40 protein-coding genes and 8 pseudogenes (2 of these 48 cut by a window edge) are annotated in these 57671 nt (G+C 34.3%); 12 read left to right on the top strand and 36 right to left on the bottom strand.

Features of this window, described 5'->3' with window-relative positions; translation table 11 throughout:
- From ABLO99_RS03140 to ABLO99_RS03120, 5 genes are all read right to left on the bottom strand, one after another.
- Positions 1-448: the 5' portion of a hypothetical protein gene (locus ABLO99_RS03140; protein ID WP_349968226.1), read on the bottom strand. 422 nt of this gene lie to the left of the window's left edge; 448 of the gene's 870 nt are visible here — the first part of the coding sequence; the start codon lies at positions 446-448; the stop codon falls past the left edge of the window.
- Positions 449-587: 139 nt separating this feature from the next.
- Positions 588-1751 carry a hypothetical protein gene (locus tag ABLO99_RS03135; RefSeq protein ID WP_349968225.1) on the bottom strand — a complete coding sequence of 388 codons (1164 nt, stop codon included), beginning with the start codon at positions 1749-1751 and terminating at the stop codon, positions 588-590.
- Between the two features lie 88 nt (positions 1752-1839).
- A complete protein-coding gene (locus ABLO99_RS03130) occupies positions 1840-5031 on the bottom strand; it encodes a glycoside hydrolase TIM-barrel-like domain-containing protein (RefSeq protein WP_349968224.1) in 3192 nt (1063 codons plus the stop codon).
- 309 nt (positions 5032-5340) lie between these two features.
- Entirely contained in the window at positions 5341-6675 is a 1335-nt protein-coding gene (locus tag ABLO99_RS03125; protein WP_349968223.1) for an AAA family ATPase, read from the bottom strand.
- Between the two features lie 363 nt (positions 6676-7038).
- Positions 7039-8292, bottom strand: a complete 1254-nt coding sequence (locus tag ABLO99_RS03120) for an ankyrin repeat domain-containing protein (RefSeq protein ID WP_349968222.1) — start codon at positions 8290-8292, stop codon at positions 7039-7041.
- Between the two features lie 261 nt (positions 8293-8553).
- Here ABLO99_RS03120 and ABLO99_RS03115 point away from each other — a divergent pair, with 261 nt between their 5' ends.
- Entirely contained in the window at positions 8554-9465 is a 912-nt protein-coding gene (locus ABLO99_RS03115) for a hypothetical protein (protein ID WP_349968221.1), read from the top strand.
- A 270-nt stretch (positions 9466-9735) separates the two neighbouring features.
- Positions 9736-10563 (top strand): hypothetical protein, encoded by an 828-nt coding sequence (locus ABLO99_RS03110; protein WP_349968220.1) that lies wholly within the window; start codon positions 9736-9738, stop codon positions 10561-10563.
- Positions 10564-10766: 203 nt separating this feature from the next.
- Here the strand turns inward: ABLO99_RS03110 and dcd are convergent, their stop codons facing one another.
- The 4 genes and pseudogenes from dcd to ABLO99_RS03090 all read right to left on the bottom strand — a co-directional run.
- Entirely contained in the window at positions 10767-11324 is a 558-nt protein-coding gene (gene dcd / locus ABLO99_RS03105; RefSeq protein WP_349968219.1) for a dCTP deaminase, read from the bottom strand.
- Between the two features lie 630 nt (positions 11325-11954).
- Positions 11955-13406, bottom strand: a complete 1452-nt coding sequence (locus ABLO99_RS03100) for a TrkH family potassium uptake protein (RefSeq protein WP_047758663.1) — start codon at positions 13404-13406, stop codon at positions 11955-11957.
- 120 nt (positions 13407-13526) lie between these two features.
- Positions 13527-14359 (bottom strand): IS5 family transposase gene (locus tag ABLO99_RS03095; protein ID WP_349967334.1). Its coding sequence is split into 2 segments (ribosomal slippage): positions 13527-13993 and positions 13993-14359, totalling 834 coding nucleotides; the frame shifts between segments, so codons are not numbered across the junction.
- 90 nt (positions 14360-14449) lie between these two features.
- Positions 14450-14786, bottom strand: a pseudogene (locus ABLO99_RS03090) (transposase); the annotation flags it as partial.
- A gap of 33 nt (positions 14787-14819) precedes the next feature.
- Here ABLO99_RS03090 and ABLO99_RS03085 point away from each other — a divergent pair.
- Positions 14820-15604: pseudogene (locus ABLO99_RS03085) on the top strand (IS5 family transposase).
- A gap of 244 nt (positions 15605-15848) precedes the next feature.
- On the opposite strand, the gene ABLO99_RS03080 reads toward ABLO99_RS03085, so the two are convergent.
- The 4 genes and pseudogenes from ABLO99_RS03080 to ABLO99_RS03065 all read right to left on the bottom strand — a co-directional run bounded on the left by ABLO99_RS03080 (position 15849) and on the right by ABLO99_RS03065 (position 18997).
- Entirely contained in the window at positions 15849-16637 is a 789-nt protein-coding gene (locus tag ABLO99_RS03080) for a TatD family hydrolase (protein WP_047758661.1), read from the bottom strand.
- Positions 16627-17115: an RNA pyrophosphohydrolase gene (locus ABLO99_RS03075; protein WP_047758660.1), complete on the bottom strand. Its 489-nt coding sequence runs from the start codon at positions 17113-17115 to the stop codon at positions 16627-16629. Before ABLO99_RS03075 ends, ABLO99_RS03080 begins: the two co-directional genes overlap by 11 nt.
- 153 nt (positions 17116-17268) lie before the next feature.
- Positions 17269-18601, bottom strand: a pseudogene (locus tag ABLO99_RS03070) (IS110 family transposase).
- Positions 18602-18823: 222 nt separating this feature from the next.
- The gene (locus ABLO99_RS03065) at positions 18824-18997 is read right to left on the bottom strand and encodes a hypothetical protein (protein WP_349968218.1); all 174 of its coding nucleotides are present in this window, start codon (positions 18995-18997) and stop codon (positions 18824-18826) included.
- A 183-nt stretch (positions 18998-19180) separates the two neighbouring features.
- On the opposite strand from ABLO99_RS03065, the gene rsfS reads away from it, so the two are divergent.
- A complete protein-coding gene (gene rsfS, locus ABLO99_RS03060; RefSeq protein ID WP_047758659.1) occupies positions 19181-19498 on the top strand; it encodes a ribosome silencing factor in 318 nt (105 codons plus the stop codon).
- 229 nt (positions 19499-19727) lie between these two features.
- A complete protein-coding gene (gene tyrS / locus ABLO99_RS03055) occupies positions 19728-20978 on the top strand; it encodes a tyrosine--tRNA ligase (RefSeq protein ID WP_349968217.1) in 1251 nt (416 codons plus the stop codon).
- Positions 20979-21409: 431 nt separating this feature from the next.
- On the opposite strand, the pseudogene ABLO99_RS03050 reads toward tyrS, so the two are convergent.
- The 6 genes and pseudogenes from ABLO99_RS03050 to ABLO99_RS03025 form a co-directional block, all read right to left on the bottom strand.
- Positions 21410-21669: pseudogene (locus ABLO99_RS03050) on the bottom strand (transposase); the annotation flags it as partial.
- A gap of 234 nt (positions 21670-21903) precedes the next feature.
- A complete protein-coding gene (locus ABLO99_RS03045; protein WP_349967103.1) occupies positions 21904-22851 on the bottom strand; it encodes an IS110 family transposase in 948 nt (315 codons plus the stop codon).
- Positions 22852-23200: 349 nt separating this feature from the next.
- Positions 23201-24188, bottom strand: a pseudogene (locus ABLO99_RS03040) (IS110 family transposase).
- Between the two features lie 43 nt (positions 24189-24231).
- A pseudogene (locus ABLO99_RS03035) lies at positions 24232-25331 on the bottom strand (IS110 family transposase); the annotation flags it as partial.
- Positions 25332-25528: 197 nt separating this feature from the next.
- A complete protein-coding gene (locus tag ABLO99_RS03030) occupies positions 25529-26806 on the bottom strand; it encodes an IS4-like element ISWpi18 family transposase (protein ID WP_349966866.1) in 1278 nt (425 codons plus the stop codon).
- A 49-nt stretch (positions 26807-26855) separates the two neighbouring features.
- Positions 26856-27961 (bottom strand): annotated as a pseudogene (locus tag ABLO99_RS03025) (integrase core domain-containing protein).
- 51 nt (positions 27962-28012) lie between these two features.
- On the opposite strand from ABLO99_RS03025, the pseudogene ABLO99_RS03020 reads away from it, so the two are divergent.
- Positions 28013-28837, top strand: a pseudogene (locus ABLO99_RS03020) (IS4-like element ISWpi18 family transposase); the annotation flags it as partial.
- Positions 28838-29259: 422 nt separating this feature from the next.
- Here the strand turns inward: ABLO99_RS03020 and ABLO99_RS03015 are convergent.
- From ABLO99_RS03015 to ABLO99_RS02995, 5 genes are all read right to left on the bottom strand, one after another.
- Complete coding sequence (locus tag ABLO99_RS03015; protein WP_349968436.1) at positions 29260-30285, bottom strand: ankyrin repeat domain-containing protein; 1026 nt, start codon at positions 30283-30285, stop codon at positions 29260-29262.
- A complete protein-coding gene (locus ABLO99_RS03010; RefSeq protein ID WP_349968216.1) occupies positions 30249-30551 on the bottom strand; it encodes an ankyrin repeat domain-containing protein in 303 nt (100 codons plus the stop codon). Before ABLO99_RS03010 ends, ABLO99_RS03015 begins: the two co-directional genes overlap by 37 nt.
- Complete coding sequence (locus ABLO99_RS03005; protein WP_349968215.1) at positions 30548-30748, bottom strand: hypothetical protein; 201 nt, start codon at positions 30746-30748, stop codon at positions 30548-30550. Before ABLO99_RS03005 ends, ABLO99_RS03010 begins: the two co-directional genes overlap by 4 nt.
- Before the next feature lie 400 nt (positions 30749-31148).
- Positions 31149-35090 (bottom strand): ankyrin repeat domain-containing protein, encoded by a 3942-nt coding sequence (locus ABLO99_RS03000; RefSeq protein WP_349968214.1) that lies wholly within the window; start codon positions 35088-35090, stop codon positions 31149-31151.
- 1017 nt (positions 35091-36107) lie between these two features.
- The gene (locus tag ABLO99_RS02995; protein ID WP_349968211.1) at positions 36108-36983 is read right to left on the bottom strand and encodes a zinc ABC transporter substrate-binding protein; all 876 of its coding nucleotides are present in this window, start codon (positions 36981-36983) and stop codon (positions 36108-36110) included.
- Here ABLO99_RS02995 and ABLO99_RS02990 point away from each other — a divergent pair.
- Both ABLO99_RS02990 and ubiB read left to right on the top strand, forming a co-directional pair.
- Positions 36975-37706 (top strand): metal ABC transporter ATP-binding protein, encoded by a 732-nt coding sequence (locus ABLO99_RS02990; protein ID WP_349968210.1) that lies wholly within the window; start codon positions 36975-36977, stop codon positions 37704-37706. The genes ABLO99_RS02995 and ABLO99_RS02990 overlap by 9 nt on opposite strands.
- Positions 37703-39124, top strand: coding sequence for a 2-polyprenylphenol 6-hydroxylase (gene ubiB, locus ABLO99_RS02985; protein WP_349968209.1), 1422 nt, complete (start codon positions 37703-37705; stop codon positions 39122-39124). The genes ABLO99_RS02990 and ubiB overlap by 4 nt, the downstream gene beginning before the upstream one ends.
- Positions 39125-39346: 222 nt before the next feature.
- On the opposite strand, the gene ABLO99_RS02980 is transcribed toward ubiB, so the two are convergent.
- The 5 genes from ABLO99_RS02980 to ABLO99_RS02960 form a co-directional block, all read right to left on the bottom strand.
- Positions 39347-39694 (bottom strand): hypothetical protein, encoded by a 348-nt coding sequence (locus tag ABLO99_RS02980; protein WP_349968207.1) that lies wholly within the window; start codon positions 39692-39694, stop codon positions 39347-39349.
- A 71-nt stretch (positions 39695-39765) separates the two neighbouring features.
- Positions 39766-40620 (bottom strand): hypothetical protein, encoded by an 855-nt coding sequence (locus tag ABLO99_RS02975; protein WP_349968205.1) that lies wholly within the window; start codon positions 40618-40620, stop codon positions 39766-39768.
- A 542-nt stretch (positions 40621-41162) separates the two neighbouring features.
- On the bottom strand, positions 41163-41384 hold the full coding sequence (locus tag ABLO99_RS02970; protein ID WP_047758834.1) for a hypothetical protein: 222 nt from the start codon (positions 41382-41384) through the stop codon (positions 41163-41165).
- 40 nt (positions 41385-41424) lie between these two features.
- Entirely contained in the window at positions 41425-41610 is a 186-nt protein-coding gene (locus ABLO99_RS02965) for a hypothetical protein (protein ID WP_153295463.1), read from the bottom strand.
- Between the two features lie 20 nt (positions 41611-41630).
- The gene (locus tag ABLO99_RS02960; RefSeq protein ID WP_153295416.1) at positions 41631-41780 is read right to left on the bottom strand and encodes a hypothetical protein; all 150 of its coding nucleotides are present in this window, start codon (positions 41778-41780) and stop codon (positions 41631-41633) included.
- Positions 41781-42539: 759 nt separating this feature from the next.
- Between ABLO99_RS02960 and ABLO99_RS02955 the strand changes: the two genes are divergently transcribed.
- Positions 42540-43052 (top strand): methylated-DNA--[protein]-cysteine S-methyltransferase, encoded by a 513-nt coding sequence (locus ABLO99_RS02955; protein WP_047758999.1) that lies wholly within the window; start codon positions 42540-42542, stop codon positions 43050-43052.
- A gap of 435 nt (positions 43053-43487) precedes the next feature.
- Here the strand turns inward: ABLO99_RS02955 and nth are convergent, their stop codons facing one another.
- From nth to icd, 4 genes are all read right to left on the bottom strand, one after another.
- Positions 43488-44171: an endonuclease III gene (gene nth, locus ABLO99_RS02950; protein WP_349968204.1), complete on the bottom strand. Its 684-nt coding sequence runs from the start codon at positions 44169-44171 to the stop codon at positions 43488-43490.
- A gap of 21 nt (positions 44172-44192) precedes the next feature.
- Complete coding sequence (locus ABLO99_RS02945) at positions 44193-44858, bottom strand: hypothetical protein (protein ID WP_349968202.1); 666 nt, start codon at positions 44856-44858, stop codon at positions 44193-44195.
- Positions 44859-44880: 22 nt separating this feature from the next.
- Positions 44881-45486, bottom strand: a complete 606-nt coding sequence (locus ABLO99_RS02940) for a hypothetical protein (RefSeq protein WP_349968201.1) — start codon at positions 45484-45486, stop codon at positions 44881-44883.
- 82 nt (positions 45487-45568) lie between these two features.
- Positions 45569-46978 carry an isocitrate dehydrogenase gene (gene icd, locus ABLO99_RS02935; protein ID WP_349968200.1) on the bottom strand — a complete coding sequence of 470 codons (1410 nt, stop codon included), beginning with the start codon at positions 46976-46978 and terminating at the stop codon, positions 45569-45571.
- Positions 46979-47126: 148 nt separating this feature from the next.
- On the opposite strand from icd, the gene ABLO99_RS02930 reads away from it, so the two are divergent.
- Positions 47127-47552, top strand: a complete 426-nt coding sequence (locus tag ABLO99_RS02930) for an RDD family protein (protein ID WP_349968199.1) — start codon at positions 47127-47129, stop codon at positions 47550-47552.
- Positions 47553-47725: 173 nt separating this feature from the next.
- On the opposite strand, the gene purD is transcribed toward ABLO99_RS02930, so the two are convergent.
- Together purD and serS are read right to left on the bottom strand one after the other, a co-directional pair.
- Positions 47726-48997, bottom strand: coding sequence for a phosphoribosylamine--glycine ligase (purD, locus tag ABLO99_RS02925; protein WP_349968198.1), 1272 nt, complete (start codon positions 48995-48997; stop codon positions 47726-47728).
- A gap of 34 nt (positions 48998-49031) precedes the next feature.
- The gene (gene serS, locus ABLO99_RS02920; protein WP_349968434.1) at positions 49032-50309 is read right to left on the bottom strand and encodes a serine--tRNA ligase; all 1278 of its coding nucleotides are present in this window, start codon (positions 50307-50309) and stop codon (positions 49032-49034) included.
- A 136-nt stretch (positions 50310-50445) separates the two neighbouring features.
- Between serS and ABLO99_RS02915 the strand changes: the two genes are divergently transcribed.
- Both ABLO99_RS02915 and dusB read left to right on the top strand, forming a co-directional pair.
- Positions 50446-51657 carry a Ulp1 family isopeptidase gene (locus ABLO99_RS02915; protein WP_349968197.1) on the top strand — a complete coding sequence of 404 codons (1212 nt, stop codon included), beginning with the start codon at positions 50446-50448 and terminating at the stop codon, positions 51655-51657.
- 28 nt (positions 51658-51685) lie between these two features.
- A complete protein-coding gene (gene dusB / locus ABLO99_RS02910) occupies positions 51686-52636 on the top strand; it encodes a tRNA dihydrouridine synthase DusB (protein WP_349968195.1) in 951 nt (316 codons plus the stop codon).
- Between the two features lie 37 nt (positions 52637-52673).
- Here dusB and ABLO99_RS02905 read toward each other — a convergent pair whose 3' ends face one another.
- Positions 52674-57671 carry the 3' portion of a DNA-directed RNA polymerase subunit beta/beta' gene (locus tag ABLO99_RS02905; protein WP_349968193.1) on the bottom strand. 3522 nt of this gene lie beyond the right edge of the window, so 4998 of the gene's 8520 nt are visible here — the last part of the coding sequence; the start codon falls outside the window, past its right edge — the gene reads right to left on this strand; the stop codon is at positions 52674-52676.

The following is a 57671-nucleotide window of genomic DNA, read 5'->3' as shown; positions in this document are numbered from 1 at the left end:
CAACAATTCCTCGTTCACTTTCATTGCCTAGCATCAACAAACCAAACGGGGTAAGAGCACTCTGCCGCTGATAAGACAAATAACTAGTATATCCTGCCTGATTATAATTAGTTATCAACTCTTCAATAATAGAGTTATTGGGAATTGATGCACCAACATGTTCGAACATTTCTACGAAAATTTGTTTGAGAAATGGACGATAGTTGTTCTGTCCATTTTCACCTTCGAGAATCATATTCTTATGTTTTGAGCATAGTTCGTTGATAAACTTATTAGTTATTACCTGCCCATTAATAGTAAGGTTATGTTCTCTTTTAAGATCAACATATGTTAAATGACCAGAACTAATGCTATCCTTGTTTCTTGTTTTTTTTGTTGCAGCTTTTAAATCAGTATACTTAAACTTCTTCGTTTGAGTCTTTAGTGCATTAACCATTTCTTTTGACATATTATACCATCTATTATTTATATTAATATTAGCACATACTCTATTAATTGTCAATTTTTAGAACTCTTGCCTCCGTCATAAGTTAAAGTTTTGCTTTAAAGAACTTTCTATTTTTAATATAGAAAGTTCTTAATAACTGTTATGCAAGCGATAGCTTTTCCATTGCCATCTGGTCTACTTTTGCTTCTTCTAGCTTGTTATCTACCTGCTGACAGTATAAACTCTCACCCTTCATCCAGGATAAATCACTACCTGCTAAACTCATAGCATAGTTACCATTGTTCCTTCCAAAAGCAAATGACTCCCATTTGCTAGCTTCTTCACCAATCAGTCCTTTGTTAACTGCCTTCTGAGTGTATATGTGACCTAAGTTAAAACCTGTTGAAGAATAACCAAAATATGATGAATTAAGATATTGAAAATCCTGTGGTTGCATATCATACAATGCTGCAATCCCTCTATTTTCAAGATCATTTACGTATCTGCTTATATTTTCTTTGGTTGTTTTTATCTCTCCCTCAATTATTTCTATTTGTTCCTCTGCAATTTCTTTCTTTTCCGTTAGCTTAGCAAATTCTTTATCCAGTAGTTCGTCCATTAACAATGGTAAACGTTCTTTTATATCAATGCACATTTCTTTTTGGCTTAATATTTTATCTTTATACTCAGATAAAATACCAATTGCTATGCTTATATCGCTTATCGCAATTAGATCATTATTTAAAATTGTGTTAACAATCTTTCCACTATTATCAGCAAATACTATGACATTTCCTAACAAAATTCCCTCAGGAATTGTTATATCCTTCCCTATATGAGTGTCAATGGCTTCTAAAGAATCAAAGTCTATATATATTCCACCCTCATGTTCCGTAAACTGCTTCAGTAGAGCTAGAGCAATTAATCTAAAAGTATCTATTTCAATGGCAAAATACATTCTTTGCTCTTCTTGCATATTGTACATGTCTCTAAAGAAGTCTTTTATACTAATATCTTTGCCATCTATTTTCCAATCTTGATCTATTTCACTCCAGTCATATTGGTGTAAATCTACAACGTGTACTCCTTTAATTCCTTTCAGTTCACGGTTTAAACTATCTATTTGATTTTCTTCGAACCCAGGACTGTTGATAACCAAATATATGTCCCGCTCCTCTTTATTTGTTAATTTATGATTTTTAATTATTTCTAAATAATCAAGGGTACTATTTTTACCATTCGGTAAAGATGCACCACGTACTCTTGGCACCCATGTTAGTATTATTGGTGCTTCATTTGATAATTCTTTTATATTATTAGCCATAATTTTACCTTACTATATTCCTATATTAATAGTATAGTAAATTTTTTAATAAAATGCAAATCAATATTAAGGTCTTACTTATACTCTCTTAGTTTACAATTTTTGTTTCCGTATTATCCAATGAATTGCCATAAGTAACTGCTTTAAGATAAAACTTTTTTCCCCTTTGCACTTCAAAAGAAATTATTGAATCATCAAGTAGAATGAATTTTTCACCTGCAGTGTGCTCATGTTTCTTAGTGCCTTCTTGCCCTCTAATTAGGTTACTAAGCTTATATTTATTCTTATCTATAAGCTTGGCACTTTCGAACTTTATTACCTCTTTGCCAACTAGTGCTAACACAGTTGGACTAATGACATTCAGCTCACCAAAGCGTAATACCACTACAATTTCGTCATCGGTAGATTCCATTACATGTCCGTAAGTAGATTGTTTGTTTGCGCTTGCGATAGGCTTATAATCTTTATCATTGTACGAAATAAAGAGCGTTGCTCCTTTCCAATTCTCTTCTTCGCTAATTAAAGTAAAATTTGCGATATTGTCTTTAACATACGGTAAATATATCATTTCTATGATAGTTTTACTGATATGAGAAGGAGGATATTCTTTGAGCATAAGTGATCTTGTTGAAGGAAAAGAGAGCTTGTATATAGAGCTGTCGTAACCAACAGCAATGATTTGAATAGCCATGCTTTCAAATTTCGTCTTTACAATTCTTACTGTATGCTTTTTCTTACCATCTGAAATTGTTATTACATCGCTTGGCGCAAGCCACGCATATTTTATCGGCAGCTTAAAATTGTATATATTTCTCTCTTGCCATGAAGAATAAAGTAAAACTTCAGCTATATTTTGCGCTTCCCCCTCCTCCATAATGAGCGGTATTTCAACCGTTGCAGCATTGCCCTGCCTTGGCAGCTCAGCATATTTAACATCAATTGGATAACCAAAGTTGCGGTTAAAATAAACGATGTTAATCCTATTGTTTAAATCTAATTGACTAAGCTGTATCAGCCTGGGATTGTGATTGAAAACAGTTTCTTCAACTGATATCTCAGTTGTAACTCCCCTGCCCTTTTGAATAAATTTTAGTTTAGAATTCTGTTCAACAACATCAAAAAAATAGCAACTTTGTAGCATTTTAATAATTGAACGTACAGGTTGTTGATCGTTTATTACATACCCAGACAACAATCCTTTGACATCACTTGTATCAAACTGATCGCTTTTTAAGCCTGCCTTTTGCAATAGATCAGACAAAATATCGGAAATATTAAGCTGTGAAATTTTTCCCTCAGTCCAATGCCCGGTCTGCCAGTTATGGCAGTCAGCCCACACATCACACAAGTTGGGAAAATATGGAAATGGCCTTGCATCCCATACCCAGAGAAACATTTTTTCCACCATTTCTGAATTTCGCCACTTTTTTAGTGTGCCTTCAATTGCAATTTTTTGTGAAAGAAAGCTCACCTCTCCGTTTGAATATCGTGGATATTTGCTCTCTATGCTGCCTTTATCAACAAATACGTTTGGCTCATTAGTGCAACCATTCATACTGGGGAATCCATACTCAGTAAACCATATTTTTTTCATCTTTGGTTGCCATTTTGTTTTACTGCCATCTGGGTTTACATGAGCTTCATTCCACCATTTTTCTATGTTTTTCCATGCGTATCTGCTGTCATTATACTTTATTTTCTCAGGTTCATTCTTTGAGTAATCATAGAAATAGTCATACCCCACTCCACTGCTCCAACCATCGATTACATCTTCCGCAGAATAGCCAAAAGGAGGCTCTTCGCCATCGGTAAGTGGAAAATAAGCATCGATGCCAACAACGTCGATGAATTCCGAAGACCAAAGTTCATCCATATTATACCAACCATCATATGAATGATACTCGCTCCAATCGGCAGCGTAAGTTACAGTTACTTCTTTCCCAAGCTGAAGTTTTATTCGCTTTGCAAGTTTGACCAGCTCTGCCACTATAGGATAATTACCTTGAGCATCTTTTACTTTTGTAAGCTGAGCAAACTCAGAACCAATGATAAACCCTTCTACTTTAGTCCTTTTGGCAATGATCGCATAATGTTCTATGAATTTATTGTACTGATTCTCAAAAAAATCACTTATATCTTCAGGGGGCCCGCTCAATTTTCCTCGCCACTCTTTGTTTTCTGTGTCAAGCAAGAACATTGGGTAGAGCATTACCTTATAACCTCTGCTATGCAGCTCTTCTATATATCTTATTAGCGCTGCATCACTAACTGTGCCGCCATATCTTGGATTGCCATTGTCATCCCTTGAAATAAGCTGCGCATTACCTCTGGTAATATTTCCCACTTGCCAATCATCAGGCACTATCGCAGAATCATCTTGAAATTCAACTGCAGGATATATTTTACAATCTTTGATATTTAAACTACTTGCAAACCAATTAACCACTACCGATGCCCATTCAACATTCGGCAAACCTTCTTTCAATTGATCCAAAGAAAGCATTGCATCGCTCTTTTTCGTGTGATTATTGTGATTTACTCTTTGTGCAAGTCCGTATGGAATATATTGGCTACTGCTTATTTTTTCTCGCGCAATTTTCTTCTGTATTTTCGTATCATACACAAATTCACCTGAACCTGGTATAATATTGATATTCGCAATATTTTTCGCCACTGAAAACCCACCGGGCTTCAGTGCAGCTTGCACTTCAAATGTAAAAACTGGAACACGATTGTTATAGTCTGCTAGAGGAAAATTTTTGATGACTATATAAGATATCCCTCTGTAGGCTGGTATATCATCTTCGATTGATGACATAAACGGATCAGGGTTTTGGTCTTCTTTGCCGTGGTAAAAAGTATAATCTATTTCATCAAAACTAAGCGATTTTGTATTCGCCCAGATTCGATTTAATTTTTCCACTTCCCCTTTACAGATTGCAATTGCAAGCGTTGCATAGTAGTTGTACGCAACATTTATACCCCTTCCAACTTTGGTGGTTATTGATTCTTCTTTGATTGGCTGTGACCAAATAATGTTCCCTGCAACACGAGAAGTACCATAGATAATTGGAATTGCTTTGCCGTAGGTTGAGGTTTGGACTTGCAGATTCTTTAGTCTCGCCCCATGTGTCACCTTTTGTTCGACATCAAGACCAAATATTGCATTACCCAGCTGTGCACCAAGCAGAGCACCGAGTTCTGAGCCGACAATCTGGCCAATTGGACCAAAAATACTGCCGGCTTTACCTAAAATTGATGATAAAACTATTGTAGACATAATAATCCTCCTTTTTGATAGATTGTTTTGAATTTTTGAAAGAAGATCCCAGACTGGGATGAAATTGGGACCTACTATATAGTAGTGTCATGCGACTGGTATCCAGGAAAAAAAGGATGTCATCCGAGTAGCCCTTTTCCTGTCATCCCAGTGTTTGTGACACTGGGATCCAGCCTTTCTTACCAACAAAAAACTTGGTATAACTTGCGTGCTCAAAAAATTCCTGGATTCCAGTATCAAGCACTGGAATGACATGATTCGAATTGTGTCACTTGCATGGCGTCATCCCAGACTGTGTAGTAATTCTCTTTATTCCCCGATTTGCCGCTTACTTTCTCGAGAAGATACATCACTCAATAAAGAGCTTACTGATGAACTTCTAGATAAGCTTCCAGATGATAGACTTATATCCTTGTTTTTAGTTTTTCCGTTACTATGTTTCTTATCTAGCTCATCTTTTATGTTATGCTCCTTTTTGAAATCTTTACAGAAAGTGCGAAGATATTTTATTTTGCCTTCCTTTTCTGTAGTTTCGTTTATTTTATTGATTAAGCAAATCAGATTTGCCATTGCGAATCCCTTACTAGCCTGTACAAGAATTTTCATATCGCTATCTTTTAATTTTTCGAGCCATTCTTGTAATATTTTTTGACGCGTATCGTCTTTATCCAGCCCAGGAACCTCAATACACTCCAAACGACCACCCCTAATAAGCGCAGGATCTAAATGATTCTTATGATTAGTTGCAGCAACTACCGTTATATTTTTTGAGGATAAAAACTCTCGATCCAATTTAGTGAGTAAATGAGTTAAAGGTCCTGCATTTTCAATGGAAGTGCGCTTTTTGCTAATGCCGTCAATCTCATCTATAAAAATTATACACGGACTGTTTGCCTCTGCTTTCTCAAAAACCTGATCTATATTTGATTGATTAGACAAGCAAGATGCAGAAACAGACATAAACGCAAACAGAGATTTAGTTTGATTTGCAATTGCCTTACTAATACTAGTCTTACCAGTTCCTGGTGGACCGTACAAGAGATATCCTCTGCCTTGTAACTTATAAATCCCTTTCAATTTTTCTTTTATGTCATTTGGCAATATAATATCACTAAATGTTGTATTCCACCCTCTTTCTTCACCTTTTGCATAAAATTCCATACTCAACTTTTCTTCTACTTCATCTATTGCAGTACTATTAATTAACTGTGCAGAAAGGTCACCAACCACTTTTTCTAACCCCTCCACTTTATCTTTCGTTACAAAACTATCTGAAATTCTCTCGACTTTTTTTTCTAGATCACTAAGCTTCTTTTTATTTTCTTTAGCCTCTTCATTCTCTAATTCTTCTTTAATTGGAGTTAGCTTATTTTCTTCTTTACTTGACTCTTTATTTAGCTCTTTGACTTCAGCTTTCGAGTTTTCTTGAGATTTTTTACTTTGTTTAATCATTTTATATGAAAACACAATTACTACTGCAGAAAGCGCAAATAAAATAAAAATAACAGGGGGAGCTATATTTAAAGCTGCAACTGAAGATAAAAATGCAACGTAAGGAGCTACAGCAAAAACTCCAGATGTAATTAATATAAGAGAAGCAATAGCACCAGCTATAAGAAAAGGCATATTAGTTCTACTAAACATATTCTAGCTTATAATTTATAAACAATAGACTTAAAGAGTACAAGCTTTTTATAGTAAAGTAAGACTAACTAAAGAGATAACTCAAGGTGTCCTTAATCAATCTATAATTGAGGTATTATGCGGTATCAAGAGATATCAGATGGTATGTACGACGTTGTATTTTGAATTCAGTGTTCTTTTTTCCTTCATCCCAGTGTCACGCACTGGGATGACAAAAAAAGCACCCTGGAATGACAGATATTATAATAAGAAACTCAATAACTTAAAATAGATAATTGAAGCTTTGAATTAAGAAAAATACATCACTAAATTATGTAGATATAGTTATTATAAGCAACACTGAAAAAGTGCGGAAGTGAAAATTTACAAAAGAGCATTATGTATATACACTTCTTGTAGATCTACATTTTGCCACTCTCCTAAGCTTTGCCGCCCTTCCATTACGTTTTGTCGCTCTTTTATTTCTTTTATCTCAGCATTAAGTTTCGATATTGCATATTTAGCGTAACCAGATGCTAATGCTGTTGTTACAAACGTAGCTATTGCTGTCGCAACAGATGTTAATGTACTTTCCACTGTCTCGGTTACCAAAAGCGTCGCTGATACAACACTCCCTAACACTACAACTGAACTACTAACAATTATACTATCTCCAACTACCTTACTTTTCAAAAACCATTTTATATCCTCTACCGTATCTTCCTGATGATTTATAATGGCATAATAGAAAGGAGTCTTCTGCTGCTCATCTTTTTCATAAACATTTGCACCTTGAGCTAATAGAGCATTTACTATCTCTACATAGCCATTTGTAGCAGCATAATGTAAAGGAATTCTCTGCAAACTATCTTTTTCATGAACACTTGCGCCTTTCGCTAATAGAGCATCTACTGTCTCTACACAGTTATTTACAGTAGCATAATGCAAAGGAGTACAAATATTTCCATCTTTTACATTAACATCCGCACCTCTTTTTAGTAGAACATGTATTACCTCTACGAGGTCATACACAGTAGCATAATGCAAGGGAGTCTGACCATTGCTATCTTTTACATTAATATCTGCACCTTTATTTAGTAGAGCATTTACTGCATCTACAAATCCATTACGAACGGCATGATGCAAAGCAGTCCCCTTATTTTCATCTTCTACATTAACATCCGCACCTTTTTCTAGTAGAGCATTTACTACATCTATGAAGTTATATATAGTAGCATAATGCAAAGGAGTCTTACCACTTCTATCTTTTACATTAATATCTGCACCTCTATTTAGTAGAGCATTTACTGCACCTACACATCTACTACAAACGGCATGATGCAAAGCAGTCTCCTTATTTTCATCTTCTACATTAACGTCCGCATGCCTATCTAATAAAACATTCACTAAATCCTTATAGCCAGCTGCAGCAGCTACAATTAACAATGTAAATTCGGCATCAGGATCACTTTGGGTAAATATATGATTTACACTAAAATTTTTATTTTCCCACTCTTGATACGTGTTTGCATCTTCCCTTTGTAATGCTTCTTTTATTTTATTAATTACGTTATCTTTATTTACACCTGCATCCTTATCAATTGCACTTAATATTTTTCTAAAATTTTTAAAGTTCATTGTTACCTCATATAACCTTATGACGCAGTTACTACACAATTACACACAAAAGTAAATATATTTTTAGGAGTGATTGAGAAAAGATTATAACCAAACTATAGGATAATTTGCAGTAAATAATTGATGTATTTAATTGAGAAAAATATGTGATGTAACTATAGTCATTATAGACAACAATAGAAAAACATGGAAGTAAAAAATTTATGTTGACTTTCTAATATCAATTCTTAACATAATACTAGAATAAAAATGGTAGTAAAAATGAAATTTGAGTTTTCATCAAAAGAAAATAGAGAAAGGGTTTTCTCTGGTATACAATCGATTGCTAGTGCTGGCACAAACTATCTTACATCACTGAATGGTAAATCAACTAGTTCTGGAAAAAAGTTAATCAATGCTTTTTTGCTTATTCCAGTCATTGTACCAACTGCTATAACAGTAGCATGGGCAGTGTGTACCTATCTTTTTTGGAATGCTGTTGATACTCAAGAAAACGATTCTAAATTATCTAAAGTAGCAAAAGGCGTAGCTAGAATCTTAATCTGTACAGCTGCAGCAGCGATTTTAATTTCATGCATTATATTAAATCTAATAACTTCACTGATACCACTTCTGATTTTTCGAGCTATCAATAAAGATATATTTAGTCAAAAAGACATAGAAAAAGGTGAAGCTCAAACAGTAAATAAAATTGAGATAAATAGTGGCGAAAAATACAATACGTGTGTTAAAGAAGCAGTTAATAAGCTAGGGCAACAGGATCAACCACTAATGAGAAGTGATAATCAACCAAATATAGAAGTAATATCTCGAGTAGTGGAAGGTAAGCAAGCTATAGACCAGACTATCACGGCAAAAAACATAAACAATAATGGTATACGAGATGGTAAAGCAATGATACGAACAGTTGGAAATGACTGTAGTGTAAGCATGCAAGGAATCATGATTGGAGATCTTTGTGATCTACAAAAAAGTTTTGCTGCTGGTTTCAAATTTCAATGCGATCTTCTTCCAAACAATGGTTTAGATTTGCAATTTGGCATGAGCGTGCGTACAGAAAATACTCAACAAGAAGCAAAACAAGCACTAATGCAAAGTGACTTACGCACTTTGCTCTCTGACAATCATGAAATATTGTCTATAGAGCATCCTGGTAGCTCACAACACAAGTAGTAATTTTTCCCGATTTGAGAATTATTGTCTGTGGTACGACTATATGAACGCGTTGTAGCACAGACGTTGTGTAAGTGAAACCAGTGTCAGCTACTTGAGAGGATACCAATTTAAAAAGGAAAACTTACAGAAATTAACTCAAGCTTTTAATAAAAAAATGCATCTATAGCAATTATGAGAAAGAATGAGAAAGCACGGGGATAAAAATTTTGTTGAAAAACAAAGGAAAATATAGTACAATAGCAGCATTAATATTAACTTAAACTAATTATGCCAGCAGTAGTAAATACACCAGATAACGTACAAAGACCGTCAAAATTAAAAAAAGCAAGAGATATTTTACTAGCTCCTGTGAGGTGGCTTGTCATCGGTTTAGCTATAGCATTACTTATAGCATTTACTGTTCTTCTTGTCCTAGTATTGATTCTAGTCGCTGAAGCATTGAGTAAGCTATATACTCTTGCAGGAGGCAAAATGCCAGGATGGTTAGGGCAAAGGGCTGAAGCATTTATGGAGGCAGCACGTATTCCACAAACAACACATGATACTGATGTAAATAATGCAATCAGTATCAACATTCAAAAGCTAAGAGAAAACTATGGTGAGCCTGATGTTGAAGATGGATTTACACAAGAAATAGAAAATTTTATCAATGAGCTAGAGTGTATAGCAAATGGAGCGCAGAAAGCTGCAGATAAAGACCAACTTACAGAAGATGAGAAAAAACATGCACTTGAGTGTTTGAAGCGTATAAAGAATAACTCCGACCTGAATAGTGGAAGCAAGTTAACATTGAAGCAAGTTTTAAGTTTGGTCTGGAGAGCTTGTAATGATGAAAATAAAAAAAGTGCTGATCGTAATATAAATATTAATATCCGCATATTACAGAGAAAGTATCAACTGGTTAAACATTTAGTAGAATCGCAAACAGAATACGGAGTGCGTGGTGGAAATGCATGTTTTACTGGCACCTTCAATAGCATTGTCTCTTCCTTGTACACTTTTGAAGAGTTTAACTTCTTGCAAAAAGCGAATAAGGATACTATAAAGCAGGAATTCGAAAATGAGTTGCAAAAAAAAGGGAGAAGAACTATTTAATCAGCTTTCCAATGACAAAGAAAAAAAGAAGTTGCAGAAGCTTTAAGTAATCCTTCTACAAATTTCTTTATTAGCTTTATAGAATCATTTAAAAACCACTCTGCGCGTGCAGTTTTAGGCGATAAAGAATATAATGAATTAGTTAAAACTCATCTTAGTAATCTTCAGTACAACGAAACAATATCACGCTTTACCTAAGGTGATTATTTCACCAGCGGCAAAGTGATACCATGTTGGTTCATATATTTTCCCTTCATATCATCATATGATTTCTCGCACTCACCTTCGCCGCTTAAAAACACAAATTGGCATGCGCCTTCATTAGCGTAAATTTTTGCAGGAAGTGGAGTAGTGTTTGAGAATTCAAGTGTGACATGACCTTCCCATCCAGGTTCTAAAGGTGTGACGTTTACTATAATACCACATCTTGCATAAGTTGATTTACCAACACAAATTACGAGTATATTCCTTGGTATACGAAAATATTCCACTGTGCTGGCAAGCACAAAACTATTTGGTGGAATTATACATACATCTGTTTCCTTATCTATGAAACTATTCTCAGAAAAATTCTTGGGATCTACAATAGCTGAATTAACATTAGTAAAAATCTTAAATTTATTATTTACTCTCGCATCATATCCATAAGACGATAATCCGAAAGATACGACACCCTTACTGCTTTTATGATTCACAAAAGGCTCTATCATTCCAGAGTTTTCAGCTTTGTCCCTTATCCATTTATCTGGCATAACTGCCATAATTTTTCCTTAAAGTTTTGTAATACTTACAATAATATGAAATAAAATTTAAATGTAAACTATAGAGCGTTTTGTAGAGCTACTTGACTGCAATTAAAAATATTAATAAATTTACTAAGCAGAAAAAATGGTGTCATTCAAGTAGCTAACACTGGGATCCATATATAACAAATCATGTAATGAACAAAAGATTGTAGGAGTATATGTCAAAAACAATGTTTGTGATGAAATAGACTGGATTCCAGCGTCGCACGCTGGAATGACACCATTTTCGGTCTCTAAAATTACTTTAGCTACAAATATTAATAAATTTACTAAATAGAAAAAAGGCAAAAGAATCCCTATGTAGTGAGTTTGACCATATAATAATTTAAACTGGCGCTGTAATAATGTGCTAACGCTTAAAATAAGCGCGATTTGGCTGAATGTAGAAAAAATAAAAAAGACATACAGCCGCTATAATTTTATGTAATCCGCCAATAAGTACCCTAAGTTTTTTACTGAATTTTTGTTGTTGAGCCTGCAGGTCAAAAACAAGTATAAATACCCTTAAGGTTAAGGTAATCGTCATAGAGAGGTTTGTCAAGACCTAAATGACTCTCAGTAAAAATCACATGCAAGATGTTCGCTTTAATTTTTCCTACTAAGTAATAATAAGCTACCTATACAAAAATAAATTGGCAATATTTCAAGTCTGCCAAGTAGCATTAAAAATGATAGAAACAGTTTTACTCCGCCACTAAAGGAGGAATAATTACCTGAAGGACCTATTAGGTTACTGAATCCTGGACCAGAGTTTGTAAGCATTGCAGAAACTGAGCTAATACTAGTTACAAAGTCCGCATTGCTTAAGTAAGACATCACTATTGACGATACAGTGAATGTTAATATGTAAATTGCAAAAAACGTAAAGACAGATTGAACTTCATCATTCTTCAGGATTTTACCATTGAATTTTACTCTATCATTTGCACCTGGATTGAATAAAGAGCTAAAGTAATTCCTTATAGACCTTAGAAAAATGATCAAACGGAAGATTTTGATTCCACCACTGGCAGAACCACTACATCCACCAATAAAGGTTAGAAAAAAAGCTAAGACTGAAATAAAGCTCCAATCCAAGTAGTTGCACATTACATAGCCAGTTGATGTGATAAAAGAGGTAATAGTAAATGTGCTGTACCTAAATGATAAAAATGCTCCTAAGTTAAAATTTTTATATAACCAAAAATAAGCAAACAAAGATGAGATAATCAATATCTTAATAAAGCAAGAGACCTGTTCATCATGGTAAACGTCTAATTGTCTTATAATTTTTAAATAGCTAAGAAAAGGTAGAGAACCCAAAATCATAAAAATGATTGTTATGACTTCTAACATAGAGTTATTGTAGTGACCTATAGAATCGTTATAGTTAGCAAATCCACCAGTTGATACAGCGGACATTCCGTGACATATTGCGTCAAATAATGGCATACCAGCTAGATAATAGGAAAATATGCACAATAAAATTAAGCCATAATATATTTCTGCAATATGTATCACTACGCTTCGCGTATGTGGCAACCTTCTTTTGATAGCATCTGAATATTCAGAATAGAGTAAATTATTTAAGCTCAAAACCTTAAATATGGGAAAAGCTGCAATTCCTATAGTAATTACTCCAAATCCTCCTATACCATGCAGCATTGCTCTCCATAGCAATATTCCCGGAGATTGTTGTTCAATGTCACTGAGCACAGTTGCTCCTGTGGTTGTAATCCCAGATACTGCTTCAAATAGTGCATCGATGTAGCTTAGACTATCAAGATAGAATGGAATAGCTGCAAATAGAGATAATGCAATCCAGGTACAACTGGTAATCGCAAAAATTGCTGGCATTCCATGTAACTTATTTAGTTTACCCAGTAAAATAAAAATTGCACTAAATGTGCAGGTAACTATAAATCCAACCAGAAAATTTTTCCATTCGTAACCTAGATAATTATTAGTAATAGCAGGAATAAGCATTGCTAAGCCAAACAACAATAGGAAAATTCCCACAATAAACGCAATTGAACGTAAAGTTTGCAGATTTTCCATAGGTAGCACCGCGAAAGCTATATGTTATTTAAATTTCAACCGCTTTGCTAATTTTTTCTTTTGACTTAATATGCGTATCTACAGTAACTAAATTTAGAGGTTGTCCACAAACCATTAAATTCAAGCATATTCCCTACTTAACATAACTTTACTCATAGCCAGATATATGAAACTTTCAGTAGATGTTGTAAGTAAATCGTACTCCTTTGATAGCCTTCTATTTCTATTGATCCAAGCAAAAGTCCTCTCTACCACCCACCTTCTCGGTTGTACTGCAAATCCAGGATCCCGTTGTGGCAATAGTTCTGGTGGTGTATCTTTATGCACCCAAAACCTACATGGAGGTCTTTTCACAATTTCAATATCTATCCCATGTTCTTCCTCTATATGGGTTTTTAAATCTTTTCCTTGGTACCCCATATCAGCCCACATTTTCTTAATATTGCTGTATTTTTCTTTCATATCGTCCAATACCATCTTCACCCCATCTCTGTCATTTTCGCTTGCAGCTCCTACATAGCAACCAAGCACAAATCCTTGAGTATCTGTGATTATATGTCTTTTTCTCCCATTTACTTTTTTTGCACCATCATAACCTTTGACCCCCCTTTTTCCGTGATTTTTACCGATTGACTATCCACTATGCATGCGCTTGGCTCCTCACTTCTTCCCATTTTTGACCTACTATATTTAGTGATATCATAGTTCACTTTCTCAAAAATCCTCTGCTTTTTCCATCTTCTAAACTGTTCATGCACAGCCTTCCACAACGGAAAATCGTGTGGTAAATTGCGCCATTGACATCCTGTGCGCAGTACATAAAGAATTGCATTCAGTATCTCACACTTACTGTATTTTGGCGGCCTTCCTCCTTTCTTATACGATACCCTGAAGTGTTTTTCTATTCGGGACCATTCCCTTTTACTTAAATCTGTTGGATATTTTTTCCTCATCTCTTACCTCAATATTCTGCCTTTATATACTACTTATTTCTTGATTTGTGGACAACCTCTTAGAGCTCTTTTCATAATAGTCCGAAAAGCTTATAGAAAAGCAGAATCAACAGCATGACGAAAAGATGTGATATAGAGGGATGTTTTTCCTAGCTCTGTTTTTTATAGCAAACCAACAATGCTCAATTTTGTTAAAATCGGGAGAATAAGGCGGTAGATATAAAATTTCTGCACCAACTCCTTTAGCAAATCTTATTAGACTTATGAAAAGTAGCATTATCAAAGTTTGTCCAGATCGGTGTCAAAAACTGCTCAAACCATTTATTAACATATTACAGTGGCCTTCAAATGTTAACGGAACAACTACCTTTCTTCCACTTAAGGCTGCAATCATACTGATTCGTTGAGTTTTCTTAGAACATGTTAAGAATCTCGGATAGATGAGGTAGAATAGGCATAGATTAAAAATGAGGTATATCTATGCAAAACAAGCGATGTAAGTAGAGAACAATTTGAAAAGATCAGGACGATTCTGGAGAGTAGCAGGAAGAAAATAAAACCAAGAAAGCTTGATTTATATGAAGTATTTTGTGGAGTGTTATACGTCCTAAAAAGCTCCTGCCAGTGGAGAATGCTGCCAACCAAGATGGGAAAATACATATTACTATTTTCAAATCTGGAACAAGAAAAATGGAGAAGAACCAAGTTTACTCGAACTGGTCTTAAAAAAAATTAGTTGGAGAGAACAATGGTCGAAAAGAGAAAACAAGCTTCTGTATAATTGATTCCCAAAGTGTTAAAAACACAGATACCGCTGAAAAGAAAGGATATGATGCTGGTAAAAAGATTTCTGGTATAAAACGTCATATAGCAGTTGATACTCAAGGTTTACCACACGCAATTCATCTGACAACTGCAGAAGCAACTGATCGTAGCAGTGCTGTGAAAATGGTCGAGAACGCTAAAGAAAACCTCTCGGCAGTTACAAATATACTTGTTGATGCCGGCTATACAGGAGAAAATTTTGCAACTCAAATAAAAGCTACCATTGGTGCAACTGTTGAGGTAATAAAGCGAAGTGAATTACATTTTTTTGTTGTATTGCCAAAGAGATGGGTTGTTGAACGCTCTTTTGCTTGGTTGGAAAAGTGCAGACGATTGTGGAAAAATTGCGAACGTAAACTCAACACCAGCTTGCAAATGGTCGTTCTTGCTTTCACTGCTTTACTCCTCAAAAGATTTTAAACAGGTTCTTAGAGCAATTTATTATGGAATAAAGCATAATAATTCTGTTATGTGCAACATCGGCGTAATTTTTTTTATGATTAATCTATATACTAGGTTTTTTGAATATTTTAATTTTAGCAATACTCATTTTTCTGTGCTTTTTTCGATCTTAGGTGTAAGCTTATGGATTATAGTTATAAAAGCTGAAAAAATCTTCAATATCAGCTTAATTTATAACGAAAATCAAGCGGCAAAAGAGAGTTTATGAAATTTTCTTATAGATCAGCTTTGTAAATAGCCTAAAAAAGTTATTAGTGGTTACCTCTGCTACTTCATCCGGTGACTCATTCCACAGCTCTGCCAAACAACTCACAACATATTTTACCATTGCCGGTTCATTTTTTTTTCCTCTATAAGGCTCAGGTGACAGGTAAGGTGCATCAGTTTCAACTAAAACACGCTCACGTGGTACATTTTGTGCAATTTCTCTGAGTAAGCTCGCATTTTTAAAAGTAATAATTCCAGAAAATGAGATGTACAATTCTAAATCCATAGCTTTATAAGCAAGCTCTTTAGAGGAAGCAAAGCAGTGCATTACTCCATTAAAAGCGTCATTCTTCATCTCTGAATTTAACATATCAATCATCTCACTATCAGCACTTCTAGTGTGAATAACTAAAGGTAATCCTGTTACTCTTGCCGCTTCTATGTGTGATGCAAAACTTTTCTTTTGATTGCTTTTGTTATCAGATTTATAAAAATCTAATCCAGTTTCACCGATACTAATTACCTTTTGATCCTTAGTAAACTCCATCAATTCATCAACATGTATACACTCACCTTTTTCCACAGTAGCATCAAGCGGATGTATACCAACAGAGTAGTAGATTTGATCATAGGATGAAGAGATCTTTAATAACTTAGGAATATCATCAACGCTTATGCATATGTTATGCAAAATTCTCACACCATTTTGTTCTGCCCTTGAAATTACTTTCGGTATTTCATCATCAGAAAAATAAAGTAGATGACAATGAGAATCAACTATCATAAATAGATCCTTTTATGATAGAAGAAAACTCTTCTATCACTGTTTTATAAACTTCTTTTTTGAACGGTATGGCACTGGCTACCAAATCATCCACATTTTGCCAACGCCACTCCTTGAACTCTGGATGATCAGTATAGTTAATATTAATATCCTTATCCTCCCCATAAAATTTCATTAAGAACCACCTTTGCTTTTGGCCAGAATATCTCCCATTCCAGCATGTTGGTATAATTTCCTCAGGTAAGTTGTAGTGTATCCACTCTTTATTTTTAGTCACAACTTCTACTTTATCAGTACCAACTTCCTCCAATAGCTCACGTAGTGCTGCCTGCTTTAGCTCTTCACCATCGTCAATTCCCCCTTGTGGCATCTGCCAATAAGAGTCACTGTCAAAGCGTTTTCCAATAAAAACATTCCCCTGTTTATTAAATAGCATTATGCCAACACAAGGGCGATACTTTTTCTCTTGCCTAATCACAAATACTCTCTGTTACTAAATTATTTATCATAGAAGCTCCAACTACTTTATGTACCATTTATTCTTTCAACAATTTTTTCTGCAACTTCCTTTCATTTGTAAATATATAATGCTTTATGGTATTTTTCCAATATTGCTAACATATTCTCTCTCCTAAGAAACTCCTTGAACTAACTCATCTTTTTTTACCAGGATATAGCCAAATTCAGAAGCTTTTTTACTCAGATTTTTCATAACCCTGTTTTGATAAAGTTTTTCGTAAGAATCAATTCCTTTTTCGACATACTCTTGTCCATACTTTAGCATATTATAAAAGATACATGCTAATTTCCTTGCCATAGCAGTGATCGCTTTTGGAGCTCCCAGTCGTTTTTTCCACTTTCTGCATTGTGAACCAAGAGCAGTATTACTTTTTGATACACATTGTGCAGCAAGCCGTAAGGCATTTGCAGCACGATTTACGACTTTACAAGTTTTCGTGCTAAACACTTTCTCTCCAGTGATTTTATTACCAGGACTCAGCCCCAACCAAGACGAAAATGTTGGCCATTTGTTATGGTTGATACCAGTCTCTGAGATTATGGTCTGTATACTTAGTACACTGAATCCTGGATCTAGTAAAATCTATCCCGATAACCCGGTATAATTCTTCATGCAAATTAAAGTTTGGATCATTTTTTTGCTTGCCTTGTGCTTTACTTGTTGATTTGCTCTCATCAGATTTTGTTTCAAATGTTTTATAGTAGCTTTCAACGCTTCTATCACATTCCTTTATTTGTTCCTGGAAAAAAGTATATGCTTCATATTCTTGCTTAAGTGTAAACAAGTGTTCCTCTCTGTAGTCATCGGTTAATGCCTTTACAATAGTAGATTTATCATTTCTTATTCGTCCATCCCTTAATTCAGCTAATTTTTCAGGATCTCTTTCACCTTCAATTATCGCTTCAATAATCCTAATACCTGTTACACCGTTAATATCACTAATTGCCTTATGTAACTGAATGTTCATCTGAATTAATGCCTTTTGCATGCGTTGAGTGTGTGTACTTGCGCTTCTGATTAGATTATTACGTTGTCTGACGTAGCCACGCAGTACGCAAATTTGATCATCTGGTCTAAATGATCCTTGGAGCAGTCCATAGCTATGTAACTGTTGCAACCACTGGCAATCTTGAACATCAGATTTTCTACCAGGTACATTTTTAATATGCCGCGCGTTTACTAATTTTACTTCAAATCCATATGATTCAAGTATTTGAAATAAAGGAATCCAATATACTCCCGTTGATTCCATAGCTACCGTTTTAATTTCACACTTCTTCAACCATTTTGCTAAGTTATGCAGATCCACTGTAAAACAACCAAACTTTTGGATATGTTGCTCATCTCTTCCTTCTGGAACACATACATAATGTACAGATGAGCCAATGTCTATTCCTGCCGCATTAGGGTTCATTACTTCCAACTTATTTTTTACTTTTGCCATTTTATACCTTTAGTATATAATTTATCATTGAAGAAGCGCTTCAGCTTGAGACGGTAAAATTAAGGCACTCTCCTAAACGAGGTAGTCTGAATAGACTCCATCAATGGTTTAACCGTCACCTTCAAAACCATGCTAACCAACGGGCACTGTGACACCATTGGGATATCGGTCATAACTGCAGAAGTGCTTCCTACGCAATTATACCAACAAATTACTAAAAACTTAAATTAGGGAGTTTCTTTTTGGTTTGACAGGTTTTGCCTGTTCGATGCTAATCACAAAAATTTTTTCCCATATTTCACTTGTAACCTCAGCGTTTCTTAAGTCAATCATATCAAATATAATATTACTAAACAGGTTATTGTCTACTATCACCCCATCAATAATATTACACATCTCTTTTACAATCGTAAGTTTGCCACTACCTGATTAAGTAAATGATCATATCATCAGAAAGCTATCATACATTACAAATAAAAGAATATGTATTATAAACGTTATGCTAAAAGCATATCAAAAATAGTTCACATTCAGAAGTTTTGAGTGTATAATCATAAATAAATTATATGGTTTAGAATAATGACTGGTGATACAGAGTCAATAAAAAGTACGATTGTAGATGTAATAGATCAAAACAAAGGTCACGATATAGTTACTTTTGATGTGCAGAATAAAACCGTCATTGCAAAATATATGATCATTGCATCTGGTGATTCGAGCCGCCATGTGAAAGCGTTAGCTGAGCACGTAATGGAAAATCTTAAGCAATATGATAAAATAGATGTAGAAGGTATGGATGAAGGTAATTGGGTAATTGTGAATTTTCAAGGCATAATGGTTCACATATTCAGGCCAGAAGTAAGGGAGTATTATAAAATAGAAGAGTTATGGAATTGATTATCCAGATAGCTGGTATACAATTGCTCAAATGTGGTAATTTTGAAGGCAACTCCTATGTAGATGGTAGTGTCATTCCAGCGCGTGACGCTGGAATCCAGTTTTTCATATCGAAAACGTTTTATAGTGTATTTGTTTATAATTAAGTTTCCAGTGTCTGAGCACTGGGATGACATCTTTCTCTGTGAAAACTGCCTTCACATTAATAACAGTGTAAGCTGAGGTACAAATGAAACACAAGTCCGAATTTTTAAACTTCATTCAAGAAAGAGGATATCTATATCAGTGCACAAACATTGAAGGACTAGATCAATTATTATTGCAAAGCAATTATATAGTCGCATACATTGGGTTTGATTGCACAGCACCAAGTCTTCATGCTGGTCACCTAATTCAGATTGTGATGCTCCGTCACCTGCAAAAATTTGGTTATAAGCCGATAGTCCTACTTGGAGGTGGTACAACAAAAATTGGTGACCCATCCTTCAAAGATAAAACAAGAAGCATCTTGCCCGTAGAGAACATCAATCAAAATATATCCAGTATAAGGGGAATATTAGAGAGAATGGTGTCTTTTAATGACAGCAAGACTGGTGCAATGATAGTAAATAACGCAGATTGGTTGGATAACATAAAATACATAGATTTTTTGCGTGATATAGGAGCTTATTTTTCTGTAAATCGTATGCTAAGTTTTGATAGTGTGAAAATTAGGCTGGATAAAGAGCAAACCTTAAGCTTTCTGGAATTTAATTACATGCTATTGCAAGCTTACGACTTTACTGAATTAAACAAAAAATATGATTGTCGTCTGCAGATCGGAGGGTCAGACCAATGGGGAAATATAGTAAACGGAATTGAACTTGGCAAAAAGTTGAATTTACCTGAGCTGTTTGGTCTTACCATGCCTCTTTTATTAAATGCACAAGGAAAAAAAATGGGCAAAACTGAAAGTGGAGCTATATGGCTCGATGGCAGTATGCTAAAGCCTTACGATTATTGGCAATATTTTCGCAATGTTGATGATCAAGATGTTGGTCGTTTTTTGAGACTTTTTACCGATTTATCAATTGATGAAATTAAAAAACTAGAGTCCTTGAAGGATCAAGAAATAAATGAAGCAAAAAAGGTCTTGGCAACAGAAGTGACAAAAATATGTCATGGTTGCAAAGAAGCAGAACTTGCACGATCTGCTGCAATCTCTGCTTTTGAAAATGAAGACAGTTCATTGCTTTCTGGTTACACTATCACAAGAGAACAAGTTGCAAGTGGCATACCCTTGATAGACCTGCTGCATGACACCGGTTTTGAACCTTCAAAAAGTGCAGCAAAGCGTTTAATACAGGGCAATGGATGCAAGATTAATGATAATGTTGTAAACAATATTGATCATGTAATAAATTTTGAGAGCTTTAAAGGTCAGCCATTTATCAAATTATCTGCAGGAAAGAAACGTCATATCAAAGTTGTGGTGGGTTAGATTTTGAAGCGAGAAAGTAAATTTCATACAAATGAGAAATTGTGTATAAAACAACTGAAAAGATATTAGAAAGCGAAATTCTATTATATACAACTTCAAATGGAGATATACGGACTGATGTTTTGTATCATGCATTAGAACAATTAACGAGCATTTACAAAACATATTTCGTATCTGTTCAGGAAAGTTGGCTAATGTGCAAATAAAGTGCGTGGCTGTACGAACATTGTGGCAATTTGCGTAGTAAATGATGTCATTCCAGTGCGTAACACTGGGATTCATTTTTCCATCATCATCAAAAACGCTGCATTTTAACACAAAAAATTAGCTACTTTTACATTCACCAACTCAGCTAGTGTCTGAGCACTGAGATCTGATATGCTTAAATCATAATGTCCGTACAGCTGCGACCCTAAGACCCCAACTATGGATTAGCTAGCAAAGAAAGGAGTAGAAATAGAGGGCTTTTTCGACTGCATGAAATAGGAAATCAAGACAGAAAAACATGAATTAGGAAATTTATTGGTGATCTGTGTCTTGTATGCTCAATCTCAAACTTGTTTTTCAAGGAATCAAAAACCGTCTCAACAATCGATCTTTTTCTTAGCAAAATCTTCTCTTTCAGCGAAATCAGTGCGTTTTTCATACCTTTCTTCACTTTAGTGACGAGTTTTAGGCCTCTATTGAAGAGCATAGGCGTCAAGTTAAGGAAAAGTGGAATAAGAAAGATATCAACTATGTTTAAAAATTTTTTATTTGTGTAATTTTGCAACTTCATATGGCAATAAAACCCCGTTTTGTCGTATAAGAATAGAATTTTATATCAAACAGCTACTACCTTGCTTAAGCCAATGAATATGTGCGTTTAGTGTGTGTGTGGACGCACATATTCATTAACTAATTTTAATTATTGCCATGTAAATTTCTAAACATGCAAATTAATTGCTTCTTTAAGTCTGGCATTGGCGATGACTATAATTTTACGCATAAGTGCAGTGAGTGCTACCATCTTTCTTTTACCACTATCAATAAGCTTACAATAAAAAGCAGCAAGTTCTGACTTGGAGTTTCTAGCAGCCATAGCAGCTGTGAAAAGCTTTGAACGAACGTTACTTCTTCCACCTATAATCCTTCGGTAACCAATAGCTTTACCACTTTCCTTAGGATGAGGTGCAACACCTGCAAGGCTTGCAACTTGCCTTTTGTTTAAGGAACCAAGTTCCGGTATAAGGCACAATAAACATTGAGAGGTTTTTCTACCTATTCCAGGAACTGTTTCAAGAATCTTCTGGTATCGGTTCAGTTCAGGGTTTTCATTGACTATTTTTTGTATAGCTTGATCAAGCTTTTCTACCTGATTATTGAGGAATTCAATAGTTTGTTGACAACTTTCCTTAATGTAATCATTTCCAGGAGTTTTAAGCCTATTTTTTTCTTGAACAAGCATTTTTGTAATATCATCACGACGCTGACAAAGTGTAAATAAGGTGGTTTGTTCTTTTGAGATAGGTGTAAATAGCTGCAGACGTCCACAACGCTCAACACCATATTGGGCAAGCGCTTTTGCATCCAGATTGTCAGTCTTTGCCAAAGTTCCATGAGATAGAATGAAGTTTTTAACTTGACGAGTATTAGCACGATGCACAGCAATGTTTCTGTCAATAAGAAAATACAATAAGCCAAGCTCATAGCCTCCTGTAGCTTCTAAAATTATCATGGAATTGGGTAAGATATTTGAAAATTTTTGGTAAAATTGTTTCCAGCCAGAACAACTATTGTCAAACTTGATAACACTTTTTTGTTCATTCACTGCAATGACAAATTCAAGTTTTCCGATATCAATGCCAATAAAATTTTGATAAGATATAACCATAAAGAACCTCGAGAGTTTAAGTTAAAATTTAAGATTGTAAACAGGTGCATATGTATGTCCCAAACAACTATTCAAACGTCTCGAAGGATAGGCTTGAGTACCTTGATATCTACGTATGTGTAATACTACCGTCTTACGGTCGCTCAAGCCTTTGATAACTATATTTTTTTATAGAGCTACCTTCCTTCTTGCTTCTTTTATATCATATTTCCAACTTACAACCGTCTTGCTAGTCAACAAAAAAATTACTCAAGCTGTATCATAAAATCAAAAAATACTTCTGATTGTGTAACAGTACACAGATTACAGTTAGTGAATATGTTGAATGGATTGGAAGCATTTTTTGATTTTAAACTACAGTCAACATCCTAGTTCTGTAATTCTTGATATGATTTGGATCAAAAGCACTTTTGGATGTCAGGATACCGAAAATGATATGGAGTAGCTTACGCTCCCACAATTGCCATATTATGCTTACCCTTCTTCTTTAGTCTTTGGCAAAAACTCACAATGATAGGATTGTGATTCTTGGCTACTATGGCAGGAAAGAAAAGGGCCTTACGTAATGTTTGTAACCTGATTTACTTAATCTTGGTTTAGAATGTACAGATGAACCTGATGTTATATTTTTCGGTATAACTCCTGTATATGCTGCCAATTGCCTGGCATCTCTAAAAGCTTTTATGTCAGGGATTTCAGCTAAAATAGCTATTGCTGATTCCTCTCCTATTCCTGGAATAGTCAATAGAAGCTGAAAATTTTCCAACAATTCTTTGTGCTGCTTTAATAGTTTGCGTATGGAGTTTTTTATTATTTCTATTTTTTTAACTATATTCGTTGCAAGATCCTCCCAAGCATTTGCAACTTCTTTAGGCAGTCTCTCTTTTTTTTCTAGGTGGTTATTTACTAATTCTTTTAACGCAACTGAGCAACGATAAAGATGTTTTAATTTTTTCATTTCAGAAGAAGGTGGTGTCCAACGAGTTGGTTCCTGTCTTTGGCAATAATCAGCAATAATTTCTGCATCAGTCTGATCATTCTTTTGTCTTACGAGCTTACTCCTTGTATAAGATTTAATACAATAAGGATTTACAACACTAACAAAATGTCCAGCATTGTGCAGAAATTCAGCCAAAGCTTCGCTATAACAACCACATGCATGCCTTTACTTCTTCCACATTATGCTTTTGTAGAAAACTCAGCAGACCTTGAAACCCAAGATCATCGTTCTTAAAGCTCCTTTTCCTAGTTTCACGCTTTTCTTTTTTACTTATGAATGAAAGAAAAACATCAAAGCGATCTTTTGATACATCAATTCCAAGAAAGTTGTTGATCATATATAACCCCATACGTTACCATTTAAAACGAAAAGTAAGCCTTCTAAGAAACTCCCTCAACCAGTTCATCTTTTTGAACTAAGATGTAGCCAAATTCCTGTGCTTTTTTGATCAAGTTTTTTTTAACTCTCTCTTTGTAACGTGTTTCATAATAGTTCATTCCTTTTTCAACATATTCTTACCCATACTTTAGCATACTATAAAAAATGCATGCTAGTTTTCTTGCGGTAGCCGTGATTGCTTTTGGTGCACCTAGTCGTCTCTTTATTCTTCTACAGTACGCACCTATTCCGCTGTTGCTTCTTGATACACAGTGAGCAGCTATTCGAAATGCATTTGCAGCACGATTAATGACTTTACGCGTTCTTGTGCTAAACACTTTTTCTCCTGTAATTTTATTGGCAGGGCTAACCACGATGAAAAGTGTTTTTCTGTCCGCCATCTATTAGGGTTTATGCCAGTTTCTGAAATTATTGTTTGTATGGTTACTACATCAAGTCCTGGAACTTTTCCCTACCTGTAATTCTATGCAGTTCTTCGTGTATAGCAAAATTTGGCCTATGTTTTGTAGACTTACGCTTTATTTTATTACATAGCTTGTTCCCACCTGACTTTGTCTCAAATGTTTTATAATATCCTTCAATACTTCTATCACATTCTGCTATTTTTTCCTGATAAATATTGTATAGCTCAAACTCTTGTTTTAGTGTAAACAGGTGTTCCTCTCTATAGTTAATGCTTTTGCAATGGTAGATTTATCATTTTTTATTCGTCCATCTCTTAATTCAGCTAATTTTTCTGGATTTCTTTCACCCTCAAGTATTGCTTTAATAATTTGCATGCCAGTAACTCCTGTTATATCGCTTATCACCTTATGCAATTGAATGCTCATTTGAATTAACGCTTTTTGCATACGTTGAATGTGTGCTGCTGCACTTTTTATTAGGTTATCTCGTTGTCTAGCGTAGCTGCGTAATACACAAATTTGATTATCTGGTCTAAATGCAGTCCATAGCTATGCAGTTGTTGTAACCACTGGCAATCATCAGATTTTCTTCCAGGCACATTCTTAACATATTTTGCGTTTACTAATTTTACTTCAAATCCATATGATTCAAGTACTTGAAACAAGGGGATCCAATACCACTGCCATTAAGTTAAGGGAAAGAGAAGTTAAGATTGGACAAAAAATTTGAAGTGATTGATAATTATGGTAAATACTAGGGTGAATTTTTAAGAAAAGGGAGTCTGAAAAGTGCAAGTTATTTAAAAAAGTAATAATTGCAGGTTATTTTGCAAAGAATGTACTAATGCAATGATACTGAAAAGATATCTTGAATTTAAAACACATGTTTTCTAGCTCTTTTCTGGTAGTTGAGTGAACGAATATCAGATATCTTATGACGATCAACTCTTCTCCCTTTTCTTACCACTAAAGTGTTCATCAAAAATAACTGTGATAGTCGATCCATAATGCAGTCTATGTCTGACTCTGTAGAAAAAATATCAAAGGCTAAGTTTTTAATCGCATTAAATGAGACAGATTTATTGATGCTTTTTTTTAGTTTACTATTCTGTGCGCTCAATGTCTCTTCATCATCTTCTATCATGATACTTTCTAGATTACTGATGAAGATAGTTGACCAAAAATCCTGCTTGATAGTTTCAATACTTTTTCCTGTGAAATTCTCTAAATTTAATCTTCCCTTCAGCCTAGAAAAAAATGTTTCTACTCCCCAGCGCAAGTAATATAATCTCTCAAACTCTTCGACTGTAAAACTTTGCTCATCTAACAGAGATGTTACTAACACTTCAACTTCTCCAGAAGAAAGTATTATTTTGACTAACCTGAATTTCATCTCATCAGGTAATCCTAGCTTTCGTAGCTGTCTTGCTACTTTAATAGGTGCGGTAGACACTACCACCATACTAGATGGGCTTTCCGGCTTAAACATAGCGTTTATTTCATTGAAAGACGAACTTGGACAGCGAATTATATAATTGATTTTCCTTCCTGTAAGCTCAGCAAGAAATCGATAAGATACGTATCCTCTATCACAGATTAACAAATCGTCTGATTTTATGGATTCAAGCATACCGATCGCTAAATCAACCTCATAGCTGTCACCTCTACTTAGCACAGATTTTATTGCAATATTATTTAGCACATCGTAGCAAACTTCAAAGGTTGCACTTGTATAGTCTTCAAATCTCTGGATTCCATTCCATACTGCTCTTGAGCCAAACTCGCCTATTATTTTGTCGCTCTTTGGCAGAATCAGTATTGAAGCATCAAATGCAAGTACTCTGAAGCCATGGTGGGTTTTAAATTCCTGATCTTGGTAGTATAGGGAAACTATATCATCATTTAACTCTGAAAACGCAGTATGCTTTAGCTTCTTTCTTGCTTGAGTAAATGCACTTGCCGTAATTGTGTAATCTTTTCTTGTATGCAGAACAAACTCATTAAGCATTACTTGTAATGACTTTACACTCTTTCTAAAAATCAGGAGAAATACATTAATGAAGGGCAGCTTTCTTTTTCGTGAGAAGTCTTTTGAGGATGCTCTGTGTGCGTTTATAAAGTTTAAACTCATCAATTTATTTTTTATAAACATGATTATTCTTTTTTTTACTCATGTCATTACTTCTTTTAATTTGTGGATCTTACCTGATTTTACAATACAGTCCATCACTTTCCCTTAACTTAATGTGTAATAGTTTAGACTTGATCTGACAGGCATGAATTATCTGACAGAAGAATTGAAAACCGATATCAGCATCCTGTTTAATGCTATCAATATTTTTCTGATAAGCAATATGCATACTATCAAAAAAGGTTTGCATAGCCATAGCAATATTTACCTGAATGTGGTCTAGATCTATTGTAAGAATGCACCCAATGGTCTACGTCTAACTGAAGTTCTGCCAAAGAGGTGTAAATTTTCTTTCTAAAGATAATATTGTAACATTCATCTTCTGTGGAACCTTTCACATATGCCATTAGTCTGTGGAGTTGGTTCGAGAATGATCAATATTTTCTACCCCTAAATATAGCTGTGATTTTCAGGTTTGCCACAATACTCTGTACCACGATCCGTCAAAACACGTAGCAATCTGTTCATCAAAGAACGGTACTACCCTATCATTAAGAAGATCTGCAGCTGTGATAGCAGTCCTTTCTGTGTAAAGCTTAGCAAAAGCAACTCTGGAATAGGTATCAACAAAGGTTTGCTGGTAAATTCGTCCAATACCTTTGATATTACCAACATAATAACTGTCTTGGCTACCTAAGTATCCTGGATGCTCTGTTTCAATTTCTCCATGGGCCTCTTTTTCTTCCTTAGCCTTTTCTAGAGCTGTTATCTGTTCTTCTGTTAAAATGATACCATCCTGAGCTACTTTTGCTTCTAATGCCTTTAACCTCTTTTTAAAGTTTTCAAGATCGTTTCTTTGCCACACTGATCTTATTCCACTTGCAGAGATCTCTCTTTTTCAGTTCGTTTGCTGCTCTTTCTTGTCCGTATACTGGAAACTCTATTGCTATTTCAACTACTGCTTTTTCTATATCCTCCGACACTCTATTTGCATACAATGGCTTGCTTTTGCTTATCTCGTGTAAAGCCTCTTCTCCTCCTGTTTCATACAGTTCTTTGAAGCGGTAAAATGTATCCCTTGAATATCCCATACGCCTGTGATACATTTCCTAATTGCTTTGCAAGTTCTAGCAATCCTAACTTTGGTTTTAGTATTTTTTCTTGTGTTGTACTCATATCTGACACTCCTTTAAAATTTGTTTGTATTTTTATCTTACTTTATTAACCTGTCAGATCAAATCTAAACTATTACAGCTAAGTAGAGGTGACAGCTATGAGGTTGATTTAGCGATCGGTATGCTTGAATCCATAAAATCAGACGATTTGTTAATCTGTGATAGAGGATACGTATCTTATCGATTTCTTGCTGAGCTTACAGGAAGGAAAATCAATTATATAATTCGCTGTCCAAGTTCGTCTTTCAATGAAATAAACGCTATGTTTAAGCCGGAAAGCCCATCTAGTATGGTGGTAGTGTCTACCGCACCTATTAAAGTAGCAAGACAGCTACGAAAGCTAGGATTACCTGATGAGATGAAATTCAGGTTAGTCAAAATAATACTTTCTTCTGGAGAAGTTGAAGTGTTAGTAACATCTCTGTTAGATGAGCAAAGTTTTACAGTCGAAGAGTTTGAGAGATTATATTACTTGCGCTGGGGAGTAGAAACATTTTTTTTTAGGCTGAAGGGAAGATTAAATTTAGAGAATTTCACAGGAAAAAGTATTGAAACTATCAAGCAGGATTTTTGGTCAACTATCTTCATCAGTAATCTAGAAAGTATCATGATAGAAGATGATGAAGAGACATTGAGCGCACAGAATAGTAAACTAAAAAAAAGCATCAATAAATCTGTCTCATTTAATGCGATTAAAAACTTAGCCTTTGATATTTTTTCTACAGAGTCAGACATAGACTGCATTATGGATCGACTATCACAGTTATTTTTGATGAACACTTTAGTGGTAAGAAAAGGGAGAAGAGTTGATCGTCATAAGATATCTGATATTCGTTCACTCAACTACCAGAAAAGAGCTAGAAAACATGTGTTTTAAATTCAAGATATCTTTTCAGTATCATTGCATTAGTACATTCTTTGCAAAATAACCTGCAATTATTACTTTTTTAAATAACTTGCACTTTTCAGACTCCCTTTTCTTAAAAATTCACCCTAGTATTTACCATAATTATCAATCGCTTCAAATTTTTTGTCCAATCTTAACTTCTCTTTCCCTTAACTTAATGGCAGTGACGACTCACTCCCCCTTTCGATGTTCACTTCCCATTTCGACACGTTCATCAGTGGTTCACTTACGTTCGCCTTTCTGATCCTCACCTTCCAGCTCTTACGCTGATTTTTCCTTAACGCTTATGACCCTATCTCTTAAATAGAGCCACTTAAGGTGGTTTGAAACCTGCTCCTGAAAACCGATTTCGAAGGACCTTCCTTCATCTTCAATAAAGCTTCTCACAAACATTATTCTGCTTGTTGCTGCAGCACACGATCGCTTTTGAGATCTAAAAAAAAATTTACTACCTCCGCGTTGTTTACTAATTCAAAAGGTACAAGATCATCATTGTTTTCAGCATACATATTAGCCCCTCTTTTTAAAAGCTCTCTTACTATATTTAAATGACCATGTCTTGCAGCAACATGCAGAGGAGTATCGCCTATACTGTTTTTAGCATTGATCTTAGCCCATTTGTTTAAAAGCTCTTTTATTACATCTAAATAATCATGCCTTGCAGCGACATGCAGAGGAGTATCGCTTTTTTTGTTTTCAGCATTAGTCTTAGCCCCTCTTTTTAAAAACTCTCTTACTATATTCAAATGACCATATCTTGCAGCAACATGCAGAGGAGTATTGCCTACAGTGTTTTTAGCATAAATCTTAGCCTTTTTGTCTAGAAGCTCTCTTACTATATTTAAATGACCATATCTTGCAGCAACATGCAGAGCAGTAGAATTATTATTATTTTTAGCATTAATATCAGCTACATACAGAGGAGTATTGCCTTTTTTGTTTTCATCATCAATATTAGCCCTTCTGGTTAAAAGCTCTTTTACTACATCTAACTGACCATACCTTGCAGCAACATGCAGAGGAGTACTGCCTATACCGTTTTCAGTATTGATCTTAACCTTTTTGTCTAAAAGCTCTTTTACTACATCTAACTGACCATACCTTGCAGCAACATGCAGAGGAGCATTGCCTGCTTTGTTTCCAGTATAAATCTTAGCCTTTTTGTCTAAAAGCTCTTTTACTACATCTAACTGACCATACCTTGCAGCAATATGCAGAGGAGTATTGTTTACATTGTTTCTAGCATCAATATTAGCCCTTCTGCTTAAAAGCCCTTTTACTGCATCTAACCGACCATACCTCGCAGCAACATGCAGAGGAGTATTGCCTTCTTCGTTTATAATATTAATATTAAACTTTAATTCATTTAATAAAAATTTTATCAATTTTGGGTCATTATCAAAAGCAGCATGATGCAGTAACGTACTACCAGAATTGTCTTGGTAATTAAAAAAAACATCTCCAAGTCACTTCCTCTTTTTACTAATCCTAAAGGTGTGAAACTACCTTTATTTCTAGTATAAATCTTAGCCCCTTTATCTAAAAGCTTTCTTACCATATCCAAAAAATCAGACATTTCATCAGTAAACAAATTACTAGTCATTACAGCAACATGCAGGGGAGTATCCCCTTTTTTGTCTTTAACATTAACATCAGCCCTTTTCCCTAATAAAAGATCTATCAATTTTTGGTTTCTATTATTAATAGCATAATGCAGTAACGCTTGCCATAATTGTCTTGGCGATTTAAAAGAAAATTTACTACTTCCAACTTACCTTCGTTGTTTGCTAATTCAAAAGGTGTGAAATAATCTTTATTTTCAGTATAAATCACAGCCCCTCTGCTTAAAAGCTCTTTTACTACATTTAAATGACCATTCATAGCAGCCACATGCAGAGCAGTATTGCTTCTCTCGTCTCTAGCATAAATATTAGCTCAATTTCCAAGAAGTTCTTTAACTTTACTAAGGTCACCTATACTTGAAGCATTAATTAATAAATTATTATTACCGAAAATCATTTGTACTCCTAAATGAGGATCAACCTTTTGAGATACTTAATGAAGATAAAACATAATATTTGCAATATTTTTTTATATATGAAAAATCAATAACTTAATAAGATGATTAAAGATAATGCTTTGTTTTGAAAGCCTGCCAATCTCTAGTTTCAATTTTTTTTAAAGTAACTCTATAGTTTTATTAACTTAATACTACTGTGAATTATCTCTATTGTTCTGGCACACAGACTTTTTCTTTGATGGCATTTTTTCTCATATTTTATTATACTTTGGCACTAAATCCTCTCTCATCAAATGAGGGGCTTTGAGTTAAAGTAGAATGATTAGAGACAGAAACATTACAAAGATCTCTCTTAGACTGAGAGTTTTCTTTAGCATGTTTTAATTTTTTAAATATTTCAGTGTCTGTACCTATATTCTTCTCCGCATAATCATATAAGAGCTGCAATACCTTTCCACTAGCTTTAATAGCAATTTTAATAGTCGTATTTTCATCATTACCATCTGGAGAGTAGTTTAAGCTTGGTTTGAAACTATGTTTGTTTTTTGATTCCAGTAATTTCTCTATCTTTTTGAGTAATTCATCTACCTTATTTTCATCTATTTCTGCTGCTTGTTTTATCAGATTAAACAACTCATTATCTTGAGATAATTTTTGGAGAAATCTTTCTTTGTCTTCTTTCTTTTTAGCAGACGAAGCTTTTGAATAACCAACATTAATATTTGGGTTAGCAAGCAGAAGGTCAACTATCTCGGAATGGCCTTCTTTTAGTGCGTTCAACAAAGGAGTACAATTAAAATTATTCCTAGCATCAATATTAGCTTTATTCCTCAGAAGAATTTCAACTACATTCTTATAACCATTCTCTGCTGCCAAATGTAAAGGAGTACTACCTTCCTTATTACTAGCATTAACATCAGCTCCATGCTCCAGAAGAAGTTGAGCTATATCAAAGTAACCATTTTTTGCTGCCATACGTAAAGGAGTACAATTCAAAATATCCCTAGCATCAACCTTAGCTCCATTCTCTAGAAGAAGTTTAACTATTTCATAGTGACCATTCTGTGCTGCAAAATGTAAACAAGTAACACCTTTCTTATTCTTAGCATTGACATCCGCACCATTATCTAGGAGAAGTTTAACTACTTCATAGTGACCATTCTGTGCTGCCACACGTAAAGGAGTACAATTCAAAATATCCCTATCATCAACCTTAGCTCCATTCTCTAGAAAAAGTTTAACTATATCAAAGTAACCATTTTTTGCTGCCATACGTAAAGGAGTACAATTCAAAATATCCCTATCATCAACCTTAGCTCCATTCTCTAGAAGAAGTTTAACTATTTCATAGTGACCATTCTGTGCTGCAAAATGTAAACAAGTAACACCTTTCTTATTCTTAGCATTGACATCCGCACCATTATCTAGGAGAAGTTTAACTACTTCATAGTGACCATTCTGTGCTGCCAAATATAAAGGAGTATGACTTGAAGTATCTTTGGTATTAACTTCAGCTTTATACTGCAAAAGAAGTTGAGCTATATCAAAGTAACCATTTTTTGCTGCCAAATGTAAAGGAGTACAATTCAAAATATCCCTATCATCAACCTTAGCTCCATTCTCTAGAAAAAGTTTAACTATATCAAAGTAACCATTTTCTGCTGCCAAATGTAAAGGAGTACGATTCAAAATATCCCTATCATCAACCTTAGCTCCATTCTCTAGAAAAAGTTTAACTATATCAAAGTAACCATTTTCTGCTGCCAAATGTAAAGGAGTACTACCTTCCTCATTACTATCATTAACATTAACTCCTTGCTTAATTAACCGTTTAGCCTTTTGCAAATTACCATTTTTTAAAGCTAAAAATAATTCCTTTTTATTTTTCTCTAATCTTTTTGATTCCTTTTTGTCATTTAGATCCTGTTTATGCTCTTCATTCTGAGGGTTTGTACTCTTATTAGTACTATCCTTCTCATTTAAAGAAAGCTGTGGCTTCACCTCTTGAACTTTATTACATTTCTTAGCTTTCTTCTTTTTGTTTTGATTATGTTTACTCTTTTTATTCTGAGATTTGCTAATATCATCTTCTTTTCCTTCATGTTCTGAGCTTTGTGAGGAAGATTTAGAACTCTCTAACACTGAATTTGTATGCTTGCTCTTATCTGAGTTCTGATCCTGTTTATGACATCCTTTAGCTTTCAATGAATTCATAACCTCTTTAGCATATTCTTTTTCCCCTTTACGTGACAATTTTTCTGCTATATCTTTAGCTTGCTCTATGTTTCCTTTCTCTATTAACTCCAGTGCCATATCTCTCCATTTTTCAGAACTGGATTCTTCTTTCTTAATATTCACATTACCTTCTTCCCCTGGTTCTACTATTTTCAATAAATTACTTTTATCATCTACAATATAGATATTACTAACAGCACGAGTAACTCCAACATACAGAGCGTTCATATAAAATTTATATTTCTCCAAGGACTTATCTTCCTTATCCTTATTTCTTGAAGTATTAACATCCTTTTTGTTATATGAATCACGAATCCTATTAATAGTATTATCTATTTCACCCTCACTTTTATCCGGACATACTATATTCCATATTTCATTATAAGCTTTACACGATGTAAACTTGTAAAGAATCACATTTTCAAACTCCAAGCCTTTGGCTTCATGTATATTAAACACAAGTGGAGTATCAAATAACTGACGTGCACTTTCTTTACTTTCATCATCCAGAGCTAAAACAGCACAATTCATAGATTCATTTACTTTTTTTGCTATTTCTTCTTTTTTATCATCAGTAACAAAGCCAACGTTCCCTTTGTTCTTAGTATCACTCTTCATGAAAAAAGCGTTATCTACTATCATTTTATCTTCCGAAGCAAAACAATAATTTTTAAGATGTAGTATACGATTGGCAAGTTCAATAGCTTGCTCGCTATTACGATAATTTTTCTCAAGGGTATAAAAAACTTCTGACCCTTGGTCCCTTATACATTTATTTTGATAGAGAAAAGATTTTAACTTAGATAAAGAGAAAAAACTAGGATGTATTACTTGATCAACATCACCACATAATAAAAAATTACCCTTTCTTTCATCTTTTAAACTTTTCAAGATTAAACTCAGTGTACTTTCAGTTAAATCTTGAACTTCATCTACAACAATCGCATTATACATTTCTTCTGCAATGCACTCATAAGCAACAAGATTAGGATCATAATACTTTTGATCTCCTTCTATAAATTTCCTATATTCTTCAAAAAAATCATAAACACTGTTCCTTTTATCTATAGGAAATATAGATTGTCTATTTCCTAATTTAGCATATCTATCTTTTCCATCTTCTCCTAATAAACTTCCTCCACCTATCACAGCTGTAAATTCTTCGAATATTTTATCTCCGTCTTTTTTATACCCTTTAAATTTATCTTTCTTGCATATTTCCTTGAACCATGAAAAAAACTTACTTCTATTGATTGGTTTCTTTCCTTCTACTTTTATTATCTTTTTTAAAAATTCATGAAGAGATAAGAAATCAATTTCTTCTGGAGTATGAGTCCTTAGTTCATCAGTAGTCTGATTGTAATTTTCACATTCAAATATTTTTTTTGATTCTTTTATAAGATTTTCGGATTTGGTAATATATAGAATTTTTCCTCCCTCAAACTTCTCTTTTATCCTTTTTAGGCTCTCCAAAGCCACTGATGTCTTTCCACTGCCAGCAGGTCCACTAATAACTAAAGGTAATTCAAACTTTTCAACTCTTTCAACTATATCTTCCTGCTTTGCACTAAAAGTAATAAAATTACCTAACCAACGAATTTGTGGAGCATCTTCAATCTCTACTGTATCAGGAACTTTTTCATCTATTATTTTTATGTTTCTTATTTTTTCTCTATTTGTTAAAAATTTAGACTTATGATAATCATGATTCAGAATTACTTCTAAAATAACAAAAGCATCTTTGTCATTATGCTTTCTCCTCGTAAATAGTAATCTGTCACTATCACTTAATTTAGCTCGAAAATATTCAATATTCCCACAACCTTTTATTAACTTTATATTTCCTTGGCTTGTACTGTTGTTTTCCTTTAAATCTTTAATTATTTCATTGAACTTTTTCCTTAAAGGAGTTTTACCATTGTCTAAATCACAGTCATTAAACTCTTCACAATAAAATACAATATTCATAACTTTTCTTAATTATTTAATTATATTAAGAATATAATAATATTATTAATACGTCAATATTTTTATTACTATATTAACTTTTATTCATACGTAATTCTCATCCCGTAACTAGATAAGCAATGCTGTAGGGTTGTGTAACGAAAGGTGTATGCTTTTAAGTATATATTTGTAGAGTTTGTGAGGAAAATATTATTGAATGTAGACTGACAAAAATGAGCCAACCGTGGAAAAATTGTAAGTTGAAAATGTGATATATAAAGAAATAAGAGGGAAAGATAACCCTACTCACTATAGGAATAGGGCTATTACGGGCGTGTGCGACCGAAGGAAAATTGGTATTACAACCGTATCCATCAAGGTATACTAGCCCTTTTATATTAATTCTAATATTTTACTTTTCGGTTTGACACAGTTTATTTTACCATACGCGTCAAGTTAAGAGAATACACCCAATATAGCAACCATTTAAGGTTTATTTATTATATTTATTTTTTAAGAAATCTTGATCTAAAATAAGGTAATTTTTTTAAAAGAGTCTATAAATTACTAATTTTATCGTTTAATATCTAAAATAATTTTTACCGCTTCTCTTCTTTCTTATACCACTTTTCCTTAACTTGACACCTATGGTTTATTTTACACTCCCGAGAAATTAGAAGATTGTGCAAATACTCTCCATGATTGCACAAATTTATTGTCTCTATAATGTAGAAAACAGTAAAATATACGCAAACCAAGATTTAGTGTATTTTTAATCACAATAGATGTTTTTATATGCTTAAGTGTAAGGCTATATCTTTAAGGGGTGTAGCTAATTGTTTACTAACCTTCATTTTGATTGGAATTTTTCAGTTAAATGTTTGTTTATAATGAGTCCTATTAAGCTTTTTTCTCGCTAATTATTTCAATCCTTAAGCAGAGCTACTTTCATATTTATCAATTTGGCTGGACATCAGTGTCAAGCACCGGGATAGAAAGCACAGGTTTCAATATTTGCCATAAGATACAAGGAACTTTTTATTCAATAAAACAAGACTTAAAATTTTGTGCAATGCTATCGATTATAGCTAGGTATGCATCTTTTCCAAATTCTATGTCTGATCCAATAGGGTCAAGAACTACCATTTTTACGTCATTAGAAAAGGTATTAGGTTTTATGCCATCCTCTCGTGAATGAGAAAAAATGCATTTAACATTTTCCTCTTTCATTACTTTTTTTAGTTTCATTAAACTCTTCATACCTATGTAAGAATCCTCTTCTATAGAAAGAATGGCACTTGGGTAACTTAAACCAAAATATTTTTCAAAATATTGATAAGCATCATGAGTAACTATGTATTTTTGATTTTTGAACTCATTTAATTCTTTCATGATTTCTTTTACCTTTTGGTCTATTTTTCTTATAGCCTTCATTGCATTGGTATTGTATTGATAGGCATTTTCTTTATCTATATTAGACAACGTCGCACTGATAGAAAGTATCATACTTTTTGCATTTTCAGGACTCAGCCAAATATGTAAATCTTTTTCATCTTGAGTGTGACTAGAAAATGAATGCGTTCGAGCAGGAAGTAGATCGATTGTACTTGATAGCGGTATTAACTTCTTATTTTCTTTAGCGAAAGTTTTAATGAATGTTTCCAATGAATCATCAATATAAAATATAATATTGCTAGATTCTAATTTACTTGCATCTGAAGGCCTGAGCATGTAGTTATGTTCAGACACTACTTCGTACATTAGTAATTCTGGCTTTGAAATCCCATCTGTAACAGAAGCTACAAGTGAGTGTATAGGTTTGATTGTAGCTACAATTTTTAAATTGGATGAAAAGGCACTATTGTAGTATAGTGTAAATGAAAGTAAGAAAAAGAAAATCAGTAAATGTCTCATATAGATGTTGAGAGGAAGTCAATTTTTGCCAAAAAGTTAAGTAATGTCAATAACTGCATTCTAAAAATAGAAAACCTTACTCTTGCATATGGTAATAAAAAAGTTCTTGATAATATCAATATATCAGTAGAAAGAGGGGATATAGTTACAATACTTGGTCCAAATGGTGGAGGAAAAACCTCTTTAGTGAAAGCAGTTGCTGGTATAAATAAAGGTTTTATTGGCAGTATTGTATTCGCTGACAATATAAAAATTAGCTATATGCCACAAAATTTTAGTATTGGTAATTTGATGCCAATAACAGTCGAGTCTTTCCTTTTCAATAGCTCCTCGAAGAGATTCAAGAAAAATCAATCCATTGTTACAGAAGCGATAGAATTGGTTGGCATCGGTAACATTTTGAAGAACCAAGTATTAGAAATTTCTGCAGGACAAACACAACTACTACTACTTGCACGTTGTTTAATTTCAGAATCTGATTTGATCATTTTGGACGAACCAGTTAGTGCAATGGATATTAACGCACGGGCTAAATTTTATGATATTATAAATAAAATAGCAAAGGAAAGGTTAGTATCGATTCTTATGACTTCTCATGACCTTAACTCTGTTATACCATGCTCAGATTACATAATTTGCATAAACAACACTATCTATTACCAAGGTAAATCTAATGAAATTATGGAGCTAAATGAAATATTTAGCAGTTACGCAGCGAAATGATTCAAAATATTTTACGTCTTCTGCACATAACTACAGTGCTGACACGTTATAATGTGTTACCTTATTTACTTCCACCATCAAAAAAATCAATAAATAAAATACAAGGTCATAAACTAAAGCGTGCTCTTGAAAGATTAGGTCCGGTGTTCATTAAGTTTGGGCAATCCATTTCATCACGTACTGATGTTTTAAATGAGGATATAACAAATAACTTGTTATTGATATGTGATAGATTGCCATCGTTTTCACATAAAATAGCAGTTAAAACTATAGAAAGTGAGTTTAATTGTAAATTAAGTGACATTTTTTCAAGTTTTTCTGAAAAGCCAATTGCAGCAGCATCAATTTCTCAGGTGCATAGAGCAGTTACAACTGAGGGTAAGGAAGTTGCTGTAAAGGTTTTAAGGCCAAATATTGAGAAAACATTCTCAAGGGACATAAAGATGCTTTCTTGGCTTGCGGACATTGCAGAAAAATTTAGTGAACAATCAAAAAGGCTGAGGCCAATTGAATTAGTCAAAACTTTTGCTGAAATTTGCCGATTAGAGTTAGATCTACGTTTTGAAGCTGCTCACTCTTCGGAACTGAAGGAAAATACTAAACATGACAGAGGTTTCTATGTACCTGAAGTAGATTGGAGCAGAACTTCAAAAAAGGTTTTAACATTAGAATGGATGGAAGCTACACCAATATACGAAGTTGAAAAGCTGAATAATCGTAAGCAAATAGCTATCAATCTTATAGAATCATTTTGTAATCAGGTATATAGGGATTGTTTTTTTCATGCTGATATGCATCCTGGAAATCTAATGGTTGATAGTAATAACAATATTATTGCCCTGGATTGTGGAATCATGGGTAGAATAGATCGTGAGACATGCTATTACGTTATAGAGATACTCAAAGGCTTTTTAAATCGGGATTACGATCACGTTGCAAAAATGCACTTTAGAGCTGGTTATGTTCCATCACAGCATAGAAATTTTGTCACAGCTTGCAGAGCAATAGGTGAACCCATTATTGGACAGCCTATACAGAAGATTTCATTTGCTCGCTTACTTACTCAGCTATTAAAAATAACTGGTGATTTTGATATGAAAGTTCAAACACAATTATTATTGCTACAGAAAACTATGATTTTACTGGAGGGGACATGTAGAAAGGTCTATCCAGAAATCAATATGTGGAAAGTAGTTGAAACGTGGATAAGCAGTCAACATGAAAGTAAAATAGGGTATAAGGAAAAAATTAAAAGCTCTTATCCCATAAAAGCAATCCAAGGAATACTTAGCCTTGTAGAAAAATTAAACCTAATAGCCGATAAAAAATTACAAGTTAAAAGTAGATCAAATGGAAAAGCCTACTTCTTACTTTGGTCTGTAATTATAATTCTAATCGTTAAATTTTTAATTTCTTGAACTAAAAGATAATAAAAGCAAGTTTACAACAACTATTTAAGTCTTGAAACCACTCAGGTTTACACTCATCTAAATTATCAAGATACTTTCAGTATGTATAAAACTTTCAGTAGAGTTTAGAGAAGAAGTAAAAACCTTAACTTCATCCTAAACCGATAGCATTATCAAACTGAGTGCTTGTCACATCACTCAGTACTGCACTTACTTACTTTATAGCCCTTCTTATAATAGTCCGAACGTGGGTAAAAACGTCTTTATAGCTATTGTAAGCCAGGAGGCCAGCAGTGTGTTATTATGATCTGTTCGGATTATTGTGAAAAGAGCTATATATGAACAGTAGCACCCAATTGTAAGGAAAACAAATGCAGCTACAGCAAGTGAAATACATATTTCTAAATTCGATATTGTTAAACATGCACCAACAGCAAATACTCCAGATAACACAAAAGAGGAAGAAGCATAGTTACTTTGCCTTCTATTGTAAATATTTGCTTCTGAAAGTTTTTTGTTTTTGTTCTTTAAGTCTTGATTTTGAGCTTGAAGTTCTAATCTCTCTTGCCTAAAATTCATTTCTAATTGTAAAATTTTGTTAGTGTCTATTGTTCTTTCATTTACGGCCCTATTCAGCTCTTGCTCTTTTTCTATAATTGAGCCTTTGTTCTTTCAAGTTCACCTTCCAGATTTTCAAGTCGCTGCAATTCTTGAGCAATAAACTCATCGTTTATTTCCGGGGCAACATTATGTGCATTGGCTGAAGGCTGTTCCATATTTGCAGGAAATTTCTCATTGAGATAATTTTTAATAGACTCGATTGGATTATTAAGATTCCTCAACAGAGCAGTGACAATTTCACTATTCATGAAGCAGTTATCTTCTACTAATTTTTTTACATCATCCAAATCTTTTCTATTAATAGCATCAGTTAATCGCTCTTTCATAGCTTGTTCAATGATTTGCTTCAATCTTGAATTTTGCTCTATAGCTGGTATTGGTTTTGTTTGACTAAAATCTAGGTCTTTATGTTTTAAAAATTTAGTCAGTACTTCTTTTTTATTTTCCTCTGTTATTCCTTGTAAACATGATCGAATAATCAAGCTAAGCGGCGTTTCTATTTCTCCATTTGAATTTCTTTTCCAACAATTAGGATTGAGATCTTGATTTAATAGTACTTTTGCTTCATGAAAATCTCCACTAGTAAGAGGCGTTTCTATTTCTCCATTAAAATCACTTTCCCAGCAATTAGGGTTGAGATCTTGTTTTGCTTCATAGAAATTTTCACTAGAAAGAGCATTCAATAAATCTTTCCCTTTTTGTGCTTTCTGTATTTCTATCGTAAGATGTGAAAAGTTTTTATTCTGTACTTGTCCAATTTTTCTAATATATTCTTCAGGAGTATGAAAGAAATTACCTTGACGATCTATATGGTGATTATTTTTAATATTCACATTCAAACCAGTATGCCTAAATAAAATCTCTACAAAACTTCTATTTTCCATACGAAAAGCTAGATGTAGTAGACCTAACATTCAAAAAAATCTTTGGTACAGAAAAAAACAAAAAGATTCTCATCCATCAACTATGTTTTTTAAAATTTTTTGAATTTAGTCTCATTACAACTCTTGTTCATAATTTTGTATTTTTATTCAATTGAAAAATGTATTTTGGCAACAAAGACCATAAGTGTTGAAAGTATCAAAAATGGCGTGATATAAGGTGATCAACGGCATGTGAGTTACCTCCTGATAGTAAAACAATTGAACGTAAAAAAGAGTCATTAAGATCTAATGTAAACTGTAATAGTGCTATCTTAAATCCGTCTAAGTTGTTTCTTATTTTATAAACAAGAAATAATAAAGCTGTAATAATAATCATATAAATATACACTTTCATTCCATTCATGTCATGGCTTAAAAAATGCTTATATCCGAGGTTTTAAATTTGAAAAATACTTCTATATCCCACCTGCGTCTGTATATTTGTGTTACTTCATAAGCCGGTATTTCAAATAAGTTGGTCAAAAACCATTTCTGTTCTATTTTTAATTTTTATTAGTCGTACTTGCTATTGCTCTGCTTCCGCTGTAAAGATTCACTATATTATCTTCCAAAATTTCCGATCCATCTGGTTGTTGTTTTTGCGTAATTTCATTCTCTCTTATAACGCAGTACCTTCTTTTTAAGTATGTTCTTGTGATAAATTTGTACTCCTTTTTGTCAAACTCAGTGAAAGTTGCAACTTTTGCAATCCCTCTATCAAACAATAAAATATCCTCTTTTTTAACTTTAGCTTCATTAATTGCTCTAACCAGCGCTAGCTACTTTCTTCTTGCTCTTGACAAAACTCGTCGGTAATTGGCCTTTTAATCCAACGCTTACTTTGACTTGACTGTCATCACCTATTTTTAACCCATCTTTTATAAGGTACCCTGATAAATTTATAATTGTTGAATCGAATCTATGTAAGTTATGTGACGTTTTTCTGGGCAATAATTTTTCCACTTTGCTTATTAAATCGATATATACACCTTTAAAATAATCAGAACTTTTAACCTTTTCGATAAGCCACTGTATGTAACTGTACTTTTATCATCATTTTTATCTATCACACACCTATTTATTACCATTTCTAGTGCTCTTAAGCTTGTTTTCTGACCCATTAATATTAAGTCTTTAAATATTATTTACCAACTAACTTAGTATTACATTTATCTACCTCTGTTGATTTTCCTAGTCTTTCCAAATCCTCGTCTTTTATTAAGTTTAGTATTCTTTCTATTTGATCCATTGTTGCCTCCATTTTTCTTTAATAATAGCTCTTTTATCTTCTTCTTATGACACTTTCAACACTTATGCGGCACACCCCGTCCGCCACCCTTTCATCTTCGGTTCATTTCCTCTGTTCAGTTATAGAACCTACCGCTCCAAGGTATTTCTCCCTGGGATGAGGAGGGCTTCTCCAGTTGTTTAATATGTCCTTATCACCATGCTATCACTACCGCCCCGCCAAAGTAGATCAGTTGTATCATTCGGGTTTCAACTGTCTATGTTGCCTTCACCATTCCACCGATGGTTCGGCCTTTGGGTTAACGTTACTTTCGGAGGTCACCTATGTGTTCGCTTTCGCTACAGCCTGGTAATTCATCATTATTCTTACAACAATGTTGTCGGTAGGCTTCAGCATCTTGGTTTCCCGCAATACTGCTACCCTAGTTACAGGATTCCGACTTTTGTCCTGGTAGGTTTAACTCCTACTGAACATATTCACCTTCTCTGGACACACGATGGAATTCAACCATTACGACTTTCGGATCGCACGAGAATCTTTCGTTTTGGGATGGATTGGTCATGCGTAGCATTTGAACTCTTTAATTTTAATATAAATCAATTTAAACTATATCAGTACTGATTTCTTAAGTATGGCTAAATATCAGGTTATAACACCTGGAGAAAATAAAGAATCTATCGATATTTTATATGGTTACCACTCTACTATTTTTGGAAAAGCACTTATTGGAGTTACAACACAAAGCATCTGTCACCTTTCTTTTTGTGATTTTGAAACTTCAGCTATTAAGATACTTGAAAAAGAGTGGCCACAAGCCTGCCTGAAAGAAGATAGGCTAACAACGGCAAAAATTGTACGCAATATTTTTGACACACAAATACCTGAGAGATCATTTTCTTTGCTTGTTAGGGGAACAGACTTTCAAATTAAAGTCTGGCAAGCATTGATTTCAATTCCCACAGGTACGACAACAAGCTATGCCAATATTGCTCATATAATTGGTAAGCCAAAGGCCATACGTGCTGCTGCAAATGCAATTGCTAATAATCCAATTTCCTACTTAATACCATGCCATCGTGTTATTCGTAAATCTGGAAAAATTCATAAGTACCGCTGGGGAGTAGAACGCAAGAATTGTTTATGAAGCACTACTATACCTATCTATTAGTAAGAGCCTTGAATGAATAATATCACGCAACGTTCCATCCTTAATTTTCCTGTATTCCCTCACTAGCCTTGATATTTCTTTACTACTTGTATCGCTGTAGCTCATGGTCAAGTAAAGACCTACCTCTACTTGATAGAATACGAATTTCTAATTTTTTTCTTCTCTTATCCTTACTATTATTCATAAAAACCTCCAAGATCAACATTATATACAAATTCAGCGCCAGCTTTCTGATGCAATAGTTCTCGAGGAATAACCCTTTTGAACTCTAAATTTGCAATGTTGTCCTTGTTGCTTGGGCACTGGAATGACAAGAAAACAGGAGCGTGAGATGACAACGAAGGGCTACTTGAATGACACCATCATAAGGTGAACCAATGTCTGAGCACTGCCGTCGTAAAGGAACCAGCGTCAGCTATTTGGATGATAAAAGGAAGGAATATCGGAGTGGTGTGCTAGGACTTTATACCTTTTGCGTTCAAACTCACATAAATCATGAATTATGCACGTTTCACACGAAGGTTTTTGTGCTTTGCAAACATATCTACCGTGTAAAACTAGCCAATGATGAGCATAAAGTAGGTATTTTTTTGGAACCACATTCAAAAGAGATTGTTCTGTTTTAAATACATCTTTTTCTTTCACAAGCCCAACTCTATTGCTTACTCTAAAAACATGAGTATCAATTGCCAATGTTGGAATACCAAGCCCTGAATTTAAGAACACATTAGCGCTCTTTCTCCCAACCCCTGGTAAAGATACTAAATCATCAAAATCGCTAGGAACTTTGCTTTCGTATCGTTCCACCAGTATTTTACTAAGTCCGATTATATTTTTTGCTTTGGAATTATATAAACCAATACTACTTATACGTTTTTTCAGCTCATTTTGCCCAAGATTCAGCATTTTTTCTGGCGTATCAGCAATGTCAAATAGTTCTCTTGTAATTTTGTTTACACTAACATCGGTCGTCCGCGCTGACAGAACTATTGCAACTAATAACGTAAAATGATTGGTATAATTTAGCTCTATTTTTGGCGCAGGATTTGACTGTTGAAATTTTTCAAATATTAATTCTACTTTTTTTGAGTCCATGCATAGAGCTAAAAACTTATACTATACTGTTTGCTGTGCAAATTCAATTGCTTGAGGATTAGATAGTCCTTCAGTATTAACATCAGACATATCAGTTTTTACCTCATCAAGATTCCTTTCAGCAAATTCGCTTGCCACTTCTGCAAAACATTTTCTAACAAGAGGCATGATAATTGGCATCAATAATTTCCGCAAATCATACCATTTTAATAGGTCAGTTTCCTTTTGTACTCTATCTCTTGGATCCTCTTCTAGTAAATCTTTTGTGTGCTTTTCAGCATATATTTCACAGCCTTTTGAAAAAATAGGAGCTAATGCTTCAATTAATACTGCCAATAACAATAGTGGACCAAGTATAGCTCCACCAACAGTTAATCCATTAGCAATGAAATTTGTTGTAACTAAATAAACAGAAAAAGCAGCTAAAGGATAGTTGATAAGAAGTTTACTACTTAGCTCGATATAGCTCATTTTACTCATGAATTCATCAGTAGAAATTTCTGAGTTTTTATACTTCTCCATATAATAATTTACTAATGAATTACAGAGCTTATTGATAATGATATTAAATGCTATGATCCACCATGAAAAATAGCAACCTATAGTAATTATAGTTAATAGAGCTAAAGGCAGAAGACTTATTTTTGGTACTAACATTAGAGCATTTTTGCGCTCTATAAATTTCAATGCTAATGTCTTTTTATCTTCTTCAATTAGGCTTCTCTTTTCTTTTAGAGGAGTAATATAATTGTATGCTTGGCTTTGCTATATATTGATATAACTCTTGCATTAACTTTGCACTTTGTGCACTCTTCTGAAAATTATCTAAATTTGGATTTAGCAAAATCCTCTCTATTTGAGCCTGAAGTTCATTATAGCTTTTTAGGTCTTCTCCAAACGAACAATCATTTCTTTTTAGTATAGCAATCAACCCATCAAAATCTTTACCTACAGCTTCTTCCTCACTGATTTTTAGCTCGTTAAACAACTTTCTCCTATAGTGAAACTCTCTTGCCGTTAAACGCCCATCACTTTCAGCATCAACACTGACTTTAACACAAGGATTTCCTGACTCCAAAGGTTCAATGTACTTTTTTACCTCTTGATAAGCTTTATAAATCTGATCAAATCTATTTTTGTCTCCACCTTTGTCAGGATGGTTTACAAGTATCAATTTATTATATTGTTTTTTCAGAAACTTGCTAAGAGCTTGATAATCCTTACCTACAATTTGTTCAGCTTTTATCTCTAGTACGTTAAACAGATCATTATTATCATAAAACTCCTGACCAGTTAACTTAAAATGTTGACTCATTACTACACCTCACATAAATACATGATACTATTAGTATAATATATTTAATGTTTCACACAAGCATAAAAATATCAAGCAACCACTAAGAGAAGAAACCCTCTTTCCCATCATACAAATACAACTTATCCATTCTCACCACATCAAAATTGTGTTCCTCAAATTTGATTAGCAAGTTATTCACATCACTATTTGTAATTTCATTATTTGCAATAAACCTGCAGGTTATTTGGTCACTTGAAGATTTTGAGCCTCCTGGCCAAATTGCAAGTCCTTTTGAGTATATTGCTATCATTTTCAGATTACTCGATTCAAATAATCCTACTATTTGATCAAAATTGTTGGATTTGTCCCAGGCAAGCGTTATATCACTACCCACTAGCTTTTTAACTTTGTAATCTTGTTTATAATTGTCTTGTACTTTATTTATTTTACTATCCGAATCACTGCTAATTATAAGCTCAGCAGATTTCTTTCCTAGATTATCTATAACAGCTTCTGCAAATTCTTTTGTTCCAACCTTTTGTTTGCTCTTTTTCTCTTTATATAAATCGGCAGTGTGTATTCCATTCGCTAAAGTCTTCAGCCATGCATCGTAAATTAGTTTTGCAGTACTCACTTGACCGATATAGACCAACATATGCACTGCAGCATTTAAAAGACCAGAAGGATTAGCTATGTTTTTTCCTGCAATATCAGGAGCAGAACCATGAACCGCTTCAAACATTGCATATTCATTACCTATATTGCTACTTCCAGCGAGTCCCACAGATCCAGAGGTTTGTGCCACTATATCTGATAATATATCGCCATATAAGTTCTCAGTTACTATAACATCGAAATTCTCCGGTTCTGTTGCAACACGCGCCATTCCAATATCAACTATATAATGTTCTGCCTTGATATCTGGGTATTCCTTTGCAATGCAATCAAATGCTGCATGGAAAGTGCCATCAGTCATTTTCATTATGTTATCTTTAGTCAGGCAAGTTACTTTCTTTCTGCTATGTTTTTTTGCGTATTCAAAAGCGTACCTGCATATTTTTTCTGAGCCAGATCTAGTAATAATTTTAGTGCATTGGTACGAGTCACCAGTAAGCCTATGCTCTATTCCCGTGTAAACGTCCTCTTCATTTTCACGTATTATCACAATGTCAAACTTACCAAATTTATTTTCTATAACAGGATGATATGAAATACACGGTCTGATATTTGCATATAATCCTAAATTCTTTCTGAGTGCCACATTTAGGCTTTTGTGTCCTTTGCCTTGAGGAGTTGTTGTCGGAGATTTGAGTAATATCTTTGTTCTTTCAATAGACTCCCAACCACTTAGAGAGATTCCGCGAGACCATTCCTTATTATAAACATGCTCTCCTATTTCAATAATATCTATTGAGATCTTCGCTTCTGCTTCGCACAATATCGACAGCACCGCTTCCATGATTTCTGGTCCGATACCGTCACCATATGCAACTGTGATTGGTGTTGACATAACTTCCCTAACTACAAATAGTTTAATGTTAATTCAAATAATAGAGCAGTACAAGTAGCTAATATTACCCAAATTAGTATATTTACGGTTATTTAATAACGTACTTTTATATTAGGTGGTAATACTATGAACTATAGGTGGGGCGCATATGAATACTGAAACGAGTGTTAAAGTAAATTATGTAGGATTTACAAGGCGTACTGTAGCAGCAATACTTGATCAAATCATATTCCTCTTCCCTTTACTTATTGTTATGCTTATATCTTTAGGTAAAGATGATTTTCTTCGAGCATTTAAACAACCAGAAACAGTAACATTATTAGAAGAATTTTTTGTAACAGTCATAATATTGGTGCCATTCACAGTATTACAAATATTAATGATAACAAGACTCGGCGGCACTCCAGGAAAGCTGTTGTGTGGCATATGTATTAAAGACGCAAATACATTTAAAAACGTCACTCTAATGCAAGCAACAATAAGATGTATTTTTCAGGAAGGCATTTGGATTATTCGTGATTTTCTGTTTTATCTGCTGCCTGATTATGTTTCTACATGTTTTTTATTATACTAATTTTAGCTTTAATGTTTGCAATATTTGATCAACGTAAACAAACATTCTATGATAAATTTGCAAGAACAGTGGTAATAGACTATAAATCTAGTTGATATTTTTCTTTAGTTGTCTGTATTACTACCTGCAAAGTAACTTTTTTCGTTTCTATATGGGCTACCTGCTAGCTAACGTTAACTACCAATATCATACCTGAAGAACCCCCCTGGCCATTCTAGAAAATTTAACGCTGAGTACACTTTACTTTTAGCTTCTTCCACAGTGTTTCCTTCTCCTACTATATTTAGCACCCTTCCGCCATCGGAAATCCAATTGCCACTTTCATCCAACTTAGTACCAGCATGAAACACTAATATACCAGGTATGTTTTCAATTTTATCCAATCCTTTAATTACCTCTCCCTTTCGATAATCACCAGGATAGCCTTTACTTGCAACAACTACACAAACTGTAGCTTTATCATTAAATTTCACCATTTTTGTGCTTAACTTGCCTTCTGCAACTGACAACATCAATTTTAACAAATCACAGTTTGGGTCAAGCCTAGGTAACATGGATTGTATTTCCGGGTCACCAAATCTAACATTATACTCAAGAAGCTTTGGGTTATCTTTGCAAATCATTAAACCAGCAAAGAGCACTCCCTTATAAGATGTTCCAATGTTAGTCAGTGCTTGAATTGTAGGGTATATTATTTTTTGTATAATCTTTTGCTCCATATCCTTACTTATAATTGAAGGTAATGAGTACGACCCCATGCCTCCAGTATTTTGGCCCTTGTTATTTTCACCAACTCTCTTATAATCTCTTGCACATCCAAGAGTTACTACTTTCAACCCATCAACAAGAGCAAAAAAACTTACTTCTTCTCCAATTAAAAATTCTTCTATGATTATTTCTTCACCTGATTCACCAAGATTTTTCTCCACTAGCATTGAATCTATTGCTGAAAAAGCTTCATTTTCTGTGTGGCATATTATGACGCCTTTCCCTGCTGCAATTCCATTTGCTTTAATTACAAGCGGCAATTTTATTCTATTACTACGCACAAAATTTTTAGCTAACCTTTCATCAATAAAACGCTCATACTTGGCGGTTGGTATACCATATTGTTTACATAGTTCCTTCGTAAAAGACTTTGATGCCTCAAGTTTTGCAGCTGCCTGACTTGGAGCAAAAATATTTATTCCCTCTGCAGTTAAATCATCAGCAAGCCCATTAATTATTGGTTGCTCTGGACCAATAATCACTAACTCTATATTTTTTCTCTTGCAAAATTGTGTAACATCTACTGAATCTTGAATATTTATATTCACAAGAACTCCAAAATTTTCCATGGCCGAGCGACCAGGAGTAACATATAACTTAGTCAAGCTAGGAGACTTCTTTAGAGCCCAAAGTAAAGCATGTTCACGCCCACCAGAACCTATAACCAAAACCTTCATCTTTATTTCCTCGCTTTTCTATATGTCAAAATTATTACTTGCTTATAACAGTATCGTTACTCATATATTTTTGCAACACGTTTGGTATTGTAACCGACTCATCGGAATTTTGATAATTCTCCATTATGGCAATAATAGTTCTACCTATAGCTAAAGCTGTGCCATTTAAAGTGTGCAGGTATTTTTTTGTTTTTCTATCAGTTTCCGAGAAGTATTTAGTGTTCATCCTCCTTGCCTGAAATGCACCACAATTTGAGCAGCTTGATATTTCTCTGTATTTATTTTGCTCAGGTAACCACACCTCTATGTCATAAGTCTTTTGTGCAGCAAAGCCCATATCGCCACTGCAAAGCAGCATTACTCTGTATGGCAATTCTAATTTTTTTAATATCTCTTCAGCAACACTCGTCATACGCTCAAACTCATCATTTGATTGGTCTTCAGTTGTGATGCTTACTAACTCCACTTTACCAAATTGGTGTTGCCTTATCATGCCCCTGGTATCGCGACCTGCACTACCTGCTTCTTTACGAAAGCACTCCGAATAGGCAGTAAAACGAATAGGCAGTTCTTTTTCCTCTACTATTTTATCAATAACCAAATTTGTTAAAAACACTTCACTTGTGGGAATCAATCTCAATTCGTCGGTAGTTAAATACGAATCGTCAGAAAATTTCGGTAGCTGACCAACATTATACATAGCTTCGTTTTTCACCAAAGCTGGGTGGTACACCTCAGTATAGCCAAATTCATTAACATGCATTTCAAGCATAAAATTTATTAGCGCTCGTCCAAGCTTAGCTAACTGTCCTTTTAATATCGCAAATCTTGATCCGGAAATTTTCGCCGCTTGTTCGAAGTCCATTAAACCTAATTTTTCTCCAAGTTCATAGTGAGATTTTGCTGTAAAATCAAACTGTCTTTTTCCTCCATATCTTCTCACCTCTAAATTAGAGTTCTCATCTGTGCCTGTTGGCACATCTTGCGCAGGAATATTCGGCAAGTTAGATAAAACATTCACTAACTTATCCTTTTCTGCTTGTTCCTTTAAGCTAATTGCCTCTATCTCATTTGTGATGCTTTTTGATAACTCTATTTGCTTTTCACAGGGGCTTTTGTTCATTTTAAGCTTCTTTATTTCTTCTGTGACTTCGTTGCGTTGCTTATTTAAAGCTTGTAGTCTAGTAGTCAGTGATCTTTTTTCATGATCAATACCCAATATTTCTTCTGTAGTAAATTCTTCCATCCCTCTGCTTTTCATTGCTTTTTCAAATCCTTCAGGGTTTTTGCGTATATGTTCTATATCATGCATATATTGTGCTATTACTAACATCATTACTGTACTTCAAAAGTTTCTAACATTCAATATTTTTGCATACAATGCAGATAAATGCTAATATTGATTTTACCTCCAGAATTTGCTAGAATTAATTAACGTAAAATATAATATGTTAGGCATCATAGAAGAATACAATGAATTTAAAGAGAGTACTCACTTCACCAAACTTAAGGATGATGGAAGATTTGCTATCTACGCTTTTGGTATATATCTAGCAGCTACATTTACTGTTGGCTGTTTGGGGTTGATAATAGGGTCTACCCTCTTAACTTTACCACTTGCTATGCTAATTTTTCATCCTGTAGCTTGGATCTTAATGGGAATAGTGCTCACAGTGATATACAAAATGGTTGTTGAGCTCTTATTTCACTGGGTAAAGGGTTATGTTGATGGAAAAGGAGCTTCAAAGGAAAAAGAGAGCAATACTAAAACTGATGAGCTGTCAAAATCACCAGAGCAAGAGCAGGCTGTAAATAATCAAGGAAATCCAAAAACTCAAGATGGAGATAGTGGTATTGTACCAGGCAGTGAACCCGATTCAAGGAACAGTAGTCGTAGAAGCTCTTTGGATAGTGGTTTGGGTGGTAAAGAGTTTCATGAAAATTTGGACACTCTTGTGCATCAGACAAACAGAAAAAACTATAGTTACTGGTTAGATGATAATGACATTACACATATTGCAAGAGTTGTGTATAAGTACTCAAAAAATGGACATAGCAACAATAACGTCTATTTTCTTACCTCTGGCTATTCTGATGGCTGGGATGAAATCACAAGACAGTTCCTTCAGAATTACAGAGGTGAATTGGAACAAAACCCTAGATTGATATTTACTTCGGTTTTTCATATTAACAATAATCATTGGGTAACTTTGGTCATTAAACCTGATGCAGGTAATAAGAAATTTAGAGCTTATTACTGCGACTCATTTGGTGATCAATTGCCAAATAATTTGCTGGATATTGTTAAGGGAGAATTGCAAAAAGGGGAATGGATATTAGACATAAAAAGCTCCAGAACCCCACAACAAAGCGATGGGCATAACTGTGGAATATTCGCGTTAGAAAATGCTCGTATGATTACGGAAATGCTTAAAGAAGATAAATTATTTGATCAGATTGATGTAAAGCTATCGAAGTACACACCTAATTCAAAGCAATTGGAGGAGAAAAGAAGAGAGTTTGCAGAAGCACTCATGAATGATGAAAAATGGAAGGAAGATTTAAGGGGAGGACTTTTATGTAATCTTCCGAGAACGGCAACATCTCTGTCTTCCACTTCAGAGGTGCAGCATGCGGGCTCGTTTTGTAACATTATGTAGTTCACAATGAAGAATTATCATTAACCTCATGCCCCTCCAAATAGGAAGTTTGACGATTGATTCTCCGGTAATTTTAGCGCCAATGTCTGGGGTGACTGATTATCCGTTTAGAAGTATTGTGAAGAAACTTGGTGCAAGTTTGTTAGTCTCAGAAATGATTGCAAGCAGAGCCATGATTATACAAACTCGCCAGAGTCTGCAAAAAGCAAAAGTCGATGAATTAACTGCTGTGCAGCTTGCTGGGTGTGAGCCAGATGTTATGGCAGAAGCTGCAAAACTAAATGAGGATATGGGTGCAAAAATAATAGATATAAATTTCGGTTGTCCTGTTAAGAAAGTTGTAAACGGTTATGCAGGATCAGCGCTAATGCGTGATGAGAAAAAAGCAGCTGAGATAATTGAGGCCGTGGTCAAAGCAGTGAATGTGCCAGTTACGGTGAAAATGCGCACTGGATGGAACGATGAAAATCGCAATGCCCCGAGACTTGCGAAAATTGCCGAGGATTTAGGAGCAAAAATGATTACTGTGCATGGAAGAACAAGGGCACAGCTTTATAACGGTCAAGCAGATTGGAAATTCGTTAGAAATGTTAAAGAGCAAGTAAAAATTCCGGTTATAGTGAATGGTGATATTAAAAGCTTGGATGATATTCAAAACGCGCTCAAAGAATCAGGGGCAGACGGAGTAATGATAGGTCGTGGTACTTACGGCAAACCTTGGTTGATTAATCAAGTAATGAATTTTTTAAGTAGAGGTGAAATTTCTGAACCGACAGCCTCAGAGAGGCTAAGCATAATACTCAAGCATTACGACAGTATTCTTGAATACTATGGAAACGACATAGGAATAAAGATAGCCCGCAAACATATAGGCTGGTACAGTAGTGGACTTAAAAATTCATCTGAATTTCGTGTAAGAGTAAATAGCATGACAGATAGCACAGAAGTAAAAGAAAATATAATCAATTTTTTTAATTAAAAAAAGTTGATTCAACATACTGTCTCGTTAGCTATATTCAATTCGACTGATCATAATGTGATGCCACCATACTCTCTTCTTCACCAGAACTTAAATGACAACCATTATCCCCCAAACATTTCTCGTCATAAGTTTCAATATCAAAATATTTTTCATACTTATCTATATTCTCACAAAGTGAAAGTGCCCTCACCTTATTCATAATCAAACCCGTACCAGCAGGAATTAATCTTCCTACTATAACATTTTCTTTTAATCCACTTAAAGGATCACTCTTTCCGCAAAATGCTGCTTCCGTCAGTACTTTTGTTGTCTCTTGGAAAGAGGCAGCAGAAATAAAAGAATTAGTTTCAAGACTTGCCCTAGTAATCCCCTGTAGAATAGGGAGATAATGAGCAGGCCGTTTGCCAGAGTTATTCATAGCACCGTTTTCTCTATCAACTTCCAGCTTGCCTACACTTTCGCCAACTAAGTACATAGTATCACCAGGGTCAGTAATTTCCACTTTTTGTAGCATTTGTCTTAAGATCACTTCTAAATGTTTGTTGTCTATGCGCACACCTTGTAACCTATAAACTTGTTGTATTTCAGAAATCATATAGTGTGCTAAAGCTTCTAACCCAAGCACACGTAGAATATCATGAAGATCAGGGTCACCATCCATTAATAAATCACCTTTACGCACAAAATCACCCTCATTGACTATCACATGCTTACTTCTTGATATCAGATACTCAACTGGAGAAATCTGTTCATCTACAGGTTTAATTAATATACTGCGTTTTCCTCTACGATCTTTCTCAGAAAACATTACACAACCATCTATTTCACTAACGATAGCATGCTCTTTAGAACGACGTGCTTCAAATAATTCTATAACCCTCGGCAAACCACCAGTAATATCACGAGTTTTAACTGACTCTCTTGGTGTTCTTGTAATAACATCACCTGCATGAACCTTCTGACCATCCTGTACATTAAGCACTGCACCAACCGGTATAAAGTAACATGCTTCAACACCACTTGCGAGCGTTATTACTTCGCCATTATCATCAAGGAGCGCAATACGAGGACGTAAATTAGCTTCACCAGAATACAATTTCCAATCTTTTACTACTCTATTTGATATTCCTGTAGATTCATCCATCACTTCAGTGATCGAAATTCCATCTTTTAAGTCCTTATAAGATATTGTACCAGTCTTTTCCGTAATAACAGGTAATGTATAAGGATCCCATTCCGCAATTTTATCACCAATTTTTACTAACTCACCCTCATTTATATAAAGTTTAGCACCATAAGGCACACTGTGCTTCAATTTTTCACTACCAAGGCTATCAATTAAGACGACTTCACAGGAACGGCTTATCACAATTTTATTTCCGTTTCTATCTATAATTATATTACTATTATTTAATTTTATTCTAGCATTAATAGAAGCTATAATATTTGAGGATTCAACACCTCTAGTCATTACTCCACCTATATGGAAAGTACGCATCGTTAACTGAGTACCTGGCTCCCCAACAGATTGAGCAGCTATTACACCAACTGCTTCGCCTATTGAAACAATTTTACCAGTTGCAAGATCTCTTCCATAACATAAAGAACATATACTGGAACTCACCTCGCAAGTCAAAGGTGACCTAATTTTTACAGCATCAAGACCCGCAATGTTGATTTGCTTTACCTTATCTTCATCAACTAATTCCCCTGCTTTTACTAATAACTGTTTTGTTACTGGGTTATATATATCATTTGCAGCTGTTCTACCTAGCACAACACTCTCTAGAGATGCAACTATAGTACTTCCCTCAACTATAGCCTTTACAATAAGACCATTTTTTGTTTTGCAGTCATATTTTGTAACTATGCAATTTTGAGATACATCAACTAAACGACGAGTTAAATACCCAGAGTTTGCAGTTTTAAGTGCAGTATCGGCTAAACCTTTACGTGCACCGTGAGTAGAATTAAAGTATTCAAAGACATTCAACCCTTCACGAAAATTAGAAATTATAGGCGTTTCTATAATCTCACCAGAAGGTTTAGTCATAAGCCCTCGCATTCCTGCTAGCTGCTTCATCTGGGAAGTAGAACCTCTTGCACCGGAGCTAACCATCATGTATATTGAATTGTACTTACTATTTTCATCATATACAGATATCGCTTTTAACATATCATTCGCTATCATATCTGTGCACTTAGACCACTCATCTATAACCTTATTATACCTCTCACTTCTAGTGATTAGCCCATCTTGATATTGTGCAGAGAATTTCTTAATTTCACCCCTTGTATAATCAACATGTGTAGCTTTAGTCCCAGGTATAACCATATCGCAACGACTAAAAGAAGTACCGGAAAATGTAGCATACTCAAAGCCAAGTGTCATCAATTTATCAGAAAATGCCACTGTAGCACTTTGACCACAATTACGATATACCAAATCAACTATGCTAGCTATTTCCTTCACTGTTAATACCTGATTTATTAGATCGAAGCTTAGATTCTCATGTTTAGGAAAAATCTGCCATAATATTAAACGTCCAGGAGTTGTACAAACAATTTTATAGTGAATGTTTCCATCGTTATTAATATACTCCATTTTGCACTTTATATTAGAATGAATATGTAGAGTACCATTGTTTAAGGAATGCTCAACTTCACAAAAAGCACTAAAAAGTGATAAGCTATCTTCCTTAAGTTGCTGTAGAGTCAGATAGTATATACCAAGTACTATATCTTTACTAGGAACTATAATTGGTCTTCCATTAGAAGGACTCAAAACGTTATTTATTGACATCATCAATACTCTAGCTTCAAGTTGAGCTTCTAATGAAATTGGCACATGCACTGCCATTTGATCACCATCAAAGTCAGCGTTAAATGCTGTACAAACAAGTGGATGAAGCTGTATTGCTTTACCTTCAATAAGGACTGGCTCAAAAGCCTGAATACCAAGCCTATGTAGCGTAGGCGCTCTATTTAGCAAAACAGGATGCTCTTTTATTACTTCTTCAAGCATATCCCAAACTTCTGGCTTTTCTGCTCTTATTAATTTACTAGCAAATTTAATAGTTGGAGCTATGCCATATATCTTAAGCTTTGAGTAAATAAAAGGTTTAAATAACTCAAGAGCCATTCTTTTTGGTAATCCACACTGATTTAGTTTTAAAGTTGGACCAACAACTATTACAGAACGTCCAGAGTAATCTACCCTTTTTCCTAAAAGATTCTGACGGAAACGACCTTGCTTTCCTTTCAGCATATCACTAAGAGACTTTTTATATCCAGTAGCGCCAGCTTTATTTATCAGAGTATTACGACGACTATTATCAAAAAGAGAATCAACTGCCTCTTGTAACATTCTTTTCTCATTACGAATCATAATCTCAGGAGGATTTAAACTTAACAATTTTTCCAATCTTCTACTTCTATTATTAATACATCTATAATGATGATTCAGATCAGAAACTGCAGGGCGACCACTTTCAAGCGATACCAAAGGACGCAAATCAGGTGGTAAAATAGGTATAGTTGTAAGTATCATCCACTCAGGCCTGTTTCCAGACTTGATAAAATTTTCAACAATACGCAATCTCTTTATAATTTTCTTTCTTCTCATTTCAGAAGCAACAGACTCTAACTCCTGTCTTAAATTCTTTCTAATTTCATGTAAATCAAGGTGCGTTAGCAGTTCTCTTATAGCTTCAACACCTTGCATAGCTACAAAGCTATCGACCCCATAGCTATCTTTAGCTTCATTATAAGCTTTCTCACTAATAATTTCACCTTTTTCGAAAGAGGAAACAAGAGAATCTATCACAACATAATTATTACTATATAAAATACTCTCAATATCTCTCAGAGACATATCTAATAATGCTCCAATTCTTGAAGGAAGTGACTTCAAAAACCATATATGAGTAACAGGAGATGCAAGCTCTATATGACCCATTCTCTCTCTCCTTACTTTGGAAGATGTAACTTCTACTCCACATTTTTCGCATATACGGCCCCTATATCTCCTTTTTTTGTACCTTCCACATAAACATTCATCATCATTGACAGGACCAAAAACTTTAGGACAAAATAACCCACCTTTCTCAACTTTGAATGTACGATAGTTTACGGTTGAAATATCCGTTATCTCTCCACAAGACATACGCCTAATACTTTCAGGGCTAGCAATAGAAATGCTAACCTCATTAAAAGATTGTGCAATGTTAGTATGGGATATATCTTCAATTACTATGCCATTTTGCTTCAAATCTACATTTAAACACAAGGAACGCAGCTCTTTTATCATCACATTAAAGGATTCAGGAATTCCACATTCAAAATTACTATCACCTTTTATTATCGACTCATAAATCTTAACCCTACCATTAATATCATCAGACTTCACAGTTAACATTTCCTGCAAAGTATAAGCAGCACCATAGGCTTGCAATGCCCAACATTCCATTTCACCAAAACGCTGACCACCAAAATGAGACTTTCCTCCAAGAGGCTGTTGAGTAACCAAACTATAAGGTCCTACTGAACGCGCATGAATTTTACCATCTACTAAGTGGTGCAACTTAAGCATGTACATGTAACCAACTGTAACTTTGCGGTCGAACTTCTTACCTGAACAACCATCATATAATACAACTTGCCCAGAGTTATCCAACCCAGCAAGTTCAAATAGCTTTACTATTTGTTCATCTTTTGGACCTTCAAATACAGGTGCAGCAACAGGAATGCCATTACGTAATTTATGCGCAAATTCAATGAGATTATTATCGCTAATATCATGAATATTATTACAAACAGATACATTACTGCCACAACTATAAACCTCAGTAAGGAAGTTACGTAAACTGCTGTGTGCACCCTTACAAGAGTTAAAATAATTCTCTACTAATGTAGTCAATTCATTATTTAGTTCATCCTTATTAGGCATATCTAAAATAGAAGCTGTTATTTCATCATCATTAATATCCTCAATTTTTTTATTATCAAGATATGCTGCTGCAAATTTTACAAA

The sequence above is a fragment of the Wolbachia endosymbiont of Armadillidium arcangelii genome (assembly GCF_040207875.1).
Lineage (GTDB): Bacteria > Pseudomonadota > Alphaproteobacteria > Rickettsiales > Anaplasmataceae > Wolbachia.
The sequence above is the reverse complement of the archived record's forward strand: the minus strand, read 5'-3'. Positions and strand labels throughout refer to the sequence as shown.

Coding starts and splice junctions, on each gene's coding strand:
- ABLO99_RS03130 (WP_349968224.1), bottom strand. CDS start 5,031: ATGTCTACAATAGTTTTATCATCAATTTTAGGTAAAGCCGGCAGTATT.
- ABLO99_RS03000 (WP_349968214.1), bottom strand. CDS start 35,090: ATGAATATTGTATTTTATTGTGAAGAGTTTAATGACTGTGATTTAGAC.
- ABLO99_RS03110 (WP_349968220.1), top strand. CDS start 9,736: ATGCCAGCAGTAGTAAATACACCAGATAACGTACAAAGACCGTCAAAA.
- ABLO99_RS03125 (WP_349968223.1), bottom strand. CDS start 6,675: ATGTTTAGTAGAACTAATATGCCTTTTCTTATAGCTGGTGCTATTGCT.
- ABLO99_RS02940 (WP_349968201.1), bottom strand. CDS start 45,486: ATGAGTCAACATTTTAAGTTAACTGGTCAGGAGTTTTATGATAATAAT.
- ABLO99_RS03135 (WP_349968225.1), bottom strand. CDS start 1,751: ATGGCTAATAATATAAAAGAATTATCAAATGAAGCACCAATAATACTA.
- serS (WP_349968434.1), bottom strand. CDS start 50,309: ATGCATGATATAGAACATATACGCAAAAACCCTGAAGGATTTGAAAAA.
- ABLO99_RS02955 (WP_047758999.1), top strand. CDS start 42,540: ATGGCTAAATATCAGGTTATAACACCTGGAGAAAATAAAGAATCTATC.
- ubiB (WP_349968209.1), top strand. CDS start 37,703: ATGATTCAAAATATTTTACGTCTTCTGCACATAACTACAGTGCTGACA.
- ABLO99_RS03080 (WP_047758661.1), bottom strand. CDS start 16,637: ATGATAGTTGATTCTCATTGTCATCTACTTTATTTTTCTGATGATGAA.
- ABLO99_RS02995 (WP_349968211.1), bottom strand. CDS start 36,983: ATGAGACATTTACTGATTTTCTTTTTCTTACTTTCATTTACACTATAC.
- dcd (WP_349968219.1), bottom strand. CDS start 11,324: ATGGCAGTTATGCCAGATAAATGGATAAGGGACAAAGCTGAAAACTCT.
- ABLO99_RS03005 (WP_349968215.1), bottom strand. CDS start 30,748: ATGAATGGTCATTTAAATGTAGTAAAAGAGCTTTTAAGCAGAGGGGCT.
- ABLO99_RS03100 (WP_047758663.1), bottom strand. CDS start 13,406: ATGGAAAATCTGCAAACTTTACGTTCAATTGCGTTTATTGTGGGAATT.
- dusB (WP_349968195.1), top strand. CDS start 51,686: ATGCCCCTCCAAATAGGAAGTTTGACGATTGATTCTCCGGTAATTTTA.
- tyrS (WP_349968217.1), top strand. CDS start 19,728: ATGAAACACAAGTCCGAATTTTTAAACTTCATTCAAGAAAGAGGATAT.
- nth (WP_349968204.1), bottom strand. CDS start 44,171: ATGGACTCAAAAAAAGTAGAATTAATATTTGAAAAATTTCAACAGTCA.
- ABLO99_RS03120 (WP_349968222.1), bottom strand. CDS start 8,292: ATGAACTTTAAAAATTTTAGAAAAATATTAAGTGCAATTGATAAGGAT.
- ABLO99_RS03045 (WP_349967103.1), bottom strand. CDS start 22,851: ATGGTTATATCTTATCAAAATTTTATTGGCATTGATATCGGAAAACTT.
- ABLO99_RS03065 (WP_349968218.1), bottom strand. CDS start 18,997: ATGTGTAATATTATTGATGGGGTGATAGTAGACAATAACCTGTTTAGT.
- rsfS (WP_047758659.1), top strand. CDS start 19,181: ATGACTGGTGATACAGAGTCAATAAAAAGTACGATTGTAGATGTAATA.
- purD (WP_349968198.1), bottom strand. CDS start 48,997: ATGAAGGTTTTGGTTATAGGTTCTGGTGGGCGTGAACATGCTTTACTT.
- ABLO99_RS02990 (WP_349968210.1), top strand. CDS start 36,975: ATGTCTCATATAGATGTTGAGAGGAAGTCAATTTTTGCCAAAAAGTTA.
- ABLO99_RS02975 (WP_349968205.1), bottom strand. CDS start 40,620: ATGGAAAATAGAAGTTTTGTAGAGATTTTATTTAGGCATACTGGTTTG.
- ABLO99_RS02980 (WP_349968207.1), bottom strand. CDS start 39,694: ATGAATTTTAGGCAAGAGAGATTAGAACTTCAAGCTCAAAATCAAGAC.
- ABLO99_RS02960 (WP_153295416.1), bottom strand. CDS start 41,780: ATGGGTCAGAAAACAAGCTTAAGAGCACTAGAAATGGTAATAAATAGG.
- icd (WP_349968200.1), bottom strand. CDS start 46,978: ATGTCAACACCAATCACAGTTGCATATGGTGACGGTATCGGACCAGAA.
- ABLO99_RS03030 (WP_349966866.1), bottom strand. CDS start 26,806: ATGTTTATAAAAAATAAATTGATGAGTTTAAACTTTATAAACGCACAC.
- ABLO99_RS02915 (WP_349968197.1), top strand. CDS start 50,446: ATGTTAGGCATCATAGAAGAATACAATGAATTTAAAGAGAGTACTCAC.
- ABLO99_RS03115 (WP_349968221.1), top strand. CDS start 8,554: ATGAAATTTGAGTTTTCATCAAAAGAAAATAGAGAAAGGGTTTTCTCT.
- ABLO99_RS02930 (WP_349968199.1), top strand. CDS start 47,127: ATGAATACTGAAACGAGTGTTAAAGTAAATTATGTAGGATTTACAAGG.